43 protein-coding genes, 1 pseudogene and 1 riboswitch (1 of these 45 cut by a window edge) are annotated in these 47,650 nt (G+C 68.2%); of the genes and pseudogenes, 27 read left to right on the top strand and 17 right to left on the bottom strand.

From position 1 onward, the window contains the following. Positions 1-176, top strand: a pseudogene (locus IB278_RS26810) (IS110 family transposase); the annotation flags it as partial. Between the two features lie 154 nt (positions 177-330). Here the strand turns inward: IB278_RS26810 and IB278_RS26805 are convergent. Together IB278_RS26805 and IB278_RS26800 are read right to left on the bottom strand one after the other, a co-directional pair. After that, positions 331-1,215, bottom strand: a complete 885-nt coding sequence (locus IB278_RS26805; RefSeq protein ID WP_145741328.1) for a LysR substrate-binding domain-containing protein — start codon at positions 1,213-1,215, stop codon at positions 331-333. A 22-nt stretch (positions 1,216-1,237) separates the two neighbouring features. Next, positions 1,238-1,828: a TetR/AcrR family transcriptional regulator gene (locus IB278_RS26800; RefSeq protein ID WP_192326691.1), complete on the bottom strand. Its 591-nt coding sequence runs from the start codon at positions 1,826-1,828 to the stop codon at positions 1,238-1,240. A 93-nt stretch (positions 1,829-1,921) separates the two neighbouring features. Here IB278_RS26800 and IB278_RS26795 point away from each other — a divergent pair, with 93 nt between their 5' ends. The 7 genes from IB278_RS26795 to cynS all read left to right on the top strand — a co-directional run bounded on the left by IB278_RS26795 (position 1,922) and on the right by cynS (position 8,375). Further along, positions 1,922-2,344 carry a DUF1348 family protein gene (locus IB278_RS26795; protein WP_192326689.1) on the top strand — a complete coding sequence of 141 codons (423 nt, stop codon included), beginning with the start codon at positions 1,922-1,924 and terminating at the stop codon, positions 2,342-2,344. Positions 2,345-2,420: 76 nt separating this feature from the next. Then, positions 2,421-3,608, top strand: a complete 1,188-nt coding sequence (locus IB278_RS26790; protein ID WP_192326687.1) for a PAS domain-containing sensor histidine kinase — start codon at positions 2,421-2,423, stop codon at positions 3,606-3,608. A 380-nt stretch (positions 3,609-3,988) separates the two neighbouring features. Next, positions 3,989-4,657 (top strand): response regulator transcription factor, encoded by a 669-nt coding sequence (locus IB278_RS26785; protein WP_192326685.1) that lies wholly within the window; start codon positions 3,989-3,991, stop codon positions 4,655-4,657. A gap of 149 nt (positions 4,658-4,806) precedes the next feature. After that, a complete protein-coding gene (locus IB278_RS26780; RefSeq protein ID WP_145741338.1) occupies positions 4,807-6,162 on the top strand; it encodes a CmpA/NrtA family ABC transporter substrate-binding protein in 1,356 nt (451 codons plus the stop codon). 3 nt (positions 6,163-6,165) lie between these two features. Then, positions 6,166-7,035 (top strand): nitrate ABC transporter permease, encoded by an 870-nt coding sequence (gene ntrB / locus IB278_RS26775; RefSeq protein ID WP_192326683.1) that lies wholly within the window; start codon positions 6,166-6,168, stop codon positions 7,033-7,035. 22 nt (positions 7,036-7,057) lie between these two features. Further along, positions 7,058-7,885 carry an ABC transporter ATP-binding protein gene (locus IB278_RS26770; protein WP_192326681.1) on the top strand — a complete coding sequence of 276 codons (828 nt, stop codon included), beginning with the start codon at positions 7,058-7,060 and terminating at the stop codon, positions 7,883-7,885. Positions 7,886-7,931: 46 nt separating this feature from the next. Continuing rightward, the gene (gene cynS, locus IB278_RS26765; protein WP_145741344.1) at positions 7,932-8,375 is read left to right on the top strand and encodes a cyanase; all 444 of its coding nucleotides are present in this window, start codon (positions 7,932-7,934) and stop codon (positions 8,373-8,375) included. 9 nt (positions 8,376-8,384) lie between these two features. Here the strand turns inward: cynS and IB278_RS26760 are convergent, their stop codons facing one another. Both IB278_RS26760 and IB278_RS26755 read right to left on the bottom strand, forming a co-directional pair. Continuing rightward, positions 8,385-9,137, bottom strand: coding sequence for an SDR family oxidoreductase (locus tag IB278_RS26760; protein ID WP_145741345.1), 753 nt, complete (start codon positions 9,135-9,137; stop codon positions 8,385-8,387). Between the two features lie 148 nt (positions 9,138-9,285). After that, positions 9,286-10,737: a PLP-dependent aminotransferase family protein gene (locus IB278_RS26755; protein WP_145741346.1), complete on the bottom strand. Its 1,452-nt coding sequence runs from the start codon at positions 10,735-10,737 to the stop codon at positions 9,286-9,288. 134 nt (positions 10,738-10,871) lie between these two features. On the opposite strand from IB278_RS26755, the gene IB278_RS26750 reads away from it, so the two are divergent. Next, positions 10,872-12,005, top strand: coding sequence for a pyridoxal phosphate-dependent aminotransferase (locus tag IB278_RS26750; RefSeq protein ID WP_192326679.1), 1,134 nt, complete (start codon positions 10,872-10,874; stop codon positions 12,003-12,005). Positions 12,006-12,011: 6 nt separating this feature from the next. On the opposite strand, the gene IB278_RS26745 is transcribed toward IB278_RS26750, so the two are convergent. Beyond that, a complete protein-coding gene (locus IB278_RS26745; protein ID WP_192326677.1) occupies positions 12,012-12,602 on the bottom strand; it encodes an NADPH-dependent FMN reductase in 591 nt (196 codons plus the stop codon). 112 nt (positions 12,603-12,714) lie between these two features. On the opposite strand from IB278_RS26745, the gene IB278_RS26740 reads away from it, so the two are divergent. From IB278_RS26740 to IB278_RS26710, 7 genes are all read left to right on the top strand, one after another. After that, positions 12,715-13,503, top strand: a complete 789-nt coding sequence (locus IB278_RS26740) for a hypothetical protein (protein WP_145741350.1) — start codon at positions 12,715-12,717, stop codon at positions 13,501-13,503. A 141-nt stretch (positions 13,504-13,644) separates the two neighbouring features. Continuing rightward, positions 13,645-13,775, top strand: a riboswitch (glycine riboswitch). Positions 13,776-13,898: 123 nt separating this feature from the next. After that, the gene (locus IB278_RS26735) at positions 13,899-15,485 is read left to right on the top strand and encodes an ABC transporter substrate-binding protein (RefSeq protein WP_145741351.1); all 1,587 of its coding nucleotides are present in this window, start codon (positions 13,899-13,901) and stop codon (positions 15,483-15,485) included. Between the two features lie 21 nt (positions 15,486-15,506). After that, on the top strand, positions 15,507-16,448 hold the full coding sequence (locus tag IB278_RS26730; protein WP_192326675.1) for an ABC transporter permease: 942 nt from the start codon (positions 15,507-15,509) through the stop codon (positions 16,446-16,448). A gap of 18 nt (positions 16,449-16,466) precedes the next feature. After that, entirely contained in the window at positions 16,467-17,414 is a 948-nt protein-coding gene (locus IB278_RS26725) for an ABC transporter permease (RefSeq protein ID WP_186454129.1), read from the top strand. A gap of 2 nt (positions 17,415-17,416) precedes the next feature. Further along, positions 17,417-19,033, top strand: a complete 1,617-nt coding sequence (locus IB278_RS26720; RefSeq protein WP_192326673.1) for a dipeptide ABC transporter ATP-binding protein — start codon at positions 17,417-17,419, stop codon at positions 19,031-19,033. A gap of 37 nt (positions 19,034-19,070) precedes the next feature. Then, the gene (locus tag IB278_RS26715; protein WP_192326671.1) at positions 19,071-20,573 is read left to right on the top strand and encodes a M81 family metallopeptidase; all 1,503 of its coding nucleotides are present in this window, start codon (positions 19,071-19,073) and stop codon (positions 20,571-20,573) included. A gap of 46 nt (positions 20,574-20,619) precedes the next feature. Next, positions 20,620-21,804: a M20 aminoacylase family protein gene (locus IB278_RS26710; RefSeq protein WP_192326670.1), complete on the top strand. Its 1,185-nt coding sequence runs from the start codon at positions 20,620-20,622 to the stop codon at positions 21,802-21,804. Positions 21,805-21,829: 25 nt separating this feature from the next. Here the strand turns inward: IB278_RS26710 and IB278_RS26705 are convergent, their stop codons facing one another. The 3 genes from IB278_RS26705 to pbpC form a co-directional block, all read right to left on the bottom strand. Then, positions 21,830-23,110: a CynX/NimT family MFS transporter gene (locus IB278_RS26705; RefSeq protein ID WP_192326668.1), complete on the bottom strand. Its 1,281-nt coding sequence runs from the start codon at positions 23,108-23,110 to the stop codon at positions 21,830-21,832. Between the two features lie 61 nt (positions 23,111-23,171). After that, on the bottom strand, positions 23,172-23,861 hold the full coding sequence (locus IB278_RS26700; RefSeq protein ID WP_145741358.1) for a FadR/GntR family transcriptional regulator: 690 nt from the start codon (positions 23,859-23,861) through the stop codon (positions 23,172-23,174). Positions 23,862-23,973: 112 nt separating this feature from the next. Then, positions 23,974-26,229 (bottom strand): penicillin-binding protein 1C, encoded by a 2,256-nt coding sequence (gene pbpC / locus IB278_RS26695; protein WP_192326666.1) that lies wholly within the window; start codon positions 26,227-26,229, stop codon positions 23,974-23,976. A 263-nt stretch (positions 26,230-26,492) separates the two neighbouring features. On the opposite strand from pbpC, the gene IB278_RS26690 reads away from it, so the two are divergent. Continuing rightward, the gene (locus tag IB278_RS26690) at positions 26,493-26,702 is read left to right on the top strand and encodes a hypothetical protein (protein WP_145741362.1); all 210 of its coding nucleotides are present in this window, start codon (positions 26,493-26,495) and stop codon (positions 26,700-26,702) included. Between the two features lie 18 nt (positions 26,703-26,720). Here IB278_RS26690 and IB278_RS26685 read toward each other — a convergent pair whose 3' ends face one another. The 5 genes from IB278_RS26685 to mnmH are packed head-to-tail and all read right to left on the bottom strand — an operon-like array spanning position 26,721 to position 29,704. After that, entirely contained in the window at positions 26,721-27,347 is a 627-nt protein-coding gene (locus IB278_RS26685) for a LysE family translocator (protein ID WP_145741364.1), read from the bottom strand. 28 nt (positions 27,348-27,375) lie between these two features. Next, positions 27,376-27,645, bottom strand: a complete 270-nt coding sequence (locus tag IB278_RS26680) for a DUF2277 domain-containing protein (RefSeq protein WP_018903218.1) — start codon at positions 27,643-27,645, stop codon at positions 27,376-27,378. A gap of 33 nt (positions 27,646-27,678) precedes the next feature. Further along, positions 27,679-28,173: a GNAT family N-acetyltransferase gene (locus IB278_RS26675; protein ID WP_145741367.1), complete on the bottom strand. Its 495-nt coding sequence runs from the start codon at positions 28,171-28,173 to the stop codon at positions 27,679-27,681. Then, on the bottom strand, positions 28,170-28,595 hold the full coding sequence (locus tag IB278_RS26670; RefSeq protein ID WP_145741369.1) for a GNAT family N-acetyltransferase: 426 nt from the start codon (positions 28,593-28,595) through the stop codon (positions 28,170-28,172). Before IB278_RS26670 ends, IB278_RS26675 begins: the two co-directional genes overlap by 4 nt. Before the next feature lie 35 nt (positions 28,596-28,630). Next, positions 28,631-29,704 (bottom strand): tRNA 2-selenouridine(34) synthase MnmH, encoded by a 1,074-nt coding sequence (gene mnmH, locus IB278_RS26665; RefSeq protein ID WP_145741371.1) that lies wholly within the window; start codon positions 29,702-29,704, stop codon positions 28,631-28,633. A gap of 199 nt (positions 29,705-29,903) precedes the next feature. Between mnmH and IB278_RS26660 the strand changes: the two genes are divergently transcribed. The 4 genes from IB278_RS26660 to IB278_RS26645 all read left to right on the top strand — a co-directional run bounded on the left by IB278_RS26660 (position 29,904) and on the right by IB278_RS26645 (position 31,750). After that, the gene (locus IB278_RS26660; protein WP_186454131.1) at positions 29,904-30,383 is read left to right on the top strand and encodes a DUF4124 domain-containing protein; all 480 of its coding nucleotides are present in this window, start codon (positions 29,904-29,906) and stop codon (positions 30,381-30,383) included. A gap of 13 nt (positions 30,384-30,396) precedes the next feature. Next, entirely contained in the window at positions 30,397-30,846 is a 450-nt protein-coding gene (locus tag IB278_RS26655) for a ribonuclease HI family protein (protein ID WP_145741375.1), read from the top strand. Positions 30,847-30,889: 43 nt separating this feature from the next. Further along, entirely contained in the window at positions 30,890-31,138 is a 249-nt protein-coding gene (locus IB278_RS26650) for a DUF3297 family protein (RefSeq protein ID WP_062362845.1), read from the top strand. 90 nt (positions 31,139-31,228) lie between these two features. Then, positions 31,229-31,750 carry an O-acetyl-ADP-ribose deacetylase gene (locus tag IB278_RS26645; protein WP_145741376.1) on the top strand — a complete coding sequence of 174 codons (522 nt, stop codon included), beginning with the start codon at positions 31,229-31,231 and terminating at the stop codon, positions 31,748-31,750. 19 nt (positions 31,751-31,769) lie between these two features. On the opposite strand, the gene IB278_RS26640 is transcribed toward IB278_RS26645, so the two are convergent. Beyond that, positions 31,770-37,799 carry an alpha-2-macroglobulin family protein gene (locus IB278_RS26640; RefSeq protein WP_192326664.1) on the bottom strand — a complete coding sequence of 2,010 codons (6,030 nt, stop codon included), beginning with the start codon at positions 37,797-37,799 and terminating at the stop codon, positions 31,770-31,772. A 152-nt stretch (positions 37,800-37,951) separates the two neighbouring features. On the opposite strand from IB278_RS26640, the gene opgC reads away from it, so the two are divergent. Beyond that, positions 37,952-39,094, top strand: coding sequence for an OpgC domain-containing protein (opgC, locus tag IB278_RS26635; RefSeq protein WP_145741380.1), 1,143 nt, complete (start codon positions 37,952-37,954; stop codon positions 39,092-39,094). 19 nt (positions 39,095-39,113) lie between these two features. Here the strand turns inward: opgC and IB278_RS26630 are convergent, their stop codons facing one another. Continuing rightward, positions 39,114-39,899 (bottom strand): SGNH/GDSL hydrolase family protein, encoded by a 786-nt coding sequence (locus IB278_RS26630; RefSeq protein ID WP_145742008.1) that lies wholly within the window; start codon positions 39,897-39,899, stop codon positions 39,114-39,116. 182 nt (positions 39,900-40,081) lie between these two features. Here IB278_RS26630 and IB278_RS26625 point away from each other — a divergent pair, with 182 nt between their 5' ends. Further along, on the top strand, positions 40,082-40,618 hold the full coding sequence (locus IB278_RS26625; RefSeq protein WP_145741382.1) for a hypothetical protein: 537 nt from the start codon (positions 40,082-40,084) through the stop codon (positions 40,616-40,618). Between the two features lie 17 nt (positions 40,619-40,635). After that, entirely contained in the window at positions 40,636-41,937 is a 1,302-nt protein-coding gene (locus IB278_RS26620; protein WP_192326662.1) for a tetratricopeptide repeat protein, read from the top strand. A gap of 13 nt (positions 41,938-41,950) precedes the next feature. Here IB278_RS26620 and IB278_RS26615 read toward each other — a convergent pair whose 3' ends face one another. Together IB278_RS26615 and argH are read right to left on the bottom strand one after the other, a co-directional pair. After that, positions 41,951-43,429, bottom strand: a complete 1,479-nt coding sequence (locus IB278_RS26615; protein ID WP_145741386.1) for a rhomboid family protein — start codon at positions 43,427-43,429, stop codon at positions 41,951-41,953. A gap of 131 nt (positions 43,430-43,560) precedes the next feature. Next, positions 43,561-44,958, bottom strand: coding sequence for an argininosuccinate lyase (gene argH, locus IB278_RS26610; protein WP_145741388.1), 1,398 nt, complete (start codon positions 44,956-44,958; stop codon positions 43,561-43,563). A 49-nt stretch (positions 44,959-45,007) separates the two neighbouring features. On the opposite strand from argH, the gene IB278_RS26605 reads away from it, so the two are divergent. The 3 genes in view from IB278_RS26605 to IB278_RS26595 are tightly spaced (each overlapping or abutting the next) and all read left to right on the top strand, a layout consistent with a single transcriptional unit that may run on beyond the window. Further along, entirely contained in the window at positions 45,008-46,081 is a 1,074-nt protein-coding gene (locus IB278_RS26605; protein WP_410000797.1) for a sensor histidine kinase, read from the top strand. Beyond that, entirely contained in the window at positions 46,078-46,824 is a 747-nt protein-coding gene (locus IB278_RS26600) for a LytR/AlgR family response regulator transcription factor (protein WP_145741390.1), read from the top strand. The genes IB278_RS26605 and IB278_RS26600 overlap by 4 nt, the downstream gene beginning before the upstream one ends. Then, positions 46,821-47,650 carry the 5' portion of an AI-2E family transporter gene (locus IB278_RS26595; RefSeq protein WP_145741392.1) on the top strand. It continues 424 nt past the right edge of the window, so 830 of the gene's 1,254 nt are visible here — the first part of the coding sequence; its start codon is at positions 46,821-46,823; its stop codon lies beyond the right edge, outside the window. The genes IB278_RS26600 and IB278_RS26595 overlap by 4 nt, the downstream gene beginning before the upstream one ends.

Raw genomic sequence — 47,650 nt, 5'->3', positions numbered from 1 at the left:
CTTTGGTAGGCACGCGATTCAATCCCGTGCTCAAGGCCTTCTATGCGGCCCTGCTGGCCGCAGGCAAGCCAAAGAAGGTCGCCTTGGTGGCATGCATGCACAAGCTGCTCATCATCCTCAACGCCATTGCCAGAACCAGGCAACCTTGGCGCGACGACTTTGCGGTGGCAGCTTGAGTTGGTCATACAAGATGGTTGCTGTTGGGGTGTTCTGTTGTTCGTTCTTGCGAAAGGCCCGCCATTATGGGCAGGCCTGCGGCGGCCCGAGTGTGATTCGCCCGGCGCCGGCCGGGCTGAAATTTACCCGGCCCGTACCTGAAAAGAATTCAGCTCAGTCGCGCAGCGCCTGGCGCAGCCATTCGACGAAGGTCGCGCACTCCCAGCGCTCCATCGCCCCCGGCCGCCAGCACAGGAAGTAGGCGTTGGGCGAGGGCGCGCTCTCTGCCGAAAGCCGCACGAGGCGCCCGTTCTCCAGCCAGGCGCTGCCGAGCTTCAGGTGCATCAGCACCACGCCGAAGTCTTCGGCCGCCGCGTCGAGCGCCAGCCCCAGGTCGTTGAACTGGTGGCCTGTGGCCGGCTCCGGCAGGCCGATGCCACGGGCCTTGAACCAGGTGCGCCACGACTCGAGCGGCGTGCGCAGCAGCTGCACGCGCGAGACCTCGGCATCGGTCGCAAAGCCGTCGAACGGCCCGTGGCGCTGCAGGTACGCCGGGCTGCAGGCGGGCGCTACGTCGTCGGCCAGCAATTGGCAGAACTCGCGGTCGTGAAAAGGTCCGGTGCCAAAGCGCAGTTCCAGGTCGGCCTCTTCGGCCGTCATGTTGCGCACCGGCATGGTCACCTGCAGCATCAGCTCGATGTTCGGATAGGCATCGCGAAAGCGTGCGAGCCGGGGCAGCAGCATCTGGCGGGAGAACGTGGGCGTGACGGCCACCCGCAGCCGCCGCACCTGCGATGCGGGCTCGCGGCCGGGCACCTGCTGCAGTGCCGCAATGGCCTCGCGCACGCGGGCCAGGTAAGCCACGCCATCGGCGCTCAGGCCGAAGTCGTTGCCTGTGAAAAGCTTGAGTTCGAGCAGCGTCTCGAGCTGCCGGATGCGGTGGCTCACCGCGCTGGGCGTGACGCTGAGCTCTTCCGCCGCGAGGTTCACGCTGCGCAGACGCGCCACGGCCTCGAAGGCCTGCAGGCCCTGCGTGGAGGGAAGTCGCGTCGATGCCATGGGGTGTTTTCCGGGAGCGATCTTATCGATGCAGCGTGGCGGCCAGTGCCTCGAGCAGGCGCCGCAGATCGTCCACTGCTTCGCGCGCCAGGGCCGCGCCGCCCATCTGCGCCTTGACGATGGCGCCGTCCACGCCCAGCGCCGCGGTCTGGGCGAGCGCCATGCGTGCGGGCAAGGCCGCGGGCAGCAGGCCGGCAATGACCTCCACCATCTCGCGCTTGTGTTCGCGCGCGCGCTCGGCGGCGCCCTCCACGCTGCCGCCCACCTCGGCCACCGCGTTGATGAAGGCGCAGCCGCGAAAGGCCGGGTCGGCGAACCATTCGGCCATCACGTCGGCGAGCAGCAGCAGGGCCCCGGCATCGCCGGCGCGTTCGTGCGCGCCGCGGCGTCCCAGTGCATCGACGAACCATGCCATCCATCGCGCATGCCGGTGATCGAGAAAGGCGCGCACCAGGTCGTCCTTCGACGGGAAGTGCCGATAGAAGGTGACCTTGGTGACGCCCGATGCGGCAATGACGCGGTCGATGCCGGTGGCGCGGATCCCATCGGCATAGAAGAGCTCGTGCGCCGTGAGCAGGATGCGTTCGCGTGCGGGCAGTGCGGAGATGTCCATGGCGCTATTGTAGGCATGTAGACAGGTCTGTCTACATGTGGCACATTGCGGGCCTTCGCCATTTCCTCACTTCACCTTCAACGAAAGACCACCATGGAATCACGTCCTCCGCTGCCGCCCTTCACCCTTGAGACCGCCCTGAAGAAAGTCCAGGCCGCCGAAGACGCCTGGAACACGCGCGACCCGGTTCGCGTGAGCCTGGCCTACACGCCCGACATCGAGTGGCGCAACCGCGCCGACTTCGTCAACGGCCGCGAGCAGGTGGTGGAATTCCTCACCCGCAAGTGGGAGCGCGAGCACGATTACCGCCTGAAGAAGTCGCTCTGGGCCTTCATGGACAACCGCATCGCGGTGCGCTTCGAGTACGAATGGCACGACGCGGCCGGGCAGTGGTTCCGCAGCCACGGCAACGAGAACTGGGAATTCGCCGAGAACGGGCTGATGCAGCGGCGCTTCGCGAGCATCAACGACCAGCCCATTGCCGAATCGGAGCGCAAGTTCCGTTGGGAGCGCTGAGCACCCTCACCCCAACCCTCTCCCCGAGGGGAGAGGGAGCAAGGAACCAGGAACGTTTGTTGCTTGCTTTTGGTGCATGGAGACACCCGTACTGAACCCCACCGCCAGCCACCCGCTCTGGCAGCACCAATTGGGGTTGCTGCTCGAGTCGACCGGCGAAGGCATCTTCGGCATCGACCTCGACGGCCATTGCATGTTCATCAACCGGGCCGGCGCGCAGATGCTGGGGCATGAGGCGCGCGACGTGATCGGCAGCAACATGCACGAGCTCACGCACCATTCGCATCCCGACGGCTCGCACTACGCCGACACGGACTGTCCCATCTTCAACGCCTTTCGCCGCGGCCTGCCGTGCCGCATCGACACCGAGGTGTTCTGGCGTCGCGACGGCAGCGCCTTCGCGGTGGAGTATTCGAGCCATCCGATCATGGACGGCGCGCAGGTGCGCGGCGCCGTCATCACCTTTGTCGACATCACCGAGCGCCGCCGCCAGGCCGAGGCGCTGCAGCAGGCCAAGGACGAGCTCGGCCTGCGCGTGCAGGAGCGCACGCGCGAGCTGAGCGATGCGCTGGTGCAGCTGCGCGAGCTCTCGGCCTGGCTCGACAAGGTACGCGAAGATGAGCGCACGCGCATCGCCCGCGAAGTGCACGACGAGCTCGGCAGCCTGCTGGTGGCGCTCAAGATGGACGTCAACTGGATCGGCAAGCGCCTGGGCGAGCAGCAGGAGCGCACGCCCGATGCGGCGCAGGCCATGCGCGACCAGATGCGCGGCAAGTGCGGCAACATGAGCCAGCTGATCGAGCGCGCGGTCGACAACGTGGGCCGCATCATCACCGACCTGCGCCCCAGCATCCTCGACCACCAGGGCCTGTGGGCGGCGCTCGAATGGCAGGCGCACGAGTTCGTACAGTCGGCCGAGCTGGCGCTGCAATGGCACTTCGACGTGCCCGCGGGCGTGGAGCTGCCCGAGCCTGCGGCCATTGCGGTATTCCGGATCTTCCAGGAGATGCTCAGCAACGTCGGGCGCCATGCGAAGGCGCGCAGCCTCCGCATCCGCATCGGCGTCGAAGACACGCAACTGAGCATCAGCGTGCGCGACGATGGCGTGGGCGCGCCGGTTCAGGCCTTCGAGGCCACCACCTCCTATGGGGTGCTCGGCATGCGGGAGCGCGCGCGCCACTTCGGCGGGCGCATCGATATCGACAGCCGTGTCGGCGAGGGCTGTACCTTTTGCCTGCATCTGCCGCTGTTGGGGAATGCTTGAGGTGAAGGCTAGTTTTTCTTTGCGTCGTTTCGGGGTTGACGTGCGCTGCTGTTCAGGGCGCGCTCCCGCCGACGGGGTACACGGCGAAGCGAATGTCCTCCGGCCTTCGGCCTCCCCCTTGATTTCGCTGCGCAAGGCACCCCATCGACGGGAGCGTTATTCAGAGTGGTGGTTGATCGCCAGATCAATAGCAGCGTGCCCAGGTGCACAGGGCATCGGGTGCTCCCCGCAGCGAAATAAAGGAGGAGGCCGCAGGCCGGGGGACATTCGCGGAGGGGAGTACCCGGTGGCCTGTGCACACGCCCTGAACAAAAGCACCAAGAACAAGAGCACCAAGAACACAGACAATCCGCCACCCACCCCTCATCGCGTCATTTGAAATGAACGACATCCGCGTACTCATTGGCGACGACCACCGCATCGTGCGAGAGGGCCTGAAGCAGATGCTCGGCGACCTCTCCAACGGCCTGCCCTCGATGACCGTACGCGCCGAAGCGCAGACCGGCCCCGAGGTGCTGAGCGCTGTACAGGAACTCGGCGGCTCCGCAGGCCTCGACGTGGTGCTGCTCGACATCGCGCTGCCGGGACGCGACGGCCTCGACGTACTGCAGGCATTGCGAAAGGACTGGCCCACGCTCCCGGTGCTGATGCTCAGCACCTACCCGGAGAAGCAGTACGCCGTGCGCTGCATCAAGCTCGGCGCCTCGGGCTATCTCAACAAGAGTGCCGACGCCGACGACATGGTGGGGGCAGTGCGCAAGGTGGCGGCCGGCGGCCTCTATGTATCGGCGGCCACGGCAGAAGCACTGGCTGTCGCCGTGGGCCGCAACGTGGGACAAGGCCCCGAGCAGCTCTCGCATCGCGAGCACCAGGTGTACCGCCTGCTCAGTACCGGGCACAGCGTGAGCGAAATTGGTGCGCAGCTCGGCCTCGCGTCCAACACGGTGAGCACCTACCGCGCGCGCATCCTCGAAAAGACCGGCACCAAGAACGACGTCGAGCTCGCGCTGTATGCCGAGCGCCACGGCAAGGCCGCCCCCGCGGCCTGAAAACGAAGCCGGCGGGCACTGCCTTGTAGTGCCAGCCCTACAAGGCCTCGACAAGCGCGGCACGATCTGCGGCCCCTGGGCCCTCGGGCCTCGCTTCCGGCCCGGGGCTTGCATCGTGGCAGGCATCTTTTCACCGAGGTGCATCCACCATGTCCAGCCCATCCGATTCGACCGCCTGCGATCTCTACGACGCCGACCGGCCACTGAACATGCGCTGCGCCTGCGGCCGCAACCATGGCCGTGGTCCGGAGATCGGCGTCGGCCCCGACGACAAGCTCGAAGCCAGCCTCATGAAGGCGCTGTTCCCGGTGGACAGCGTGCGCCGCGGCTTCCTGCGCGCGGTGGGCGCCAACACCGCGCGTGCGGCCATTGCCTCGGTATTGCCGCTCGGCGCACTGCAGGCCATGGCGCAGGACAAGGCCCCGCTCGAAAAGACCAACCTCAAGATCGGCTTCATTCCGATCACCTGCGCCACGCCGCTCATCATGGCGCACCCGCTGGGCTTCTATCAGAAGCAGGGGCTCAACGTCGAGGTGGTCAAGACGGCGGGATGGGCGCTGATCCGCGACAAGATGCTCAACAAGGAATACGACGCCACGCATTTCCTGTCGCCCATGCCGCTCGCCATTTCGATGGGCGCGGGCTCCAACCAGGTGGCGATGAACGTCGCCACCATCCAGAACACCAACGGCCAGGCCATCACGCTGGCCAACAAGCACAAGGACAAGCGCGACCCGAAGATGTGGAAGGGCATGAAGTTTGCCGTTCCCTTCGAGTACAGCATGCACAACTTCCTGCTGCGCTACTACGTGGCCGAGGCGGGCCTGAACCCCGACACCGACATCCAGATCCGCGTGGTGCCGCCGCCCGAGATGGTGGCCAACCTGCGCGCAGGCAACATCGACGGCTACCTGGGCCCCGACCCCTTCAACCAGCGCGCCGTGTTCGAGGAAATCGGCTTCCTGCATCTGCTGACGCGCGACCTGTGGAACGGCCATCCCTGCTGCGCGTTCGGCACCTCGACCGAATTCATCGAGAAGAATCCCAACACCTTTGCCGCGCTGGTGCGCTCGGTGCTCACCGCATCGGCCATGGCGCGCGACCCGAAGAACCGCGAGCTCATCGCCAAGGTGATCGCGCCCGCGCAGTACCTGAACCAGCCCGAGACCGTGCTGACGCAGGTGCTCACGGGCAAGTTTGCCGACGGCCTGGGCAACATCCGCACCGTGCCCGACCGCGCCGACTTCGATCCGATTCCATGGCAATCGATGGCGGTGTGGATGCTTACGCAGATGAAGCGCTGGGGCTACGTGAAGGGCGACGTCAACTACAGGCAGATTGCAGAGAAGGTGTTCCTGCTGACCGATGCGAAGAAGCGCATGAAGGAGCTCGGCCAGGCCGCGCCCGAAGGTGCGTACCCCAAGTTCACCATCATGGGCAAGGTGTTCGACCCCGCGAAGCCCGACGACTACGTCAAGAGCTTTGCCATCGGCAAGATGGCCTGAACCATGCGCGGCAAGAAAACCCTTTCGCTGAAGGCGGCGCTGGTGTCGCTTCTCATGTTCCTGCTGCTGGTCGGCGCGTGGCAGCTGGCCACCCTGCCCGCGGCCGGCACCGGTGCCGCTGCGGGCATGACCGCCGAGCAGATCGAATACCAGAAGATGCTCGGCAAGGATCCGGGCGGGCAGGTCAAGAGCTCGGGCTTTCCCACGCCGGCGGAAATGGCCGTCACGGCCTGGAAGCATCTCTCGAACCCCTTCTACGACAACGGACCCAACGACAAGGGCATTGCCATCCAGCTTGCGTACTCGCTGGCCCGCGTGGGGCTGGGTTTCCTGCTGGCCTGCGTGGTGGCGCTGCCGCTCGGCTTCGTGATCGGCATGTCGCCGCTGCTGCACAAGGCCTTCGATCCGTTCATCCAGGTGCTCAAGCCCATTTCTCCGCTGGCGTGGATGCCGCTTGCGCTCTACACCATCAAGGACTCGTCGGTCAGCGGCATCTTCGTGATCTTCATCTGCTCGGTGTGGCCGATGCTGCTCAACACCGCCTTTGGCGTGGCCTCGGTCAAGCGCGAATGGCTCAACGTGGCGAGCACGCTGGAGGTGAAGCCGCTGCGCCGCGCGTTCCGCGTGATCTTGCCGGCCGCGGCACCGACCATCCTGACCGGCATGCGCATCAGCATGAGCATCGCCTGGCTCGTCATCGTGGCGGCCGAGATGCTGGTGGGCGGCACGGGCATCGGCTACTTCGTCTGGAACGAATGGAACAACCTCTCGCTCACCAACGTGATCTTCGCGATCCTGGTGATCGGCATCGTCGGCATGCTGCTCGACCAGGCCTTCGCGGGCCTGCAGCGAAAGGTGACCTATGTGGAGTGATCGATCGGCACAAGGCACCCTCATGACACCTGTTCCCGCCCCACGGCCCGCCACCAGCGGCTTCCTGCGCATCGAGGGCCTGGCCAAGGCCTTCGTGCCGGCGCGGCCGGTGTTCGCGGACGTGTCATTCACGCTCGACCGTGGCGAGTTCGTCTGCATCATCGGCCACTCGGGCTGCGGCAAGACCACCATCCTCAACGTGCTGGCGGGCCTGGACCAGGCAAGCGCCGGCCATGTGTTCATGGACGGCCGCGAGGTGGCCGGCCCGAGCCTGGAGCGCGGCGTGGTGTTCCAGAGCCATGCGTTGATGCCGTGGCTCACGGTGCGCAGGAACATCGCCTTCGCGGTGGCTTCGCGCTGGCCCGGCTGGCCGGCCGCGCAGGTCAACACGCAGGTGGAGCGCTTCGTGGCCATGGTGGGCCTCGGGGCCGCCATCGACAAGAAGCCCGCGCAGCTTTCGGGCGGCATGAAGCAGCGCGTGGGCATTGCGCGCGCCTTTGCCATCCAGCCCAAGATGCTGCTGCTCGACGAGCCCTTCGGCGCGCTGGATGCGCTCACGCGCGGCACCATCCAGGACGAGCTCATGGCCATCGTGCGCCAGACGCAGCAGACCGTCTTCATGATCACGCACGACGTGGACGAGGCGATCCTGCTGGCCGACCGCATCCTGCTGATGACCAACGGCACCGACCAGCCGGGCGGCGGCTGGCGCGCCGGCAACATCGCCGAGACCGTGGTCAATCCGCTGCCGCGCGAGCGCACGCGCGCTTCGCTGCACCACCAGGGCGGTTACTACGCGCTGCGCAACCACATCGTCGATTTCCTCGTCACGCGCGCCAAGGCGTCATGACTTTTCCTTCGTTCTCATTCTTCATTTCAATCAGGAGCAAACCCGCATGAACCGCAACGACGTCACCGAGAAGATCATTACCGTGAAGGTGTCCAAGGGCATCCAGTGGGCCGATGTGGCGAAGAAGGTCGGCCTTTCGAAAGAGTGGACCACCGCCGCCTGCCTCGGCCAGATGACGCTCGACGACAAGCAGGCCAAGGTCATCGGCAAGATCTTCGGCCTGACCGTGGAAGAGCAGAAGTGGCTCCAGGTGGTGCCCTACAAGGGCTCGCTGCCCACGCCCGTGCCGACCGATCCGCTCATCTACCGCTGGTACGAGGTGGTGAGCGTGTACGGCACCACCATCAAGGAGCTGATCCACGAAGAGTTCGGCGACGGCATCATGAGCGCCATCGACTTCAGCATGGACATCCAGCGCCAGACCGATCCCAAGGGCGACCGCGTCAACGTGGTGCTCTCGGGCAAGTTCCTGCCCTACAAGACCTACTGACGCGCCCCCTCAGAACGCCGCGTGCTCGGCCGGCCTCGGCCGCCATGCGGGGCGGCGCGGGGCCGAGATGCTGCCGCCCTCGATGGCGCCAGCGATCGAGCGGGCCACGGCTTCCGCGGGCACCGCGATGCGCCGCCGCGTGACCATGCGCTCGAAGCTGCTGCAGGCTGCGATGCGGTCGGCCAGCGTGCGGTCCGCCTCGCTCACGTCGGGGCGAACCACCGTCACGCGCACCTTCCCTGCGTGCTCCTGCCGCAGGCCTTCGGAGATGGCGTCCACCGCGTACTGCGTGCCGCAATACACGGCCGAGTTCGGCGACACGCCCTGCGCGGGCACCGGCGCCACGTTGACGATGTGGCCCCAGCCCTGTTCCTGCATGGTCGGCAGCACCGCTGCAATGCCCAGCAGCACGCCGCGCAGGTTCACGTCGAGCATCAGCTCCCATTCGTCGACCTTGCGCGTCCACAGCGGCGACAGCGGCATCACGCCCGCGGCGTTCACCAGCACGTCGATGCGGTCGTGCGTTTCGAGTGCGAATTCGGCAAATGCTTCCACGTCGGGCCGGTACGTGACGTCCAGCCGCTGGAAGCTCGCGGTGCCGCCGGCGGCGGTGATTTCTTCGGCCAGCGCTTCGAGCCGGTCGGTGCGGCGAGCGCCAAGCACCACCTTGGCGCCGCGCCGCGCCAGGAGCCGCGCGGCCGCCGCGCCGATGCCACCACTTGCGCCCGTGATGAGGACGACTTTTTCCTGGATTGCGCTCATGAGACTCTCCTCGTGCGATGGGTGTGGACCATGGCGCAACGCTGCGCCGGGCATGGAGGCAAGTCTCTCGCGGATGGGGCCGCGGGCGTTATCCGGATCGAACGGGCTTCTTGCCTGATCCTGCAAGACCTGAGGTCCTGGCTGGCGCTCAGCTGCCTGCCGCGGCGGCCGGCCGGCGAAGCTCCTTGCTTGCCATGGCGCCAAGCGTGCGCAGCCCCTTCTCGATGCGCGCGTCCCAGCCGTGGCCGCCGCTCAGGCGCAGGCAGTGGGCGTACTTGCCGCTGGCCGAGAACACCACGCCGGGCGCAAAGCAGATGCGTTTCTCCAGCGCCTGCGCAAACAGCAGCCGCGTGTCCGCGGGCTCGGGCAGCTCGACCCACAGCACGAAGTTGCCCGCCGGCCTCGACACCTTGGTGCCCGGCGGGAACGCCTGCTCGATCACCCGCGTCATGCGCTCCAGCGTGTCGGCGAACTCGCGCCGGACCCGGCGCAGGTGGCGGTCGTAGTCGCCGTTCGACAGGAAGGTGGCGAGCGCCACCTGCGTCAGCACCGGCGTGGCGAGGCTGGTGGCGAACTTGGTTTCGAGCACCCGGGCCATGTGGCGGCGCGTGGCGATCCAGCCGATGCGGTAGCCGGGCGCGAGCGTCTTGGAGAACGAGCCGCAATAGATGACGTTGTCGTGCGTGTCGAGCGCGCTGAAGGGCAGGGGCCGCTCCTCGCCGAAATGGACGTCGCCGTACACGTCGTCCTCGATCAGCGGCACGCCGTGTTTGGCCAGGAGGCGCAGCACGGCGCGCTTGTTTTCTTCGGGCATGGTGCAGCCGAGCGGATTGCTGAAGCTCGACGCCAGCACGCAGGCGCGCACCTTGCCCGAGGCCACGACTTCGCGCAGCGCATCGACCGAGACGCCGGTGTCGGCATCGGTCGGCAGCTCGACCACCTTGAGCCTTTTTGCGCGCAGCACCTGCAGCAGCCCGAAGTAGGTCGGTGATTCGATGGCGACGGTGTCGCCGGGCTCCGTGACCGCGTCGAGCGCGAGCGCCAGCGCCTCGGTGCAGCCGCAGGTGATGGCGATGTCGTCGGGCGCCAGCGCCTGCCCGAAGCGCAGCGCGCGGCGCGCAATCTCCAGGCGCAGCGACATCTCGCCGTGCGGCGGCGAGTAGGTGTTGCACTGGCTGCCCTTCACGCGGGCCGTGCGGGCCAGCACGAGGTCGAGCCTGGAGGAGGACAGCAGCCGCTGGTTGGGAATGGCGCAGCCGAGCGGCACGAAGGCTTCGTCCGACGCGTGCTTCAGCAGGTCGAGCATGAGGCCCGAGAGTTCCACCTTGGCCGGCCGGATCGAATGGCGCGCGGTGGTGGGCACGGGCAGGGCGGGCGGCGCCTTGGCGACGTAATAGCCCGATTGCGGCCGTACTTCGAGAATGCCGCGGTCTTCGAGCAGGCGGTAGGCCTGCACCGCGGTGCTCAGGCTGGTGCGCTGCTGCGTGCTGATCTCGCGCAGCGAGGGCGCCCGCGCACCGGGCTTCAGCGTGCCGCGGCCGGCCAGGCCGGCCACGAAATCGGCAATTTCTTCATAGCGGAACCGGGGGGGCTGCGACACGGATCACTCCTGCTGGCGTGGATGGCACTGCACGCAACTGTACTGCATCGAATTTCATAAAAGTGTGGCTGTTATCGCCAGTCATGAAACTGCAACATCGGAACCATCGACAGCAACGGATCAAGCGGCAGCACATGGCACGGTTTCCAGACAACGAAATCATTTCCCTCGTCAGCAAGGCGCCGCGCTTCGACCTTGCCGAAAGCGTGGGGCCGAGCGTGCGGCTGTCGGAACTGGTCGACATGGCCTTCGGCGACGATGCCGACTTTGCGCTGGACTACGGTACGGCGGCGGGCAGCCCGGGCCTGCGCCAGGAAATCGCGAACGAACATGGCGTCGACGCCGACGACGTGGTGGTCACGGTCGGCGGTGCCCACGCCCTTTTTCTCATCGCCTTCACGCTGTGCCAGGCGGGCGACGAAGCCGTCGTGGCCGAGCCGGTGTTCCCGTTGGCGCGCAACGCGCTGGCCGCCGTCGGCGCCACCACGCGCGTGCTGCCGCTGGGCTTCGACACCGGCTACCGCATCGACCTGGATGCGCTGCGCCAGCTGCTCTCCTCGAAAACCAAAGTGGTGAGCCTCGCCTCGCCGCAGAACCCTTCGGGCGTCGCGATTCCGGCCCAGACCTTGCGCGAGATCGTGGCGATGCTGGCCGAACATGCGCCGAAGGCCTGGCTCGTGATCGACGAGACCTACCGCGAGGCGGCCTATGGCGACGATGCCGCGGCGCCGGGCGCCGTCAACTTGGGCGGCAGGGTGGTCTCGGTGTCCTCGCTGTCCAAATGCCATGGCTCGGCGGGCCTGCGCATCGGCTGGGCCATCACGCGCGACACGGCACTGCGCCAGGCGCTGGTCACGGCGAAGTTCAGCACGGTGATCTCCTGCTCGCCGGTCGACGAGGCACTCGCGCTGGCTGTCTTCAGGCAGCGCGACCGGATCATCGGCGAGCGGCGACAGCTCCTCGCGCAAAACCTGCAGTTCACCGAGAGCTGGGTGTCGCGCCACTCGGGCCACATCGAGTGGGTGCGTCCGGATGCCGGGGCGCTGTGCTGCATGCGGCTCAGGCGCGAGCTCTTCGATGCCGCGGCCGTCGAGCGCTTCTATGCGGCGCTGGCCAGGTACAGCACGCGCGTCGCGCCCGGCCCATGGTTCGGGGACGACCCGCTGGTGTTCCGCCTGGGGTTCGGATTGCCGACGCTCACGCAGCTGGCGATTGCGCTGGAGTGCGTGTCGGTTGCGCTGACGGAAGCCGCGCGGCTCGATAGCTAAGGCCAGTCAATACGGCGGTGCCTTGCGCGCCCGCTGCGCGCGCGCCGCTTCGGTCCACCAGGCCAGGTCGTCGGCGAACCTTCCGAAGGAGCGATCGAGCGATTCGCCCGCGCTGCCGGTGGGCCTGCCGTTCACATCGAGCGTTTGCGAAATGGGCCCGACGGCCAATGTGCTCGACACGACGACCATTCCCATCTCCGACAGGATCGAGTGCCACACGGTGCCGGAGCGCACGCCGGAGAACCGGCCGGCCGAATAGCTGGCCACGGCGGCCGGGCGCCAGAACCATTCCTCGAGGAAGTGGTCGGTCAGGTTCTTCAAGCCGGGCTGCGGGCCCCAGTTGTATTCGCCGGTCACGAAGACGAAGGCGTCCGCGCCGCGTATCTTCTGCGCCAGCGCTTCCATGGCCGCGGGCGCGGTGCCCTGGGGGTATTCCTTGTACATGCGGTCGAGCATGGGCAGGTCGACGGCCTTGGCGTCGATCAGCTCGGCATCGGCGCCTCGCGCGTTGAGGCCCGCCACCAGGTAGTCCGCCAGGCGAATGCCCATGCGGTCCGACCGGTACGAGCCATAGAACACCAGAATCCTGTCTGCCATCTTCGCTCCGTTCGAGGCCGGGATGGCCGTGGGGCGAAGGCTACAACATCGGCTCGCCCGCGCCGCAATTGGTTGCAGCAACTTGCGGGCGGGCTGGCTACCATGCCGGTCCATGAACCTGCTGCCCATTCTTCGCACCACCGCCTCGATGCTCGTCCTGCTGCTCGCGGGGCACGTGGGCGCCGCGCCGTCGGCGCAGTTGTTCGATGCGGTGAAGAAGCCGGAATCGCTGGATGCGGATTGGCGCGCGCGCTTGTGCGCGCTGTTGCCGCAGCCCTGCGATCCGCAGGCGCTGGGCCTGTACCGGCCGCGCGGCGCGGCGGCAGGGGACTACGCGGTGTTCTCGGGCGAGCCGCTGGCCATGGCGCGCATCAGGCGCATTGCAGGCACGTGGCAGCTCAGCCGCCTGCACGACTTCAGCAGCTATGCGGCCGCGTTGATGCGGAAAGCAGCGGACCCCGGCATGGCGGACGCGCGCATTTCCCTCGCGCCGGCGCTTTACCCGCTGGCAGAAGGGCGGTGGGCCGCGGCCGTGCTCCAGACGGTGTCGGAGATGTATTCGGGCGGCGGCGCTTCGTTCAGCAAGGCCGACTTCGTGCCGCTCGAGGACGCAACCAGGGCCGTATACGAAGGCATTCCTTTTTCATGCTCGAAGATGATCCGCGCCTGCTTCAGCGAAAAGGAATACAAGCGGTCGAAGCATTGCCACGACGAGAGCAGCGGCAGCCTCCGCATCACCTACGGCGAACCCGCCAGGCCAGGCGAGGCCTACAGCTGGCAGTACACGTGGCTGCAGAGCGAATGGCCGCAGAACACGCCAGCCAGCGACACCACCACCACGCGCCTTCACTTCACCGCCAGGACCACCGAAAGGGTGAGCTTCTGCGGCGGGCCGCAGTAGCACACGCGTTCGAGTGGGTGCCCGAGTGGCACGCATTCTGCTTGGAAGAAAACGTCCAGGAGAAATGCCGGCTCGATGCTTCGAGTTAGTGCATTACCGAAGGCGACAGCCCATAACGCTCAGGTCCCAAGACTGGACAACTTGACCAACGCTGGAGAGCGCTGCCCGGGGTTCTGAATACAAAGGACTCCGAGGGCGGCCGCCGAAGGGGCAAGCCTTGCGCGATGAGCGTGCATGGTGAATCTCTCAGGCCAAAGGACAGCAGGGGCATCTCGCGCAGTGCGCGGGGTGGCCTTTGCGCGCTTCCGGAGGCTTCTTCTTCATGACTTCTGTTCGAGCGCACCGCGCCTGAATCGAAACCCGTTCCTCACGATTTTTCAACCGGAGAACCGAAGATGCTGTCGAAACGAAACCTGAAAGCCGTTGTCGCGGGCGCCATGCTTGCCGCCGCCGCTGCAACAAGCGCGTTCGCACAGGATGCGGGCAAGGTGCTGCGCCTGGTGCCGCAGTCGGACCTGAAGATTCTCGACCCGATCTGGACCACTGCGTTCGTCACGCGCAACCACGGCTATGCCGTGTACGACACGCTCTTCGGCGTGGACGAACAGGGCAAGGTCAAGCCGCAGATGGTCGACAAGTACACCACCGGCGCCGACGGCAAGACATGGACCTTCACGCTGCGCAAGAGCCTGGAGTTTCATGACGGCAAGCCGGTCACCTCGGAAGACGTGCTGGCGTCGCTCAAGCGGTGGGGCCAGCGCGACGGGCTGGGCCAGAAGATGTACGCCGCGCTCGACAAGGCCGAGGCGGTCGATGCCAGCACCTTCAGGCTGGTGTTCAAGGACAGCTTCGGCATGGTGCTCGATGCGTTGAGCAAGCCCTCGTCGAATCCGCCGTTCATCATGCCGGCGCGCGTGGCCGCCACGCCGGCCGACAAGCAGATCGACGACGCCACGGGCTCGGGTCCCTACATCTTCAAGAAGGAAGAGTACCGCCCTGGCGAGAAGGTGGTCTACCTGAAGAACACCAGGTACGTGCCGCGCACCGAGGCAGCTTCGGGCACGGCGGGTGGCAAGAACGTGTACGTCGACCGCATGGAATGGATCATCCTGAAAGACGCCCAGACGCAGGCCAATGCGCTCGCCAACGGCGAGGTCGACATGATCGAATGGCTGCCGCCGGAGCAGTACACGGCACTCAAGAACAACTCCGCCATCACCGTCGACAACCCGATCCCGAAGGGCTCGTTCGCGCTGCACCTGAACCACGTCATCCCGCCCTTCGACAATCCGAAGATCGCGCAGGCCGCCATCATGGCCATCAATCAGGAGGCGCTGATGCGCGCCCAGATGGTGCACAAGGAACTCTACAACAGCTGCGCCTCGGTCTACCCGTGCGGCACGATGTTCTCGAACGACAAGACCGGCTACTTCACCGGCAAGCCGCAGTTCGAGAAAGCCAAGGCGCTGCTCAAGGAAGCGGGCTACGACGGCAAGCCGGTCGTGCTGATGTATCCAGCCGACTTCGCGCTGCTCAACAAGTTTCCGCCGGTAATGGCGCAGCTGCTGAAGCAGGCCGGCTTCAACGTCGACATGCAGTCGATGGACTGGCCCACGCTGGTCACGCGCCGCGCCAAGAAGGACCCGGTCGACAAGGGCGGCTGGAACCTCTTCATCACCGGCTGGGGCATTGCCGACAACATGAACCCGATGTTCTACGCGCCTCTCACGGGCAACGGCGAGAAGGGCTGGTTCGGCTGGGCCACCGACGACAAGCTCGAACAGCTGAAGTTCGACTTCCTCGCGAGCGCGGACGAGGCCAGGCGCAAGGAATTGGCCACGGCCATCCAGCAGCGCGTGTACGACACCGGCATCTACGCGCCGATCGGCGAATACAAGCCGCTCACGGCTTATCGCAAGGGTGTGGTGAGCGGCGTGGTGCGCTCGCCGGTCAATGTGTTCTGGAACATCAGGAAGAGCTGAGCGCGCTGCGTCGCCATACCCATGCAGATCTTTCTTGTGCGCCGCATCCTGTCGACCGTGCCGGTGCTCGTCATCGTCGCGTTGATCGTGTTCCTTATGCTCCGGCTGGCGCCCGGCGATCCGGCCGCCGCCATCGTGGGCGACAGCGGCACCAGCGAGAACATCGCCAAGGTGCGCAGCCAGCTGGGGCTGGACGATTCGCTGCCCACGCAGTTCGTGCGCTGGAGCGGGCAGTTGCTGCGGGGCAACCTGGGCGAGTCCTACTTCATGAAGAAGACGGTGGTGGAACTGATCGGGCAGCGCATCGAGCCGACGGTGTCGCTTGCGGCGGTGACGCTGGTGGTCACCATCCTGATCGCGGTGCCGCTGGGCGTGGTGGCCGCGTGGCGCCATGGGGGCTGGCTCGACCGCATGCTCATGGGCTTTTCGGTCATGGGCTTTTCGATACCGGCCTTCGTGATCGGCTATGTGCTCATCTGGATCTTTGCGCTGCACCTGCAGCTGCTGCCGGTGCAGGGCTACGCGCGGCTGAGCCAGGGGCCCTGGCTCTGGATCAAGCACCTGATCCTGCCGTCCATCACGCTGTCGATCATCTACGTGGCGCTGATTGCACGCGTCACGCGCGCGGCCGTGGCCGAGGCCATGACCGAAGACTACATCCGCACCGCGCGCGCCAAGGGCATTTCGGAAAAACGGGTGCTGATGCGGCATGCGCTGGCCAATGCGGCGATTCCGATCGTCACGGTGATCGGCATCGGCATTGCGCTCCTGATCGGCGGCGTGGTCGTCACCGAAACCGTGTTTGCGATTCCGGGCCTCGGGCAGCTCACGGTCGATGCGGTGCTGTCGCGAGACTTTCCGCTGATACAGGGCATCACGCTGTTCTTTTCCGTCGTCTACGTGCTCATCAACCTGCTGATCGACCTGAGCTACCTGGTGTTCGATCCCCGCATCCGCTATTGAGGCGCAAAGGGAAACACGATGACCGATTCGCTCGCCACGCCGATGATTCCTGTTGAAGCCGTCGCCGAGCCGCTGCCGCCGCCCCGGCGGCGCTCGCTATTCAAGCGCATCCTGGCCGACTGGTCGGTGCGCGCGGGCGGGGGCGTGCTGCTGCTGCTGGTGCTCGTGTCGCTGGCAGCGCCATGGCTCGGCACCATCGACCCGACCGCCATCGACCCCGGCAGCGGCAACCTCATGCCGGGCACGCGCGGCGAGTTCAACAGCCTGGCGGGTGACACCTTCGAGCACCTGTTCGTCATGGGCACCGACAGCCTTGGGCGCGACATCTGGAGCCGCACGCTCTACGGCGCGCGCGTGTCGCTGACCGTGGGCGTGGCGGTGGCCGCGCTGGCGGTGGTGTTCGGCATGCTCGTCGGGCTCTTGGGCGGCTATTTCCGCCGGCTCGACAGCGCCATCATGCGGCTGATGGACGGTGTGATGGCCATCCCGGGCATCCTGTTCGCGATCAGCCTGGTGGCGCTGTTCGGCGGCAAGCTGCTCACGGTGGTGGTGGCCATTGCGGTGCCCGAGATTCCGCGCGTGGCGCGCCTCGTGCGCTCGGTGGTGCTCACGGTGCGCGAGGAGCCCTATGTGGAAGCCGCCATTGCGCTGGACACGCCGACATGGAAGATCCTTGTGCGCCACATCCTGCCGAATGCGATTGCGCCGCTGATCATCCAGGCGACCTACGTGTGCGCCTCGGCCATCCTGGTCGAGGCCATCCTGTCGTTCCTCGGCGTGGGGCTGCCGGCCGACATGGCGACCTGGGGCAACATCATGGCCGAGGGCCGGGCGCAGTTCAACCAGTTCCCGCACAACGTGCTGTTCCCCGGCATCTTCCTGGCGCTGACGGTGCTCGCGGTGAACATCCTCGGCGACGGGCTGCGCGACACGCTCGACCCCAAGTTCAACAAGCGCGGGGGCTGAGCATGACGCAAGCACCTGTTCTTTCCGTGCGCGACCTGGCCATTGCATTGCCGCGCGGCGGCGACCGGCCGCATGCGGTCGACAAGATCTCCTTCGACGTGCCGCCCGGCAAGATCGTCTGCCTGCTCGGCGAGTCGGGCTCGGGCAAGTCGGTCATCGCCAATGCGGTGATGGGGCTGCTGCCTGCGGGCCTCGTGCCGGTGCGCGGCACCATCGAGCTGCAGGGCGAGAACCTGCTGGCCGCAGCGCCTTCCCGCCTGCGCCAGCTGCGCGGGCCCTCGATGGCCATGGTGTTCCAGGAACCCATGACCGCGCTCAACCCCGTGATGACCTGCGGCGCGCAGATCGACGAAATGCTCGCGCAGCATATGCAGATGGGCGCGGCCGAGCGGCGGCAGAAGATCCTGGCCATCATGGAGCGCGTGCGGCTGCCCGAGCCCGAGCGCATCTTCGCTTCCTATCCGCACCAGCTGTCGGGCGGGCAGCGCCAGCGCATCGTGATCGCGATGGCGCTCATCCTGAAGCCCGTGCTGCTGATCTGCGACGAGCCGACCACCGCGCTCGACGTGACCACGCAGGCCGAGATACTGCGGCTCATCCTCGAGCTGCAGACCGAGAACGGTACGGCCGTGCTCTTCATCACGCACGACTTCGGCGTGGTGGCCGAGATTGCCGACGAAGTGGTGGTGCTGGAGCTGGGCGCCATGATCGAGAAGGGTGGCAAGATGGCGGTGCTCACGGCGCCGCGCGAGCCCTACACGAGGATGCTGCTCGACGCGGTGCCCGAGCTTTCGCCGCCCCGGCGCCCGCCGGTGCCCGACACCTATCCGCTGCTCAATGCGGTGAACATCTGCAAGACCTACATCACGGGCAGCTGGCCCGGCAAGCGCCGCACCGTGAATGCGGCGCGCAATGTGTCGCTCGAAGTGCGGCCCGGCGAAACCGTGGGCATCGTTGGCGAGTCGGGTTCGGGCAAGTCGACGGTGGCGCGCTGCATCGCGCGGCTGATCGACCCGAGCTCGGGCGACATCTTTGCCGATGGCCGTTCGGTGGCGCATGTCAGGGGCCGCGCGCTGTCGCCATTCCGGCGTACGGTGCAGGTGGTTTTCCAGGACCCGTACCGCTCGCTGAATCCGCGCCAGACCGTGGGCGCCTCGATCATCGAGGGCCCGGTCAACTTCGGCATGCCGCACGACCAGGCCTGGGCGCGCGCAGAAGAACTGATGCGGCTGGTGCGCCTGTCGCCCGATGCGCTGCGCCGCTATCCCAGCGAGTTCTCGGGCGGACAGCGCCAGCGCATCTCGATTGCGCGTGCGCTGGCCTGCGACCCCAAGGTGCTGATCGCCGACGAGGCCGTGTCGGCGCTCGACGTCTCGGTGCAGGCGCAGATCCTTCGCCTGCTCGACGAAATCCAGCAGCGGCTGAAGATCGGCATTCTCTTCATCACGCACGACCTGCGCGTGGCCAGCCAGATCTGCGACAGCGTGCTGGTCATGAGCCAGGGCGAGATCGTGGAGCGCGGCTCGGTGCGCGACGTGTTCTTCGCGCCCCGCCACGACTACACGCGCAAACTGCTGGCTGCGGCGCCCGGGCGCGACTTTGCCTTTGCGCGCAGCTGAAACCTCTTCGTTCCCACGATCTAGAAAAAAGGATGCCATGAAAGTCTTCATCGCCGGTTTCCAGCACGAGACCAATACCTTCGCGCCGAGCAAGGCGGACTGGGCCGCGTTCAACGCGGGTTCGAGCTTCCCGCCATACCGGCGCGGCGCGGCGATCGTCGAGGCCTACGCGGGCAGGAACATTCCCGTCGGCGGCTTCATCGACGCCGCGCGCGAGAAGGGCTGGTCGCTGGTGCCCTCGGCCTGGGCCGGCGCCACACCCTCGGCCCACGTCACCGAGGACGCATTCGAGCGCATCTCTGCCGCCATCACCGAAGACCTGGCGGCCGCGCTGGCCGACGGCGGCATCGACGCGGTCTATCTCGACCTGCACGGCGCGGCCGTCGCCGAGCACCTCGAAGACCCCGAAGGCGAACTGATCGCGCGCATCCGCCTTCTCGTAGGGCCGGACGTGCCGATCGTCGCGAGCCTGGACCTGCACGGCAACATCACGGGCCGCATGCTGGCCGAGGCCGACGCGCTCGCCACCTACCGCACCTATCCGCACGTCGACATGGCCGACACGGGCCGGCTCGCCGCGAAGCTGCTGGCACGCCGCATCGCACGCGGTTCGCGCGAGCCGCTGCATGCGCGGCGGCTCAGCTTTTTGCTGCCGCTCAACGTGCAGTCGACCATGATCGAGCCGGCCGCATCCGTGTACCGGCTGCTCGGTGAACTCGACGTGAAGCACGATGCGGTGCTGAGCTTTGCCACCGGCTTTCCCGCCGCCGACATCGCCGAGTGCGGCCCGGTGGTGTGGGGCTATGGCGACGATGCCGGCGCGGCCGTGGCCACGCTGTACGAGCGCATCGACCAGCCGCGCTCGCAATGGCGGCTCGACGTGCTGGAGCCGCGCGAGGCGGTGGCGCGAGCCATGGCGCTGGCAGCGGATGCGAGCAAGCCGGTGGTCATCGCCGACACGCAGGACAACCCCGGCGCGGGCGCCGACAGCAACACCACCGGCATGCTGCATGCGCTGCTGGCCGAGGGCGCGGGCAAGCGCTATCCCGGGCAGGTCGCGCTGGGGCTGATGTTCGATCCCGCTGCGGCCGCGGCGGCGCACGAGGCCGGCGTCGGCGCGCAGATCCGCATCGCGCTCGGAACCTCGGTGCCGACGTGGGGCGGCCGTTTCAGCGATGCGCCCGTGCAAGGGCTCTTCACCGTGCGCGCGCTCAGCGACGGGCAGGTGCACGGCAAGGGGCCGATGTCGCGCGGCGGCGTGGTGTCGCTCGGCCAGAGCGCCTGCCTGGAGATCGACGGCGTGCGCATTGCCGTGGCCAGCGGCAAGAGCCAGATGCTCGACCGCGAGTTCTTCCGCTACCTGGGCATCGAGCCCGAGGCCATGAAGCTGCTGGTCAACAAGAGCTCGGTGCACTTCCGCGCCGACTTCGCGCCCATTGCGAGCCACATCCTCGTGGCCAAGGCGCCGGGCCCGATGGCCGCCGACCCGGCCGACCTGCCATGGACCCGCTTGCCGGCCACGATGGCGCTGCAGCCCTGAGCAGCCCTTGCATCATTCATCCATCCATCCGGAACACGAGACCACGATGCCGCAAAGCGCCCAGCACTACCTCGAGTACATGAGAAGGCACGCCGCCGAATTCGTCACGGTGCGCCAGCAGATCCACCGGAACCCCGAGCTCGGCTTCGAGGAATTCGGCACCAGCGACCTGGTGGCCGAGCGCCTGGCCGCCTGGGGCTACGAGGTGGAGCGCGGCCTGGGCGTGACCGGCCTGGTCGGGCGGCTCAGGCGCGGCAGCGGAACGCGCGCCATCGGCATCCGCGCCGACATGGACGCGCTGCCCATCGAGGAGAAAACAGGGCTCGCCTACCGCAGCGGCCGGCCCGGGATCATGCACGCCTGCGGCCATGACGGCCACACCGCGATGCTGCTCGGTGCCGCCAAGTACCTGGCCCAGCACGGCGAGTTCTCGGGCACGCTGAACCTCATCTTCCAGCCGGCCGAAGAGGGCATGGGCGGTGCCGTGAAGATGATGGAAGACGGCCTGTTCGAAAAATACCCCTGCGATGCGGTCTATGCCATGCACAACTCGCCGGGCCGCCGCCAGGGCGACCTGATGTTCCGCGAAGGCGCGGCCATGGCCTCGTCGGACTACGCCACCGTGACGCTCACCGGCGTGGGCGGCCACGGTGCCATGCCGCACCGCACGGCCGATCCGATCGTCGCCGCGTCCAGCATCGTGATGGCGCTGCAGACCATCGTCTCGCGCAACGCCGATCCGCAGGAGATGTCGATCGTGACGGTGGGCGCGATCCACTCGGGCAAGGCCAACAACGTGATCCCCGAGACCGCGGTGCTGGAGATCAGCGTGCGCTCGCTCGACCGCGTGGTGCGCGAGCTGCTCGAAAAGCGCCTGAAGGCCATCGTCACGGCGCAGGCCGAGAGCTTTGGCGTGAAGGCGCACATCGACTACCGCAAGGGCTACGCCGTGCTGGTGAACACGCCCGAGGAAACCGAGTTTGCGCGGCGCATCGGCTATGAACTGGTGGGCGCCGCGCACGTCGAGCCGCAAGGCCCGGCCGTGACCGGCAGCGAAGACTTCGCGTTCATGCTCGAGAAGAAGCCCGGCTGCTACCTGTTCATCGGCAACGGCGCGCCCGGCGAGCACGGCGGCTGCATGGTGCACAACCCGGGCTACGACTTCAACGACAGCAACCTGCCGATCGGCGCGGCCTACTGGGCGCTGCTGGCCGAGAGCTACCTGCAGTAGCAGGCAGGTTGCCGGGCCTGTTTCCTCAGCGCCGCGGAACCGTCACCGCGCCCACGTGCATCGTGCGCCCCGCGCCAAGGCCCGCCACCACCAGCGCAATGCCCAGCCCGATGAAGAGCCATGACGACGCGCGGAAGCTGCCGGTCCAGCCGTGCAGCAGGCCGGCAATCAGCGGCCCGCAGGCGGCCACCACATAGCCCACGCCCTGCGCCATGCCCGAGAGGTGCGCCGCCACGTGCGAATCGGGCGAACGCAGCACCATGAAGGTGAGCGCGAGCGCGAAGGTGCCGCCCTGCGCAATCCCCAGCAGCACGGCCCACAGCCACACGCCGCCGAGCGGCGCGAACAGCATCGCCAGCATGGCGGCCACAGTGAAGACGGCCAGCACCACCGCCAGCCCGCGCTGGTTGCGCAGCTTCACCGCCACGGCCGGAACCACGAGGCAGGTCACCACCTGCGTCATGACCGACAGCGACACGACGTAGCCGGCGGTCTCGCTGCCGAGCCCGCGTTCGCGCAGGATGGGCGCGAGCCAGCCCATCACGGTGTAGGCCAGTGCCGATTGCAGGCCCATGAAGAAGGTGACCTGCCAGGCCAGCCGGTCGCGCCACAGCCCGCGCACGGTGAAGCCCGATTCGCTGGCCACCGGCTTCAGCGGCAGGGCCTGCGGCGCCCAGATGAGCGTGACCAGCAGGGCCGGCACCGCCCACATCGCGAGCGCATAGGTCCAGCCGCCTCCCAGCGCATGCTCGAGCGGCACCGTGAGGCCCGCCGCGCTGGCCGCGCCGCCGCACACCGCCATGGTGTAGAAGCCCATCATCAGCGCCGCCTGCTTGGCGAAGTCGCGCTTCACGAGGCCCGAGAGCAGCACGTTCGACACCGCGATGCCGCTGCCCGCGATGGCCGAGGCCACGAACAGCAGCGGGATGCTGCCGGTGCCGCGCAGCAGCGTGCCCACGAGGATGAGCACCATGCAGGCGAGCAGCGTGCGCTCGGTGCCGAAGCGCCGGCCCAGTCCCGGCGCCAGCGGCGCGAACACGCCGAGGCAGACGATGGGCAGCGTGGTCAGCAGGCTCGCGGCGGTGGCCGAGAGCCCGGTGGCCGCGATGATCTCCGGCAGCACCACCGACAGGCTGGCGAACACCGGCCGCAGGTTGAAGGCAATCAGCACCACGCTCGCGCCCAGCAGGATGCGGCGGCCCAGGCCGGCCGCGGGCGTGGGGCGCGGCGCGGGCGTGCTGTCGGCCTCGGCGTCGATCAGCAGCTCGTCGGCGACACGGGCCGCCCGGAACGCCACCGCGCTCATAAGGCAACCTCCGTGCTTCGCACTGCGGTGCGAGCCCCCTTCGGAGCGGCCGGGCGTGGGCTCATCGGACAAGCTCTGCGTCTTGTACCAGCGCGTCGATCATGGGCGACATGAAGGCGCGCACCGCCTCGGCGGCGCGGTCCGGGTCGCGGCTTGCAATGGCCTCGACGATGGCGGTGTGCGCGGCTGTGTCGGGTTCGGGCAGGCTGGTGCCCATCGTGCTCGCGATGGTTTCCTTGATGTAGCCGGCAATGAAGCGGCAGGTCTCCGCCAGCGCAAGGTTGCCCGAGATGTCGACGATGGCCAGGTGAAAGGCCAGGTCGCGTTCGATGAAGCCTGCGCCGCCGTCGCCTGGGTCGGGCACGCCGCGTTTCTCGAGCAGGGTCTTCAGGTTGCGCAGATCCTTGGCGGTGTGGCGCGCGGCGGCCAGCCGCGCGGCCTCGACCTCGAGCGCGCGGCGCACCTCGAACTGGTCGCGCAGGCTCGCGCGCCGCATCTTCTGCAGGCTGGCCGAAGGATCGAAGCCCGAGCGCACATAGGTGCCCGAGCCCTGCCGCACTTCGAGAAGGCCGCGCGACACCAGCGTCTTCACGGCTTCGCGCACCGTGCCGCGGCTCACGCCGAGCAATTGCGCGAGCTGCGGCTCGATCGGAATGCGCGATCCGACGGTCCAGCGGCCGGCCGCGATCTCGGCGCGGATGCTGTTGGCGGCACTGTCGGCCAGGGAGGTTCGGGGGGCTTGGAGGAGCATATGAATAAGAAAGACCTAATTCATTGAATCATTGGATGAATTCTCGCGCGACTGCAATGCCGCAGTCGAAAGAAGGGGGATTGCGACTAGGGGCCGGTGGCGGCCGCCGCACTCATCGGCGCGCGCTTTTCGCGACCACGCCCGCGCCGCGCACTTCGAGCTTGCGCTGGTCGACGACCTTGCCGCCGGCGTCGACGAGTTCGATCACGTGGCGCCCGGGCCATGGCAGCCACTGCGCGCTGGTGCCGCGCGCAAAGTGCTTGCCGTCGATGCGCCATTGCACGCCGCGGCCTTCGGCCTCGAAGCGCACGCGCTGGTGCAGGGGCGGGATATCGGGGTCCAGCGCGATGATGGTGCCGTCGGCCGGCGCGGTGATGCGCGCGGCCGCCGCGCCTGCCGGGGTGCCTGCGCCGGCGTTGTCGAGCGCGAAGAGCGGCTGCTCCGTGCCCTGCAGGAACCATTCGCTGCGCGCCGCCTCGAGCGGATTGCCGTCGGCGCCCGGACCGAACGCCACCGGCGCCTCGACCAGGCCGGCCGGCGGCCTGGGCGCTCGGCTCGGCTCGCGCGCGTGCAAAAAGCGCATCACCTCGGCCCACACCGGCGCCGCGCCGCTGGTGCCGCTCACGTCCCACATCGATGCGCCGCTCGCGTTGCCGACCCAGGCGCCGACGGTGTAGCGCTGCGACCAGCCCACGGCCCAGTTGTCGCGCATGTCCTTGCTGGTGCCGGTTTTCACCGCGGTCCAGAAGCGCGTGGAAAGAATGCTGTCGAGACCGAAGGTGCGCGTGCGTGCGTTCGCGTCGGACAGGATGTCGCCCACGATGAAGGCCGCGCGCGGATCGACGATGGGCGCGGCGTCGTCGCCGGCCCCGGCTTTCGCTGCCAGAGCCCGCGCAGTCAGCGTGGGCTGCCCGTAGCGCCCGCCGTTGGCCAGCATGCGATAGGCATTGGTGAGCGACAGCAGCGACACCTCGGCGCTGCCGAGCGCGAGGCTGTAGCCGTAGTAGTCGCCGCTTTCGCGCAGCGGCAGTCCGGCCGCACGCAGCTGGCGCGCGAAGGATTCGGGCGACACCATCACCAGCGTGCGCACGGCAGGGACGTTGAGCGAGGCGGCGAGTGCGGTGCGCACCGACACCGGACCCTTGAACTGGCGGTCGTAGTTCTGCGGAATGTAGAGCCCGCTCGCGGTGCTGATCTGCGCTGACGAATCGTCGATCAGCGAGGCCGCGGTGAGCCGCCGCTCGGCGATCGCCTGCGCATAGAGCAGCGGCTTGAGCGTGGAGCCGGGCTGGCGCAGCGCGGTGACCGCATCGACCTCGGCCGCCTGGCTCAGCGGGCCTGACGAGCCGACCCAGGCAAGCACTTCGCCGCTCGCGTTGTCGAGCACCACGAGCGCGCCGTCTTCCACGTGGCGGCCGCGCAACTCTTTCAGGTGGCGCTGCAGCGTGGCCAGCGCAAAGCGCTGCAGCGGTGCGCGCAGCGTGGTCCGCACGGCGGCCTCCCTGCCGGCTGCTGCCTGGCGGGAAGTTGGTGCGGCCGTTTCGCCGGCCTCGCGCAACTCCTTCAGCGCACGCCGCGCCGCATGCGGCGCAATGCCTTCGGTCGCATCGAAGGCACGCCGCTGCACCGCCGCGCTCGTGAACATGTCCAGCGCATCGCAAGCGATCTTCTGCCCCGGCTCCATCGCGCGCATCACCTCGCAGGCGCGCTGCGCCACCAGCGCCGGCTTGGCATTGGGCGCGCGCACCAGCGCCGCGGCCACGCTGGCCTCGCGCGCGTCCAGACCGCTGGGCGCCTTGCCGAACAGCGTGCGCGAGAGCGCGTCGATGCCCACGATCTCGCCGCGGAACGGCACGGTGTTGAGGTAGGCCTCCAGGATCTGGTCCTTGCGCCAGCTGCGCTCCAACTGCGCGGCCGCCATGGTCTGGCCGATCTTCTGCGTGAAGCTGCGCCCGCTGTTGGCGCGGCGCAGGTCGTCGTCGAGCAGGCCCGACAGCTGCATCGTGATGGTCGATGCGCCGCGCGTGCGGGTGTTCCACAGGTTGCCCCAGGCGGCGGACGACACGGCGCGCCAGTCGATGCCGCTGTGCTCGTAGAAGCGCCGGTCTTCGCTCAGCACCATGGCCATGCGCAGCGCGGGCGAAACATCGGCCAGCGCCACCCACTGGCCGCGCCGCACGCTGGCATCGGTGCGCATGCGCTGCAGCAGCTCGCCGTTGCGGTCGAGCACGGCGGTGTCGGACGGGCGGAACTCGCGCTTCACCTCTTCGAAGCTCACGGCGCCGGCAACAACCGGCAGCGCGCAGGCGATGACCGCCAGCGCTGCGGCAAGGCAGCTGCGGCTGGCGGGGAAGGTCAGGCGGGGCATGGCGGTGGAAAACGGGAGTCGGCGGCGCGGCGGCGCCATTCTCGGCGAAGCGGCCACGGGAAGTGCACCTACTTGCGAACGGGTGCGCCGCCGCCTGCCACGGCAGGAACTTAGCGCCAAAGTTTGCAGCACGTTCCACATCCGGTAACGAACTTCACGCCCCGGCCTCATGGCGGATACGCAGCCGAGACGGAGCTGGCCTTCAATGCAGATGCCGGCTTGCGGAGGCAAGCCGTCTTTCTAGAACTCCAAGGAGAAACCGAATGATGATCAAGACATTGGCCGTTCTGCTTGCCGCATCGGCCGCGCTGGCCGGCTGCGTCGTTGCACCCTATGACCGTCCGGCACCGCGTCCGCACTATGGGTACGGAGACCGCGACCGCGACGGCGTGCCCAACCGCTACGACCGCGATCGCGACGGCGACGGCATACCGAACCGCTACGACCGCAACCCGAACAATCCTTACCGCTGACCTTGGCCGTCGCGCGCCTCAAGCGGGGCGGCGCGCGAGCAGCGCCCACACGCCCGCTGCGCTCAGCAGCGAGCCGCCCGCCAGATTGAAGCGCCGCTGCGCGCGCGGCGAGGAAAGCAGCTTGCGGGCCGATCCCGCGAATACGGCGTAGAGCGTGGCATTGAGCGCCGCCATCGCCACGAAGGTGACCGCCAGCACCCAGAGCTGGCGGGTCACGTCGGCCGCGGGGCTCAGGAACTGCGGCAGGAACGCCACGAAGAACACGATGCCCTTGGGGTTGAGCGCCGTCACCAGGTAGGTGTTGGCGAACAGCCGCCAGCGCGAATCAGGGGCGGCAGGCGCCGCGATCTCGGCGCCGCCGATGCCCGCGCGCAGCAGCTTGATGCCGAGGTAGAGCAGATACAGCCCGCCCGCCCACTTCACCACCGTGAACCAGAACGCCGATGCGGCCAGCAGCGCGCCCAGGCCGAGCAGCGACACCACCAGCGCGGTGGAATCGCCGAGCGCCACCGCGGCCACCAGCGGCACGTTCGCGCGCCGGCCGTGCGACATGGAATAGCTGATCACCGTGAGGATGGTCGGCCCCGGAATGACCAGCAGCACGGACGATGCGGCGACGAAGGCGAGCCAGAGTTCGATCGGCATGGGTTCTCCAGAAAATAACGGTTGGCTGTCAGGTGCCGAAGCGCGCGGCCGACCTGGCCTTTGCGCGCTCGGCCTCGATGGCGCGGTCGCGCGGCTCGGCCGTGGTGACCAGCGAGCCGATCAGCCGTGCGGCACTCGCGGACATCTCGTCGACCGCGCGTTCGAAGGCTTCCTGGTTGGCCTTGGACGGCACGCTGAAGCCGCTGAGCTTGCGCACGAACTGCAGCGCGGCGGCGCGGATCTCCTGCTCGGTGGCGGGAGGCTCGAAGTTGTAGAGGGTCTTGATGCTTCTGCACATGGGCGCGCTCCGGGGGGCAACGGACGCTCCAGTCTAGCGAAGCAGCGCCATCGCGTGGGCGTCGTGGTAGATGCCGTCGATCAGGCTCGCATGGCGCAGCAGGCCTTCGTGCTCGAAGCCGAATCGCTCGTACAGCGCCTTCGCCTTCGGGTTGTCCGCGCGAACGGAGAGCTCGAGGCGGGTCAGTCCGCGCGCCCATGATTTGTCGATGGCCGCCTGCAGCAGCTGCGCGCCGAGTCCGCGCCCGCGTGCCTCTGGCAGCAGCGCGATGCCGAGCACGCCGATGTGGGCCCTCGAGTGGCCGAAGACCGGCGATACGTCGCACCAGCCCACGACCTTGCCGCTGCCATCGACCGCCACGAAATGGGGAAAGCCCGCTGCCAGCACGTTGCGGTAGAAGGCCAGCGATTGTTCCCATGGCGGCGCCTGCGTCAGCGCCAGGTACTTCTGTTCGCGCGCCACCGCGTCGAGCGCCTTGTGCAGGCTTTCGAAGTGGCGCTCTTCGGTGGAGACGACGCAATGGTTCATTCGACCAGGCCGCGCTCGAGCGCCTGCGCCTGGTTCTCGAAGATCGCCATCGCGGTCTTCATGCGCCTGAAGCCGAGCTTCCCGTAGAAGGGCTCCTTGCCGGCCACCGCATAGAGAATGATCTTGCGGTGCCCGCGCGAGAGTTCCACCAGCCGCGAGACGATCTGCCTGCCAAGTCCGATGCCCTGATGGCTCGGGTGCACCGCCACGTCGCAGATGTAGGAGCAGTCGAGCCCGTCGGCCATGGCGCGGCCCGCGCCGACGAGGCGGCCCGCGTCGAACACCAGGCACTTGAACATGCTGTTGCCGAACACGAGCTTCAGGCCGTCGGGCTGCTTGTTGCCCAGTGGTGCGGCCTGGTAGAGCCGAGAGAGTTCGTCCCAGTCGAGGCCTTCGAGCGAATCACGCCATTCGAGTGTCATGGAGCCTGCCTTGGTTGTTGCCGTGGATGCGCCCGCTACCCCGCGGCGTTCAACCGGAGGATGGCATCCGCCACCGCGTCGATGCCCGCGTCCGTCAGGTCGGGTGCCGCCACCTGCTGGCGCAGCGGCCACTTCTCGAAATGGCGCGCCTGCGAGCGTTCGTAATGCGGATCGTAGTGAAGCGACATCAGTTCGGCAAAGAGCTGCGGCAGTTCGCCCGCGAGCGCCCATTCCTGCCAGCGCTGCACCACCGCCTTGCCCTGCATTTCCTTGAGCCTGTCGAGCTGGGCCGCCAGCGCGGCGCGGTCGTCGCCCAGGTAGGCGTAGTCGCGCAGCAGGTAGTCGAGCCGTGCGGCCGCGTCGGCCTGGACCTCGATGCAGTCGGCGGCGCGCATGTGCGCGACCAGCGCAATGGGCACCGAGAGCCGGCCGATGCGCGCGCTCTCGCCTTCGACGTAGAGCGTGCGCGAGACGTCGAGCGCGTCGAAGGAGGTGGCGATGCGCGTCTCGAACTGTTTTTGCGAGGGCTGCGGCACGCCGGGCAGGGCGCCCAGCAGCGAGCCCTTGTGGCTCGCGCAATGCTCCAGGTCGAGCACCTGTTCGCCGCGCGCGGCCAGCGCCTGCAGGACGCGCGTCTTGGCGCTGCCGGTGGCGCCGCAGATCACCTTGAGCCGGAGCTTGGGCACCGTGGCCTCGATCTGCGCCAGCACGTGCTGGCGATAGCTCTTGTAGCCGCCGGCGAGCTGCTGCGCGTCCCAGCCGACCAGGCGCAGCCAGGTCACCATCGAGCCGCTGCGCAAGCCCCCGCGCCAGCAATACACGAGCGGGCGCCAGTTGGCGGGCTGTTCGGCAAAGCGTTCGCGCAGGTGTCGCGCGAGGTTGGCCGCCACCATGGCACCGCCCACGCGCCGCGCCTCGAAGGCGCCGGTCTGCTTGTAGATGGTGCCGACGATGCGGCGCTCCTCGTCGTCGAGCACCGGGCAGTTGATGGCGCCGGGAATGTGGTCGAGCGCGAATTCGGAGGGCGAGCGCGCGTCGATGAGGGTGTCGAAGCGGTGCAGGTCGGCCACGCGCGTGGGCTGGTGGCGCGGGTTGTCGTGCTCACGCATGGGTTTGCCCCTGGTGGCGCCGCAGCCGGCCGCTTGCCGGGCCGGCACCGGCGGCCAGGGCGAACATTGCAATCGATACGGTCATGGCCTGGGTGCGGTTGGAGGAAGGAGCGGACAACCTTCGATTGTAGAAACCCGGCCAGAATGCAGGGCAGGGGAGACACTGTCGTCTTCGGCTGCCAACGGCGGAGGTCGCATGATGCGCACATCGGTTCTGTTCATTCCGGTCTTTTTGGGCGCGGCGGCCGCAGCCATGGGCGCGCAGGCGGCCGAGGTGGTGCGCTGCACCGATGCGAGCGGAGGCATCGTCTACACCGACGGCCCATGCCCCGCCGGCAGCCGGCTCTCGCGCCAGGTGCCCCTCACCGAACCGCTGACGGTGACCCCGCCCGCTTCCCCCGAAGAAGCGCGCCGGCCGGCATATGCGCCGCCGCCACCACCGCCGCCCCCGATCAGCAACGCGCCGCAGGGCCCGGCCATCATTCCGCGCAACGTCGACGAGCCGCAGCGCCCCGCGCCCGAGTCGCCGCCGGTCTATACCTGGGGGCCGGATCCGTACTACGACCCCGGCCGTCCGATTGTTCGCCCGCCACGGCCTCCGCGCCCGCAGGATCCGGGGCCGCCTCCCGGCCAGCGGCCGTGCCAGAACCTCGCGGGCATCAAGCGCAACAACTGCTGAATCGACGGGACCGATGCAACTTTCCCACTGGACCGTGTACTGCGACGGCAGCGCGATGCCGAACCCCGGCCGCATGGGCGCCGGCGCGGTCATCACCGAGCCCGACGGCACCCGCCACACCCTGTCGCTGGCGAGCCATGCGACGGGCTGCAACAACGAAGCCGAACTCAGGGCGCTGACCCTCGCGCTCGAGGACCTCAAGGCCAGGGGCGCGACCGCGGTGCGGGCCTATACCGACAACAGCATCCTCGTCGAGCAGCTCGGCACGCCCGGCGCCCGGCCGATCGCGCGCATGGCCGGTTTGTTCGACGACGCCCGCGCACTGCTCGGCTCGTTCGAGGAGGCGAGCCTGCGCTGGGTGCCGCGGCATCGCAATCACGAGGCCGACGCGCTCGCGCGCGCCTCGCTGGGCTTTGCGCCCAAGCCGGCGGCCCGGACGGCGAGGAAGAAGAAGCGGCGCTAGCTGCGGCCAGGGGGCCCGGGACAGAGGCCATATCATCCGCGTCATGACCGAAGCCAATTCTCTCCCCCCTCTTCCCGACCACCTGTCCACCGACCCGCGCAGCCCCCACCACGTGGCGGCTGTCTTCGAGCACGACATCGGCATCCGCTTCAACGACAAGGAACGCCTCGACGTGGAGGAATACTGCATCAGCGAAGGCTGGATCAAGGTGCCCGCGGGCAAGACCGTGGACCGCAAGGGCAAGCCGCTGCTGCTCAAGCTGAAGGGCAGGGTCGAGGCGTTCTACCGGTAACAGAACCCACCGCGCGAGCGGCCGGGCATTCGACATGGGCCTGGCGCCGGGAGTAACCTGCCAACCATTCCATTCGACGCAGATCAAGCCATGCAGAAAGCTCTTCGCGCTGTGCGCGGCGACATCACCACGCTGCAGGTCGATGCCATCGTCAACGCGGCCAATTCATCGCTGCTTGGCGGAGGCGGCGTCGATGGCGCCATCCACCGCGCCGCGGGGCCCGAGTTCCTGCACGAGTGCCGGCTGCTCTCGGGCTGCAAGACGGGCGATGCCAAGTTGACCAAGGGCTACCGGCTGCCGGCCCGCTTCGTCATTCACACCGTCGGGCCGGTCTGGCGCGGCGGTGCGAGCGGCGAGCCGGAACTGCTGGCCTCGTGCTACCGGAAGTCGATGGAAATCGCCGGGCAGCACGGCGTTCGCAGCATCGCGTTTCCCTCGATCAGCACGGGCATCTACGGTTACCCGATCGAACGCGCGGCACCCATCGCGGTGGCCACGGTCCGATCGGCGCTGGCTGCGAGTGCCAGCGTGCAGGAAGCGACGTTCTGCTGCTTCTCGGACGCGGACCTTGCGGTGTACGAAGCAGCGCTTGCGGCAGCGGGGGCGGAATAGGGACCGACCCCGCCGCGCCTTACTTCGCCGCCTCCACCTTCACGCGCGCATTCGGCGTCTCGCCGAACATCTCGGGCGCGTACATGGCTTCGACGCGGCTCGGCGGCAGTGCGAAGTCGCCCACGTTGTTGAGGCGCACGGTGTATTCGATCTTCACGACGCCCTTGGGCAGGTACTCGTAGTAGCTGCGGAAGGCCTCGAAGCTGCGTTCCTCGAAGGCCAGCCAGCCGGCGCCCGACTTGCGCTCGCCCTGCGTGGCGATCTGAGAGTCGCGGCCCAGGCCCGTGCCCAGGATGGTGGCGCCGCCCGGGATCGGGTCGCTCACCACGACCCAGGTCATGTCGGCGCTGGCGTTCACCTCGATGGCCACGCGCAGCACGTCGCCGCGCGTGTACTTGCCCGCGGTGGCCTGCTCGACCGGCGTGATGGTCTTCTTGATGGCGTAGCCGGCAGCAAACGGCGCCTTCAACTGCACCGCGGCAATCGACTGCATCGTGAGCCAGGGCTTGCCGCTGCCTTGCTGGGTGACCAGCAGCGTGTCGCGCACCGGCGCGCCGGAAGGCGAAGCGGCCCAGGGCAGGAACATGTTGTTGTTCTTCAGGTTGCCCGGCGATGCGGGTGCGCCGAAGAAGGTGCTCTGGTTGGGCGCACCGGCCGCGTCGGTGGTCTTCACGCGCTCGACGCTGCGCCAGTCGACCTGCGCCTTCACGGCGCCGAGCGTGGCGGCCGTGACGCCGGCCACCGGCGTGCTTTCGAACACCTTGGAGAACTTCTCGAGCGCCAGTCCGCCCCACAGGTTGGCGGTGGTGGTGTGCCAGGCGCCGTTCTGCTGGCGGCCGATGAAGCCGTTGGCGAGTTTTCCGATGTCGTCCTTCCAGGCCGGATCGTCCATCACGCTGAGCAGAAGGCGCGCGGTGTTGACGTCGCCGTTGGTCATGAGCCACCACCAGTAGTCGTCCTGCTCGGTGCTGAAGACCAGCTTGGTGCCTTGGTAGGACAGGCGCGCCTTGAGCACGTTGCTGGCTTCATCGAGCCGCTGCTGGCGCTGCGGCACGTCCGGCACGCGCTTCAAGATGTTGAGCCAGTCGATCACGGCGCTGGTGGGCCACTGGTTGGGCGCGATGGTGATGCTGCCGAGCATGCTGCCCTTGGCCGTGCCGTAGCGCGACAGCGCCTCGAGCGCGGCGAGCTTGCGCACGTCCAGGTCCTTGCGCGGGCTCCAGAACTCGCGCTGGATGCGGCCCTCGACGAAGGCGATGAGGCCCGACTCCATCGGTGCGCGCGCCGCGTCGGGCAGCGCGAAGGCGGGGTTCAGCGCCGCCGCCTCGTGGGTGGCCGCCAGCAGGTACGAGGTGAGGATGTCGCTGCCGTGGTTCGATTCGCCATCGCGCGGCGGAAAGTAGCTGGCCAGGCCGTCGCTGTCGAGGTAGGTCGGCAGCTGGGCCAGCACGCCCTGCCACATCTTCGCGTCGCGCAGGCCGACCGACTTGCTGGTCTTCTGCTCGAGGCAGATGAACGGGTAGTTGGCGAACCAGTCGCGCACGCCCGGCAGGCCCTCGGCCAGCCTGGGCTGCAACGCGAGCTTCAGGCCGCCGCGGCCGGGCAGGGCATCGGCAGGCGGTGCCACGTCGATGGTGAATGGCCCGTCGAGCTGCACCAGCGTGGCCTGCTGCACCGTGAGCGGCACTGAAGGAATGATGCGCTGGCGCACCTTGAGCGCATCGCGTGCGCCGCCGAGGGTGTCCTTGGCCTCGATCTCCCACAGGATGGCTTCGGCGCGCGTCTGCGCGAGCTGCGCGGGCGCGGTCACGGTCCAGGCCACTTCGCGCGCCTCGCCGGCCGGGATGTCCACCGTCTGCGGCTCGAGCGTGAGCAGCGTGGCGCGCGGCGCGGCCTCCACCTTCATCGGCTTCTGCGTGGTGTTGCGCAAGGTGATCTGGGCGCGGAACTGGTCGTCCTCGCGCACCAGCGGCGGCAGCCCGCTGATGATCTGCAGGTCCTGCGTGGCCTGGATGCTGGCCTGGCCGGTGCCGAACAGGCTGGTGCCCGAATCGGCCACGGCCACGATCCTGAAGGTGGTGAGCGCGTCGTTGAGCGGCACCGTCACCACGGCCTGGCCGTTGGCGTCGAGCACCACTTTCGGGTTCCACAGCAGCAGGGTGTCGAGCAGCTCGCGCGTCTGGCCCTTGCCGCCGCCGCCACCCGCGGGCACGGCCTTGCGCCCGTAGTGGCGCCGGCCGACGATCTCCATCTGCGCGGTCGAGGTGGAGACGCCCCAGCTGCGCCGCTGCAGCATCGCGTTGAGCAGGTTCCAGCTGTCGTTGGGCATCAGCTCCAACAGCGCCTGGTCGACCGCGGCCAGCGCCACTTCGGCGCCGGCCGCGGGCCTGCCGTCGGGCAGCTTGGCGGAGATGGTGATCTGCGCCTTGCTGCGCACCGGGTAGCTGGGCTTGTCGCTGGTGACGGTCACGTCGATCTGGTGTGCGCGCGTGCCGACGCGGATCTCGGCCATGCCCAGGCGGTAGGCGGGCTTGCTGAGGTCGACCATCGCGGTGGGCGCGACGTATTCCTTGCCTTCGTACCAGAACGCGGTCCACCACTCGCGCGGTGCCTTGAAGCCCCAGGTGAAGAAGCTGTACCACGGCACTTCGCGCAGCCGCCCGCGCAGCGCGAGCACGCTCACGTAGGCATTTGGCCCCCATTCGGGCTTGACCTGCAGGCTCACGGTCGGGTCCTTGCCGTCGAGCTGCACCACATGGGTCTCGATGATGCCCTCGCGTTCCACCGACACCAGCGCGGTGGCAAAGCGGAAGGGGCTCCTCACCTGGAACTTGGCAACCTCGCCGGGCTGGTAGCTCTTCTTCTCGGGCAGCACGTCGATGCGGTCGTTGTCCTCGCCGCCGAACCAGAGTTCGCCCTGCTTGGTCACGTACACCGAGCTGGCGGCGCGGCTGTCGCGGCCTTCGCTGTCGGTGGCGCTGGCCACCAGCTCGACCTCGCCGGCTTCCTTGAGCTCGGACTCGCACAGCAGCAGGCCGCGCGCATCGCTCTTGCCGCTGCAGACGGTGCCGATGTCCTTGGTCTCGGTCTTGTTGTCGTAGGTGTAGAAGCCGCCCACCATGCGCTTGCGGCTGGTGGTGGTGATGCGCGCGACGGCGCGCACGTTGAGCGTGACGCCGGCCTGCGGCTTGCCCGAGAGGTCGAGCGCGAGCGCCTGGTACTTGAGCTTCTGGCTGGTCGAGACCCAGCCTTCGGTCTTGATGCCGGCAATCACCGAGGCGGGCCACAGCGTCTGCGTGCTGCGGATGGTCTGAACCTCGCCGTTCGGGTCGGCATAGGTGGCTTCCAGCAGCAGCTCGCGCGCGGCCTTGACCTTGGGCACCTTGTCGATCGTGACCTTGCCGGCGCCGTCCTTGTTGAGCGTGAGCGGCAGCTTGTCGGCGATCACGCGGGTGTCGCTGGCGCTGTTGATGTCTTCCTCGGCGCCTGCGGTGTCGGCGGCCGCCGCGGCGGGCGCTTGCGAGCTCTCGGCCTGCGCGCGCGGCGGGGTGAAGCTGAAGGCCTCGTGGTCGGCAAAGCTCAGGCTCTTGCCGCGCACCATCGCCGACACGCGCACCGGCAGGTTGGCGGCGCCGCCGCCGGCCACGTAGTTGATCTGCACGTCGGTGGGCACCGAGGCCACGCTCACCAGCGGCTTCTTGTCGGCGGGGGCGATGCGGCCCTCGAGCACGGGCAGGCGGAATTCTTCTACGCGGAACTGGCCGGTGGAGAAGCTGCGGCCGTAGCCGCCGTCGTCGCCTTCTTCTTCGGAGTCGCCGCTGTTGGCGTCCTTGCCCTTGCCGCTGCGCAGCATCACTTCGTACAGGCCGAGCTTGGCGGCCGGCGGAATGGCAAAGGTATTCTCCGCGCTCAGGCCGCCGGTCGGCGTCTTGCGCCAGGCCAGCGGCTGCGTGAAGCGTTGGCCGCTGCCGGTATGGGTGATGACCAGCGTGTCGGGCCGGTTCTCGGGCAGGCCGAAGCCCTTGCTGGTCTGGGTGCGGATCAGGTGCTTCATCGACACCGTTTCGCCGGCGCGCAGCAGGGTACGGTCGAAGATGGTGTGGGCCACGCGGTCGGGCTCGGCCTGCAGGCTGGTGGGCACGTTGAAGCGCCAGGGCTCGATGCCGCGCTGCCAGTCGCTCCAGGTGAAGGCCAGGTCCTCTACGCCCTTGTCGTCCTTGGCGCGGGCGCTGACGAACCAGGCACCCGCGTTGTATTCGTCCGGCCCGTTGCAGTTGGGCGCGTCGGGCGCGATGCCTGCCAGCGTGACGATGCCGTTGGCGTCGGTGGTGCCCGATGCGACGGCAACGCCGCGGCAGTCGGACACGCGCACCTCGGCGTTCGGCACCACTTTGCCCTTGTCGAGCGTGGTGACCCAGGCCATCGAGTTCTCGCGGCCGAGCTTGAAGTGCACCGCCAGGTTGGTGGCCAGCGCGGTGGTGCGCACGTACATCGTGCGGCTGGCGCCGTAGCGCTCGTCGAGCAGCGCATCGCCGAGTTTTTGCGAAGCGATCTCGAGCACGTGGAAGCCCGGCGTCAGCGGAATGCCGATGACCTCGAACGGGCGCGGATCGCCGCTCTCGGCCTTGGGCATGTCGAGCGCCTTCACGCCCGGCTGGCCCGCGAGCAGGGACAGCATGCGGCTTTGCACACGCGTGCGTTCGCCGGTCTCGATGACGGCGGGCAGTGCGCCCTTCACGTCCTTGCGCGCCTGTTCGCGGCTCACGGTGTATTCGTCGTAGCGGCGCACCTTGCGGAACCACGCGATGATCTCGGCGTCGGTCTTCGGGTTCATGTCGCTGACCTTGCCGGGCGTCAGCGCCTGCACCATCAGCGCGGGCTCCACGCGCCGCACGGTCACTGGCATCATGGCCGGCGTGCCGGGTTCGGCCAGCCGCTCGACCACGCCGAAGGGCGAGGCCGCGAACTTGGCCAGCGGCGGCATCGCGCCGGTGGCCACCTTCAGCGGAAAACTGCCGGGCGAAGCCAGCGGCCGGCCCGAGGCGTCTTCGAACTTGGCGGGCAGTTCGATGGTGAACTTGGTGTCTTCGGCGAATGGCGGGCTGAAGCTCGCGGCGCTGACCACGTCGTCTTTGCTGGGCGTGCCGCCGTCGTTCTCGAGCGTGGCGGCGATCGACTTGCCGCCGCCCTTGAGCTGGATCTGCCCAGCCATCTTGCGCGTGACCGGCGCGTTGAACTGCAGCTGCATCGGCCGCAGCGGCAGGCAGGCGGCCTGGGCGTTCTCGCGCTCGCAGCTGAAGGACACCGCAAAGGGTTCGCGCACCTGGAAGCTCAGGCGGCGCTCCACGTTGTTGGCCACGCCCGAGGGGGTGGCCACGCCCTTGCCGTAGACGATCTGCACCTTGCTGCCCGGCGTGAGCGTGCGGTTGCATTGCAGTGCAATGAAGCGCAGCGGGTCCTTGGCGGCTTCCTTCTCGCGGCCGAAGGCCTTCAAGAGCCCGGTGCGCTGCTCGCCTTCGAGCAGCCGCACGGGAATGCGCTCGCCGATGCCGTCGGCCGCGCACCAGACGTTCTGGCGCACGCTCTCCACGGTGGCGGCGCCGTTGAGCTCGAGCACGAACATCTGCTGCTCGTCGATCCGGCCATAGCTGCCGGGCATGAAGTTGCGCACGAACGGTCCGCCGCTATTGAATTGGTAGCGCTCCGGCCCGGTCAGCTCGCCGCCCGAACCGGACTTGAAGCCGGGAATCCGGGTGACGGTGCAGCGCACGCCGGGCGGCAGGTCGTTCTCGAAATCCCAGACCCAGGCCTTCGCATCGGTCCAGCGGCCGGTGCCCTTGCCGGCCTGCGCGTCGGTGCAGCTCACGGCAAGCGGCGCGGGCGCCTTCGGATCGCCGAAGTTGACGGCGGGTTGGTCGAACTTGGCGACCACCTGGCGCACGCGCGCCACCTCGCCCTGCGGCGTCAGGCTGGTGATCTGGAGGGCGAGCGCCGGGACGGCGAACAATGCGCTGCCGGCCAGAAGCAGCGCTGGAATGGTTCTTTTCAATTTTTTTCTCCACCTGAAAGCAGCGCGCAGCGTAGCCGATTTGAATGTCGCTCCGGCAGTGCCGGACGTCATATGCCTCGGCCGCTCTTCATACAATCGGCCCTGTCGTGCGTGCGCCGCGCGGACCGCCACCAAGACCTCGCCGCCGACCGATGAAACGCTACTGGGAAATAGACGCCTTGCGCGGGCTGATGCTCGTGCTGATGACCGTCACCCATCTGCCCACCCGCCTGACCGACCCGCTGGGCCAGCCCTTCGGCTTCGTCTCGGCCGCCGAAGGCTTCGTGCTGCTGTCGGCCTTCGTGGCCGGGCTGGTCTACAGCCGCATCGGCTATGTGCGCGGCGTCGACCCGATGCGCCAGGCCTTCTGGCGGCGCGTGCTCAAGGTGTACCTGTGCCAGGCGGCGATCCTGCTGTTCCTGTTCACCGTCATTGCGGCGCTCGGGCTGCACATCGACCAGCCGGCGGTGAAGAACCTGGTGTCCTACTACTTGGCCGAGCCGCGCGACGGGTTCCTGTTCGGGCTGCTGCTGATCTACGAGCCCGCGCTGCTCGACATCCTGCCGATGTACATCTTCTTCATGCTGATGAGCCCGTGGGTGCTGGCCTTTGCGATGCGCCACGGCTGGACGCTGGTGATGGCCGCCAGCGTCACCCTGTGGGCGCTCGCGCAGTTCGACCTGAGCGAATGGATCTACGGGCTGGCGGTGCACTACCTCGGCCTGCCGGTTCCGTTCCACGAGATGGGCGCCTTCAACAGCTACGCCTGGCAGTTCCTGTGGTTTGCGGGCCTGTGCCTCGGCGCCAGCCGCAACCTCCCCGGCGCGCGGCCGCTGCGCTTTCCAGCCTGGCTGTGGATGCCCGCGCTGGCCATTGCGCTCTACGGCTTCTGGTGGCGCCACCACGGCATCAACGGCCAGGCGCCGTTCGGCGGCGACGTGGAACTGAACCTGCTGTTCGACAAGTGGCAGCTCGGGCCGCTGCGCCTCGTGAACCTGGTGGCGCTGGGCATCCTGGCGGTGCGCTTCGGGCCCGGGCTCATGCGCCGGATTCCGCGCCTGCACTGGCTCGAGGCCATGGGTGCGGCCTCGCTGCCGGTATTCTGCGCGCACCTGGTGGCGGTGCTGCTGGTGCTGGCCTTCTACGGCGACAGCCAGACCGCGCGGCCCTGGTGGGGCGACGGCCTGCTGCTGCTCACGGTGTTCGCGGGCATGTACGCGGTGGCGCGCTTCACGCGCGGGGCCGACCTGCCGCCGCCGGCGGAAGACGTGCCGGCGGAGGCCGCGCGGGCTTGAGGCCGGCCGGGAGCGCCGCTCAGGGCAGGGCAGACGCCGGCGCCGCGACCGGCACGGGTGCCGCCACGGCCCCCGGCAAGTGCCCCGCAATGACCGACTGCCAGAGCCGGTAGCCTTCGTCGGTCATGTGCAGCCGGTCGTTCCTGAACAATTCCGGCCGCGGGCGGCCATCGGCGCCGAGCATGGGCGTGAAGATGTCGATGTATTCACTGTCGGGCAGCCGGTTGAGGTAGGCCGAGATCACGTTGTTGGTTTCGCGGATCTTCGGCATCAGGTGTTCGCGCGAGGGGCTCGGCTTGATCGAGATGAAGCTGATGCGCGTATTGGGCAGCTCGGCGCGCACCGCGTTGGCAAAGCGCGCAAAGCTCTCGAGCACCTGCAGCGGCGTGCGGCCTTCGGCCAGGTCGTTGTCGCCGGCATACACCAGCACCTGCCGCGGCCTGTAGCGCACCACCAGGTCGCGCGCGAACAGGCTGCAGTCGGCCAGGGTCGAGCCGCCGAAGCCGCGGTTGACGATGGCGCCGGGCACCTGGCGGAAATCCTGGCCCAGGTTCTTCCACATGCGCACGGTGGAACTGCCCACGAACACCACGCCGCCGGGCGCCGGGAACTGCTGCTGGTCGGCCCGGAAGAAGGCGGCCAGCTCGTTGTGCCAGCGCGCCTTGGCCGCGAGGTATTCGGAGGAGGCGGCCGCATCGGCCGCCGTGCTGTCCAGCGACTCGTAGGGCAGGACGGCGTTGTGGTTCTGGGCCTGGGAGGCGAGTGCGGTTGTCAGCAGCAGCGCGGCGGCCAGCGCGGTTTTCATCGAAGGCATCGGAAAGGCAGAACGCTGATCGGATCGTATCCGCGGATTGTGGGGCATGAAGCGCCAGCCCGGATGCGGCTGCGCCACGCCGTCCGGACCCGCCCGAAGCGCCCTCAAGAAACATTCCGCAACGTATACTGCCTCGAAAAATCGGAGCGGGGCGCACGGCGTGCGGGCGGGGAATGAAGCAAATTGCGATCGTTGTCGCGCTCTGCGTGGGCGCGTGGTACTTTTTCATCGGCGGGCGCAAGCTCGACGAGGCCATGGTGCGCAAGTACTACGAGAACGAGGCGCACGCCATCTACTCGCGTGACGCGGAGAAGCTGTGCAAGCAGCTCAGCAAGAAGGCCGTGATCCAGAGCAAGACGATCATGATGGGCCGCACGCAGGAGACCACCAGCGACCGCGAGCAGGCCTGCGAGGCCGCGCGCAAGACCTTCAAGATGTTCGAGTCGGTGGGTGAGCGCATGGGCGGCATCCTCACCATCGAATACGAGTACCACATCGACAGCATCGAAGTGGCGAGCGACCGCAAGAGCGCCACCGTCGAAGGCACCAGCGTGCTCAAGATGGGCGAGGCGGCCATGCAGTTCAAGAGCAGCTTCACGCAGCGTCTGGAGCGCGAACTGGGCCAGATGCGGCTCGTGCGCGGCGACGACGTCACGGTGGTGCGCCTGGGCGGGCGCGGCGCCATGAGCCAGAGCGATTTCTTCAAGTAGCCGCAGGCCGCGCCATCATGCTCATCAAGGAATCGCTTCCGCCCCCGCCGCCTTTCTGGCACCGCCTCAACAGCTTCTTCGCGTTTCCGCTCCAGCTGCGGCCGTTGATGTATGGCCTGGCGCTCGCGTTCTGCAGCCTGCTGTTCGAGGCCATTCCTTTTCTGCATCCCGGCCTGTCGCTGGTCGTGATCGAGTTGGGCATCGTGTTGGCGGCCAGCCGCTACGGCTTCAAGGTCACCGCGCTCGGTTCGCGCGGCATCTGGCGCTCGGCCGATTTTCCGCGCGAGCTGAATGAAGACTGGGTCAACCTGCCCTGGAAGCTGTTCGCCATTTCGGTGGTGCAGGGCGCCCTGGTCGGCTGGCTGGCCTGGTACCAACCGGTGCTGGGCACCGTCGCGGTGTTCGTGGTGTCGTTCACCTTTCCGGCCGCGATGATCGTGCTGGTGCAGTCGGGCAGCTTCTTCCAGGCCATGAACCCCGGCCACGTGATGGATGCGATGCGCATCATCGGCTGGCCCTATGCGCTGCTGTGCTTCTTCCTGTTCCTGCTGAGCGCGGGCGCGCAGATCGCCATCGGCATGCTGCTGCCGATGATCGACGGCCTGATCGTGCTGCCGATCGCCAATTTCGCCTTCATCTACTTCGGCTGGGTGATGTCGAGCCTGCTGGGCTACGTGATGTACCAGCACCACGACGCCTTCGGCATCGACCTCCTGCCCGGCGGCGGCGTGGACGACGGCGCGCCGGTGGACCGCCGCACGCCCGAGCAGATCGCCGCGCAGCGCACCGATGCCGAAGTGGCGCAGCTGATCACCGACGGCGACGTGGCCGGCGCACTTGGCATCGCCTACGAGGCACAGCGCGTGGCACCGGCCGACGACCTGGCGGCGCAGCGCCGCTACCACCGCGTGCTGCTGCTCGCGCCCGACAAGGCGTCCACGCTGCTCGACCAGGCGCGGCGCTTCATTCCGCTGCTGCTGCGGCGCGACCTGGCGTCCGAGGCGCTCAAGGTCTTCAAGGCCTGCCGCGAAAAGGACAAGAGCTTCGTGCTCGACGACGCCCCCGCGGTGATGACGCTGGCCAGGGCCGAATGGCGCAATGGCGACGCGCACGCGGCGCTCGCGCTGCTGTCGGGCTTCGACCGGCGCTTTCGCGGCCATGCGGCCATTCCGCAGGCCTACGAACTGGCGGCCCGGGTGCTGGTGCAGGGGCTTGGCCGCGCCGACATGGCGCAACCGATCCTGGCCACGCTCGAATCGCGCTTTCCGGACAGCGAGCAGACGCAGGAAGTGCGCTGGCTGCTGCGGCCCGCGGCCTGATCTTCAGCCGCAGTCAGGCGCGCTCGAGGGCGCGCGTCACCATGTCGTTGGGCGCGATCCGCAGCAGGTGCGGCAGCCAGCTGACAGCCATGTCGCGCTCGCCGGCGTGCAGCAGGCCGTTGGCGCAGACCGACAGCGTGTCGGCCAGCTCCGGATGGTCGGGCGCGGTCTTCAGCAGCACGCGGCACAGCTTGTCGGCATCCTGGAACTGGCGCACGCGCGTGAAGCGGCGCGCCAGGCGGGCCATGTCGTCGGGCTTGAGGCGCGCGCCCGGCTTGGCCTGGTCGAGGTAGGTGGTGTAGCTGGCGTGCTGCAGCGCCAGGGTGTCGGGGTCGGTGGCGGGCAGGCGGAAGATGCGGCGCGCAGCCTGGTGGAAATCTTCGCTCGCGGGCTGCAGCCGCGCGGTGTTGAACCAGGCGCGCAGCGTGTCGGCGTCGCCGGGGCGCAGGGCGGCGGCGGCGCGCCATTCGGCTGTGGCCGCCTCGAACTTCATGGCGGCGCCCAGCCGGCGTGCCGCGGCCACGTGGCGGTTGAATTCCTCATCGCCGTTCGATTGTTCCGAGACCACGGCCTCCGGCGTCTTCACCTTGTTGAGCGCCATGGCGCTGGCCATCAGGGCCGCGCCGGTCAAGAGTCCGCCCAGGTGCGCCATGTAGGCGATGCCCTGGCCGCCCACCGCGTGCTGCAGCAGCTCGTTGGCAATCCAGGCCGGCAGCAGCAGCAGCGCTGGCGCCGTGACGTAGTTGAAATAGAAGAACAGCTGGTAGAAGAACCGGATGCGCCGCAGCCGGTACATCACCGCGTACATGCCCATCAGCGCCGACACCGCGCCCGAGGCGCCCAGGCCGTAGCTGCCCTTGCCTGCGTAGGCCCAGCCGGCCAGCATCGAGGCACCTGCTGCGCCCAGGATGTAGAAGCCCAGGTAGGTGCCGCGGCCCAGCGCCAGCTCGACCGAAAAGCCGAACAGGAAGAGGAACAGCATGTTGCCCAGCAGGTGGCCGGTGCTGCCGTGCAGGAAGGCGGCGGTGACCCACGTCCAGGGCTTGAACTCCGCGTCCTTGGTGTAGTCCTGCGCCCAGCGCGTGGTGAACGGCACAGGCCGCATCGCCTCGTACTGCCGGCGGTCGCGCTTCCATTCGGCGTAGCGCGGGTTCGCGGGCGTGATGACCTCGTCGGCCTGCAGCTTGTGCAGGAACTTGCTGTCGTTCTGCAGAGCGTCCAGCAGCTGCGGATGGGCTTCCTCGTGCGGCAGCATGCGCCGCGCCGGCTTGCCGCGCTGGGGGTCCGTCTTTTCTAGCCACTCCACGAAAGGCGGCAGCTCCAGCTCGGGCAGCACGCTGTTCACGTAGTAGTGGGCCGCGCGCTCGTCGGCCTTTTCCTCGCTGCGCTGCGGCCCCCAGAACACGATCATGTTCACGAGGATCAGCAGCACCGTCATCCACGGCGGATTGCGCCAGCTCGGTCGGTTCTCGAGCGGGATGGCGTAGAACAAATGCGGCCTTGAATGTCAGTTGGTTCGAACGGCCGCGGAGCAGGCCATGCCAGTGCACCCGCGGAACCGGCTTTGCCGGGCCGCAGGGTGCGCCCCCCGGTGGGGAGAGGCGCCGCAGGCGCTTCGGGGGGTCATCCCAATCTTGCGCGATGGCGCGCAATCTGCGCCTTCACTTGCGCCGGCGCGGTGCCGCCGAGGATGTTGCGCGCGTTGAGCGAGCCGCGCAGGCTCAGCACGTCGTAGACGTCCTTCTCGATCTTCGGGTTGAACTGCTGCAGCACGGCCAGAGGCAGTTCCGCGAGGTCGACCTTGTGCGAGGTGGCGGCCTTCACCGCATGGGCCACGGTTTCGTGCGCATCGCGGAAGGGCAGGCCCTTTTTCACGAGGTAGTCGGCCAGGTCGGTGGCGGTGGCGTAGCCGCGCAGGGCGGCGGCTTCCATGGCCTCGGGCTTCACGGTGATGCCGCCGATCATCTCGGCGAAGATGCGCAGCGTGTCCTTGAGCGTGTCGACGGTGTCGAACAGCGGCTCCTTGTCTTCCTGGTTGTCCTTGTTGTAGGCCAGCGGCTGGCCCTTCATGAGCGTGATGAGCGCCATCAGGTGGCCGACCACGCGGCCGGTCTTGCCGCGGGCCAGCTCGGGCACGTCGGGGTTCTTCTTCTGCGGCATGATCGAAGAGCCGGTCGTGAAGCGGTCGGCAATCTGGATGAAGCCGAAGTTCTGGCTCATCCAGAGAATGAGCTCCTCGCTCATGCGGCTGATGTGCACCATGCACAGGCTCGCGGCCGCGGTGAACTCGATGGCAAAGTCGCGGTCGCTCACGGCGTCCAGGCTGTTCTGGCACACGCCGTCCATGTTCAGCGTTTTGGCGACCAGTTCGCGGTCGAGCGGATAGCTGGTGCCGGCCAGCGCAGCGGCGCCCAGCGGCAGCCGGTTGACGCGCTTGCGCACGTCTTGCAGGCGCTCGGCATCGCGGCTGAACATTTCGACGTAGGCCAGCATGTGGTGGCCAAAGCTCACCGGCTGCGCCACCTGCAGGTGCGTGAAGCCGGGCAGGATGACCTCGACGTTCTTCTCGGCGATGTCCACCAGCGAAAGCTGCAGCGCCACCAGCAGCTCGGCAATCAGGTCGATTTCGCCGCGCAGCCACAGGCGCACGTCGGTGGCGACCTGGTCGTTGCGGCTGCGGCCGGTGTGCAGGCGCTTGCCGGCGTCGCCCACGAGCTGGGTCAGCCGGGCCTCGATGTTCAGGTGCACGTCTTCCAGGTCGAGTTTCCACTCGAAGGCGCCCGATTCGATTTCAGCGCGGATCTGCGCCATCCCACGCTCGATCTCGGCGTGGTCCTGCTTGCCGATGATGCCCTGCGCGGCCAGCATGCCGGCATGCGCCAGGGAACCCTCGATGTCGGCCTGCCACAGGCGCTTGTCGAAGAACACGCTCGCGGTGTAGCGCTTCACGAGGTCGCTCATGGGTTCGGAGAACAGGGCCGACCAGGCTTCGGATTTCTTGTCGAGTTGGTTTTGAGTCATGGGAGCCGTGCTAGAGGCAATAATGGGTTGGTTACCCAATGTATCTGTAATGCGCAACCCGTCGATTTTATCGGCCACCTCCACCTCCACGCCTGCGGCCCCGCCGGAAAGAGGGCGTTTGCCCGTGCGCGGCAGCCCGGGGCTGTTCGACGCCTGCCAGATCGGGGTGGTGCTGCGCGCGGTGCTGTTCGTGGAGGCGCTGGTGGCGACCGCGACGCTGTTCGTGTCGTCCTCCCCTGGGGAATGGCTGGTGCAGACCGCCACCGTCACGGGCGGCGCGCTGCCTGCGACGCTGCTGTGGCTGGTGGCGGCCTGCGGGCTCAAGAAGCCGCTGGGCCGCCTGCCGCGACAGGCGCAGTACGCGGCCGGTGCCGCGCTGGGCGCCGTTTCCTCGCTCTACGGTTGCGGCCTCTTGCGGCTGACCGGCGTGCTGGGCACGGCGCCGTGGCTCGCGAGCGCGGTGGCGGGCGCGTTCATTGCGGGCATGGTGATGGCGGCGATGGTGCTGCGCGCGCGCGGCCGGACGCCAGCCGCCATGACGGCCCGGCTGGAGGAACTGCAGTCGCGCATCCGCCCCCACTTCTTGTTCAACACGCTCAACAGCGCCATTGCGCTGGTGCGGGAAGAACCCGCCAAGGCCGAGACCATGCTCGAAGACCTGGCCGAGCTGTTCCGCCAGGCGCTGGCCGATCCGGGCGAATCGGGCACGCTGGCCGACGAGATTGCGCTGGCCGAGCGCTACCTGGCCATCGAGCAGGTGCGCTTCGGCGACCGGTTGCGCATCCGCTGGGACCTCGATGCCGCGGCCAGCAGCGCCAGGCTGCCGCCGCTGCTGCTGCAGCCGTTGGTCGAAAATGCCATCAAGCACGGCGTGGAGCCCAGCCCCGAGGGCGCCAAGCTGCGCATCCGCACCGAACGCCGCGGCAGCGTGGTGGTGATCGAGGTCGTCAACAGCCTGCCGCCGCTGCGCTGGGCCGACGAGCCCCTGCCGCGCGGCCATGGCATCGCCTTGGCCAACGTGCGTGACCGGCTGCGGCTCCTGCACGACATGCAGATGCAGTTCAGCGCCGGCATGGACCAGAAGAACTACCGCGTGCGCATTGCCATTCCCGCCGAATCATGACCCTCAAGACCTTGATCGTTGACGACGAAGCCCTGGCCCGCTCGCGCCTGCGCACGCTGCTGCGCGACTGCGGCTCGCCCGCCGCCGAGGTGGTGGCCGAGGCCGCCCAGGGCGCCGAGGCGCAGCAGCATCTCGCGGGCATGGCGCTGGACCTGGTGCTGCTCGACGTCCACATGCCCGGCATCGACGGCATCGAGGTGGCGCGCGCCCTGCGCGGGCGGGCCGATGCGCCGGCCGTGGTGTTCGTCACGGCCCATGCGGCCCATGCCGTGACGGCCTTCGACCTCGATGCGGTCGACTACCTGACCAAGCCGGTGCGCGCCGAGCGCCTTCAGCAGGCGCTGCAGAAGGCCGAGCGCTTCCTGAAGGAGCGGCGCGCGCTGCAGGCCGACGCGCTGCAGGAAAGCGTGCTCATCCAGGACCGCGGCCGTGCCGAGCGGGTGCCGCTGTCGGAGGTGCTCTACCTGAAGTCCGAATACAAGTACCTCACGGTGCGCACCGCCACCCGCAGCCACATCCTGGACGGCTCGCTGAACGAATTCGAGGAGCGCTATCCCACGCGCTTCCTGCGCGTGCACCGCAATGCGCTGGTGGCGCGCTCGGCCATCCGCGCGCTCGAGAAATACGATGACGGGGAAGACGCCGAAGGCTGGGCCCTGCGGCTCGACGCGATTCCCGAACCGGTCGCGGTGTCGCGGCGACAATTGGCTGCAGTGCGCGAAGTGCTGAAGGAAGCGCGATGACCGACGACAAGAAAACGGCCGGAGAGACACCGGCAACGCCGCAGCCCACGCCACCGCCCGCGGACGCGCCGCCCGAGGTGCCGCCGGAGCCCGTGCTGGAGTCCCCGCCCGAAGCGGTGCCGCCGGAACTGGCGGCGGAGCCCGAGCGCCTGCTGCTGCACATGCCGGTCGACGTGCGCAGCGCCTCGCTGGTGGTGCTCGCCGTGCTGGGCAGCGTTTTCGCGCTGCGATGGGGCCAGGCCGTGTTCATCCCGCTGATGCTGAGCCTGATGCTGACCTACGCGCTGTCGCCGCTGGTCGAGCAGCTGCACCGCCTGCGTCTGCCGCGCTGGATCGCTGCGGCGCTGATTCTCGTCGGCCTGTTCGGCGGCCTGGGCTGGACCGGCTACTCGCTTTCGGGCAATGCCACGCAACTGGCCGAATCGCTGCCCGTCGCGGCCCAGAAACTGGGGCAGGCCATGCGCAGGAGCAGGGGCGCCAGCGCCACGCCGCTCGACAGCGTGCAGCAGGCGGCCGCGCAGCTCGAGAAGGCGGCCGAGGAAAACTCCGCGCGCGTCGCGGCCCGCAAGGGCGTCGCGCGCGTCGTGATCGAGCGGCCGTCCTTCAACGTGCGCGACTACCTGCTGAGCGGCACCGTCGGCCTGCTCGAGGCGATCGGGCAGCTCACGCTGGTCGCCTTCCTGACCTACTTCGCACTGTGCTCGGGAGACACCTTCCGGCGCAAGCTGATCAAGATCACCGGCCCGAGCCTGCAGAAGAAGAAGGTCACCGTTCATGTGCTCGACGACATCACCCGCAACATCGAGCGCTACCTGCTGGTGCAGAT

Source organism: Variovorax sp. VRV01, assembly GCF_014852545.1.
Lineage (GTDB): Bacteria > Pseudomonadota > Gammaproteobacteria > Burkholderiales > Burkholderiaceae_C > Variovorax > Variovorax beijingensis_A.
This window is presented reverse-complemented; position numbering and strand designations above follow the sequence as displayed.

Bases quoted from the DNA above. Each gene is read 5' to 3' on its own strand.
- IB278_RS26805 (WP_145741328.1), bottom strand. From the start codon at position 1,215: ATGGCATCGACGCGACTTCCCTCCACGCAGGGCCTGCAGGCCTTCGAG.
- IB278_RS26800 (WP_192326691.1), bottom strand. From the start codon at position 1,828: ATGGACATCTCCGCACTGCCCGCACGCGAACGCATCCTGCTCACGGCG.
- IB278_RS26795 (WP_192326689.1), top strand. From the start codon at position 1,922: ATGGAATCACGTCCTCCGCTGCCGCCCTTCACCCTTGAGACCGCCCTG.
- IB278_RS26790 (WP_192326687.1), top strand. From the start codon at position 2,421: ATGGAGACACCCGTACTGAACCCCACCGCCAGCCACCCGCTCTGGCAG.
- IB278_RS26785 (WP_192326685.1), top strand. From the start codon at position 3,989: ATGAACGACATCCGCGTACTCATTGGCGACGACCACCGCATCGTGCGA.
- IB278_RS26780 (WP_145741338.1), top strand. From the start codon at position 4,807: ATGTCCAGCCCATCCGATTCGACCGCCTGCGATCTCTACGACGCCGAC.
- ntrB (WP_192326683.1), top strand. From the start codon at position 6,166: ATGCGCGGCAAGAAAACCCTTTCGCTGAAGGCGGCGCTGGTGTCGCTT.
- IB278_RS26770 (WP_192326681.1), top strand. From the start codon at position 7,058: ATGACACCTGTTCCCGCCCCACGGCCCGCCACCAGCGGCTTCCTGCGC.
- cynS (WP_145741344.1), top strand. From the start codon at position 7,932: ATGAACCGCAACGACGTCACCGAGAAGATCATTACCGTGAAGGTGTCC.
- IB278_RS26760 (WP_145741345.1), bottom strand. From the start codon at position 9,137: ATGAGCGCAATCCAGGAAAAAGTCGTCCTCATCACGGGCGCAAGTGGT.
- IB278_RS26750 (WP_192326679.1), top strand. From the start codon at position 10,872: ATGGCACGGTTTCCAGACAACGAAATCATTTCCCTCGTCAGCAAGGCG.
- IB278_RS26745 (WP_192326677.1), bottom strand. From the start codon at position 12,602: ATGGCAGACAGGATTCTGGTGTTCTATGGCTCGTACCGGTCGGACCGC.
- IB278_RS26740 (WP_145741350.1), top strand. From the start codon at position 12,715: ATGAACCTGCTGCCCATTCTTCGCACCACCGCCTCGATGCTCGTCCTG.
- IB278_RS26735 (WP_145741351.1), top strand. From the start codon at position 13,899: ATGCTGTCGAAACGAAACCTGAAAGCCGTTGTCGCGGGCGCCATGCTT.
- IB278_RS26730 (WP_192326675.1), top strand. From the start codon at position 15,507: ATGCAGATCTTTCTTGTGCGCCGCATCCTGTCGACCGTGCCGGTGCTC.
- IB278_RS26725 (WP_186454129.1), top strand. From the start codon at position 16,467: ATGACCGATTCGCTCGCCACGCCGATGATTCCTGTTGAAGCCGTCGCC.
- IB278_RS26720 (WP_192326673.1), top strand. From the start codon at position 17,417: ATGACGCAAGCACCTGTTCTTTCCGTGCGCGACCTGGCCATTGCATTG.
- IB278_RS26715 (WP_192326671.1), top strand. From the start codon at position 19,071: ATGAAAGTCTTCATCGCCGGTTTCCAGCACGAGACCAATACCTTCGCG.
- IB278_RS26710 (WP_192326670.1), top strand. From the start codon at position 20,620: ATGCCGCAAAGCGCCCAGCACTACCTCGAGTACATGAGAAGGCACGCC.
- IB278_RS26705 (WP_192326668.1), bottom strand. From the start codon at position 23,110: ATGAGCGCGGTGGCGTTCCGGGCGGCCCGTGTCGCCGACGAGCTGCTG.
- IB278_RS26700 (WP_145741358.1), bottom strand. From the start codon at position 23,861: ATGCTCCTCCAAGCCCCCCGAACCTCCCTGGCCGACAGTGCCGCCAAC.
- pbpC (WP_192326666.1), bottom strand. From the start codon at position 26,229: ATGCCCCGCCTGACCTTCCCCGCCAGCCGCAGCTGCCTTGCCGCAGCG.
- IB278_RS26690 (WP_145741362.1), top strand. From the start codon at position 26,493: ATGATGATCAAGACATTGGCCGTTCTGCTTGCCGCATCGGCCGCGCTG.
- IB278_RS26685 (WP_145741364.1), bottom strand. From the start codon at position 27,347: ATGCCGATCGAACTCTGGCTCGCCTTCGTCGCCGCATCGTCCGTGCTG.
- IB278_RS26680 (WP_018903218.1), bottom strand. From the start codon at position 27,645: ATGTGCAGAAGCATCAAGACCCTCTACAACTTCGAGCCTCCCGCCACC.
- IB278_RS26675 (WP_145741367.1), bottom strand. From the start codon at position 28,173: ATGAACCATTGCGTCGTCTCCACCGAAGAGCGCCACTTCGAAAGCCTG.
- IB278_RS26670 (WP_145741369.1), bottom strand. From the start codon at position 28,595: ATGACACTCGAATGGCGTGATTCGCTCGAAGGCCTCGACTGGGACGAA.
- mnmH (WP_145741371.1), bottom strand. From the start codon at position 29,704: ATGCGTGAGCACGACAACCCGCGCCACCAGCCCACGCGCGTGGCCGAC.
- IB278_RS26660 (WP_186454131.1), top strand. From the start codon at position 29,904: ATGCGCACATCGGTTCTGTTCATTCCGGTCTTTTTGGGCGCGGCGGCC.
- IB278_RS26655 (WP_145741375.1), top strand. From the start codon at position 30,397: ATGCAACTTTCCCACTGGACCGTGTACTGCGACGGCAGCGCGATGCCG.
- IB278_RS26650 (WP_062362845.1), top strand. From the start codon at position 30,890: ATGACCGAAGCCAATTCTCTCCCCCCTCTTCCCGACCACCTGTCCACC.
- IB278_RS26645 (WP_145741376.1), top strand. From the start codon at position 31,229: ATGCAGAAAGCTCTTCGCGCTGTGCGCGGCGACATCACCACGCTGCAG.
- opgC (WP_145741380.1), top strand. From the start codon at position 37,952: ATGAAACGCTACTGGGAAATAGACGCCTTGCGCGGGCTGATGCTCGTG.
- IB278_RS26630 (WP_145742008.1), bottom strand. From the start codon at position 39,899: ATGAAAACCGCGCTGGCCGCCGCGCTGCTGCTGACAACCGCACTCGCC.
- IB278_RS26625 (WP_145741382.1), top strand. From the start codon at position 40,082: ATGAAGCAAATTGCGATCGTTGTCGCGCTCTGCGTGGGCGCGTGGTAC.
- IB278_RS26620 (WP_192326662.1), top strand. From the start codon at position 40,636: ATGCTCATCAAGGAATCGCTTCCGCCCCCGCCGCCTTTCTGGCACCGC.
- argH (WP_145741388.1), bottom strand. From the start codon at position 44,958: ATGACTCAAAACCAACTCGACAAGAAATCCGAAGCCTGGTCGGCCCTG.
- IB278_RS26605 (WP_410000797.1), top strand. From the start codon at position 45,008: ATGCGCAACCCGTCGATTTTATCGGCCACCTCCACCTCCACGCCTGCG.
- IB278_RS26600 (WP_145741390.1), top strand. From the start codon at position 46,078: ATGACCCTCAAGACCTTGATCGTTGACGACGAAGCCCTGGCCCGCTCG.